We start from the raw sequence: 56,205 nt of genomic DNA on the forward strand, positions 1-56,205 counted from the left end.
GCAACCCTTCGGCGCTGCGCTCGCCCGCGCTGCATGAGCGCGCGCTTGCCCTAACGCGCGCCACGCACTAAGTCCCTAGGTAACAGGCGGCCGCTCCGGGAAGGGGCGGCCCTTTGCATTTATGGAGACTGTCCGCATGGCCCAGCCGCTCATGCCCCACGCGACCGCCTCGTGGCTCGTCGACAATACCGCGCTGTCCTTCGAGCAGATCGCCGATTTCTGCGGGCTGCACATCCTCGAGGTGCAGGCGATCGCCGACGACACCGCCGCGACCAAGCTGACCGGGCGCGATCCGGTCCGCGCGCACGAGCTGACGCAGGACGAGATCGACAAGGCGCAGGCCAACCCGAACTACCGCATGACGATGACCAAGGGGCCGGAGCAGGTGCGCCGCACCAAGGGCCCGCGCTACACGCCGGTCAGCAAGCGGCAGGACAAGCCCGACGGCATCGCCTGGATCATCCGCAACCACCCGGAGATTTCGGACGGCGCGATCAGCAACCTGATCGGCACGACGCGCACGACGATCGCGGCGATCCGCGACCGCAGCCATTGGAACATCGGCAACATCACGCCGAAGGACCCGGTGACGCTGGGCCTGACCACGCAGCGCGAACTGGACGCGGCGGTCAACAAGGCGGCCAAGGCGGCCGGCATCGAGCAGGCGCCGACCGACACGCGCCTCGACGGCGATCGCGAGGCGCTGATCGCGTCGCTGCGCGCGCAGCGCGAGCAGGCCGCGCGCGACGCCGAGAATGGCATCGAGAGCGACGCCCCGGCGCGCCCGGCGTTCGAGGACCCGTTCCGCCGCTGATCTCTGAACGTTAGGAACGTCCCGTCGTCCCGGACTTGATCCGGGACCCCGCTTCTTCCTGCCGTCAGCTGACAAAAATACAGCGGGCCCCGGATCAAGTCCGGGGCGACAAGGTAATTATTTCGTCATTGCGAGCGAAGCGAAGCAATCCAGCGCCGGATCAGGACGCCCTGGATTGCTTCGCTTCGCTTGCAATGACGACGCGGGGGCGGGCAATGCTCCGCCCCCGCCCCCCTCAGATCGCCCCCGAGAAGGTGTCGCACACCCCCGGGTTGCCGTTGCTCTCGATCCCGCGCCGCAACCACGCCTGCCGCTGCGCCGAGGTGCCGTGCGTGAAGCTGTCGGGCACCACGCGCCCCTGCGCCTCACGCTGCAACGTGTCGTCGCCGATCGCCTGCGCCGCGCGCATCCCTTCCTCGACATCGCCCGGATCGAGCCGGTCGCGGTTCAGCGACGCCCAGACGCCGGCATAGCAATCCGCCTGCAACTCCAGCCGCACCGACAGCGCGTTGCCCTCCGCCTCGCTCGCGCGCCGCTGCGCCTGCTGGACCTCCGTCGAGGTGCCGAGCAGATTCTGGATATGGTGCCCGAACTCATGCGCGATCACATAATATTGCGCGAAGTCGCCGCCGGCCTTGTACTTGTTCGCCAGCTCATCAAAGAAGCTGGTGTCGAGATAGATGCCGCGATCGGTCGGGCAATAGAATGGCCCCATCGCCGACATCGCCGCGCCACAACCCGACCGGCCACTCCCGCTGAAGAATTGCAGCTTCGGCGGGCTGAACTGCTGATTCTCGCGCGCGAAGATTTTTTCCCACGTATTCTGCGCATTGCTGAACGCACGACAGGTATCGCGGCGCGCGGTCGAGGCGTCGCAGACCTGTTGCACCGTTTCGCTCGACGGGGCGCTCACCTGCGGGGCAGTGCCGCTGCCCCCGCCGAGCAGCCCGCCGAGATTGCCGAGCCCGCCGACCACCGCGAGCAATAGCAGCACCACCACGATCCCGCCGCACCCAAATCGGCTGCCGATCATCGGCAGCAATCCCAAAAGAAATCCGCCGCCGCCCCCGCCGCCTAGCCCGCCACCGCCGCGGGCCTCGCCGACGTTGATATCATTGTCATAATCGTCGAGCCGCATGGAAAGCCTCCCCTGCAAAGGCTGGTCGTTACCGTCGCGGTATGAATGCGTGCACCCCGCTGCGGGTTGCAACCGCTGCGCCGCTCGCCGATTGGTGCCCGACACACGGCAGCGAAAGGCCCGGCAATGTTCCTGAACGGCAAGAGCGCGATCGTCACCGGATCGACCTCGGGCATCGGACTGGCGGTGGCGCGCGCGCTGGCCGAGGCGGGCGCGCATGTCATGCTCAACGGCTTCGGAGATGCCGAGGCGATCGAGAAAGCGCGCGCCAGCGTCGCCGCGCTCGGTTCAGGCGAAGTGTTGTACGACGCCGCCGACGTCGGGGACCCCGCCGCCATCGCAGCGCTGGTGACGCGCGCGCACGATGCCTGGGGCGGCCCGGACATCATCGTCAACAATGCCGGCATCCAGCACGTCTGCGGCATCGCTGATTTCCCGCCCGAGAAGTGGGACGCGATCCTCGCGCTCAACCTGACCGGACCGTTCCACATGATGCGCGCCGCGGTGCCGCACATGCGCGCGCGCGGCTGGGGGCGGATCGTTTCGACCGCTTCGGCGCACAGTCTGGTCGCCAGCCCCAACAAGTCCGCGTATGTCGCCGCCAAGCACGGGCTGGTCGGGTTGACCAAGACCGTCGCGCTGGAGACCGCCCAGCAGGGCATCACGGTCAATTGCATCTCGCCCGGTTATGTCTGGACGCCGCTGGTCGAACAGCAAATCCCGGACACGATGAAGGCGCGCGGGCTGACGCGCGAACAGGTGATCGACGACGTGCTGCTCGCCGCGCAGCCGACCAAGGAGTTCGTCACCCCCGAACAGGTCGCGGCGCTCGCCTTGTTCCTGTGCCGCGACGAGGCAAAGGCAATCACCGGTGCGAACCTGTCGGTCGATGGCGGCTGGACCGCGGCGTGAAGCGCGTCGCCGGCGCGCTGCTCCTCTGCCTTGCCGGATGCGGCGCGCCGCCACCCGCCGCAGTCACCGCGGCCCCGCCCGCGCCGGACGCTTTGGCCACCGCACCCGACTGGCGGCGGCTCGCCACGTCCGCCGATCGCGACCGCTTGCGGCGCTGGTATGAAGCATGGACGCAGGCATTGGCGCAGGCGCGTCCGATCGCCGCGGCCGATCTCGCCGCGCAGGGGGCGCTGTTCACGATCGACGCCGCGCTCGACGATGCGGTGCCGCCGATCGGTGCTTATCGCTGCCGCACGTTCAAGCTGGGCCGCAAGGGCAAAACCGGTGCCCCTTTTACCGCTTATGGATGGTTCGATTGCCGGATCACGGTCGCGGCCGGCGGCGCGGCGCAACTGGTCAAGCTGACCGGCTCGCAGCGGCAGGTCGGGCTGCTTTATCGCGCCGACCCGACCCGCGCGGCGTTCCTCGGGACGTTGATGCTCGGCGACGAGTCACGCGCTTATGGCTATGGCGCCGACGCGACCCGCGACGTCGCCGGCTGGATGGAACGGATCGGCCGGCGCCGCTGGCGGCTGGTGATGCCCTATCCGGCGTTTGAGTCGACGCTCGACGTGCTGGAACTAGTGCCGGCCGCGTGACCACCGCCCCATGTTCGATCCGGGGCGACGACCGGCGCTAATCGCGTTTTCCCGGCGTACTCACCGGCGCCTCGACCGGCACCACGCCGTCGATCGGCGGCAGCGTCGCCAGATATTCCCTCCCGGTCTGCTCGATCACCGTCACCGCCTGCGGCTGCGCGGCGATCACCGCGCGCAGATAGCCGCTCGGTTTCTTCATCAGCTTCGGAAACTCGACCAGCGTCAGCCCCGACCGGCGCGCCGCCTCGCGCACGAAGGTCACGCAATTGCGCTTGTTGAGATTGTAGGTCGCATCCCCGGTCCGCTCGTCCCATGCACGGATCAGCGCGACGATCGCGCCATATTGGGCGTCGGTCAGCGTGCGGGAGAAGCGGACGTGGCTGCCCGCCATATAGCCGGGCTTCGGCCGCTCGACCCGCCCCGCGACATTGCCGAACAGGATCGCCGGGGTCAGCGACCGCGCGGTGAAGCCATAAGCCGCATCGACCGGCACGCCGCCCGCATCGGGTGTCCCGCGCAGCATGAAGAAGGCGTGCGGGAAGCTGTTTCCGAAATCGCGGCTCCAGAAGGTAATCGTCACCGCCGCCTGCGCCGGCCATGCCGCGAACGCGACCAGCAGCAGCGTCAGCCGCGCCAGCCAGCGTCGCGGCCGCCGGTCAGGCACCCGCGACGGTCAATCGTTCGAGCTGATCGTCGCTCAGCCGGATCGCGGTCGCGCCGAGCAATTCCTCGACCTGCAGCGCCGAGGTGGCGCTCGCGATCGGCGCGGTGACACCCGGCTGTGCGATCAGCCACGCCAGCGCGATCTGCGCGAGCGTCGCGCCGCTCTCCGCTGCGACCGCATCCATCGTCTCGAGCACGGCCGCGCCCTTGCCCTCGAGCAGGTCGCCCATCCGCGCCCCGCGCACGCTTTTCGAAAGATCGTCCTTCGTCCGGTACTTGCCGGTCAGGAACCCCGACGCCAGTCCATAATAGGGCACGACGCCGACATTCTCGGTGACGCAATAGTCCTGCAGTTCGCCTTCGAACTGGTGGCGGCTGACCAGATTATATTCGGGCTGAAGCACCTGATAATGCGGCAGCGCCGCCACACGCGCGCGCTCGATCGCCGACTTGAGCCGGGCGGCATGGAAATTGGACGCGCCCAGCACGCGTACCTTGCCCGCCTGCACCAACCGGGCGAACGCCTCGGCGACCGCCTCCTGCGGCTGGTCGTCATCGTCCTGATGCGCGAAATACAGGTCGATCCGGTCTGTGCCGAGCCGCTTCAGCGATGCCTCGCACGCCGCCACGATCCGCGTCGGCGCCAGCTTCTCGCCGCCCTCGCCCGGCAGCATCCCGACCTTCGTGGCAAGCAGCACCCGGTCGCGCAGACCACGATCGCGCAGCCAGTCGCCGATCATCGTCTCCGACTCACCACCATGGTGGCCGTCGACCCAGGCGGAATACACGTCAGCGGTGTCGATCATCGTCCCGCCGCCCGCAACGAATGCGTCGAGCACCGCGAACGATGCATCGCGATCCGCGGTCCAACCGAAAACGTTGCCGCCGAGTACCAGCGGCGTGATCCGCAGTTCGGATGCGCCGAGGCGTCGCTTGTCGGTCATCACGATCTTCCGGCTGGAGGAACCGCCGCGGCTGCGCTCAACCGCGGCGGCAGTCACATCAGTTCTTATCGCGCAGATCCTCGCCCGCGCGCACCATCGCGTTGCCGGTCGCGTCGGCGGCGCGGTCGCCGGTGTTCTTCAGCGCGTCGCCGGTCCGGTCGAGGCTGTTCTCGGCCTTGTCGAGCGCGCGATCGGTCGCGGCATCGACGTCGTTGACCGCGTTCGACGTGGTGGCGGCGGTGTCCGCGGCGATCGCATTGCCCGCCTCGGCGGTCTCGTTCTGCGCGCGCTCGCTGCACGCGGCGAGGCCCAGCGCGGTGGCGGCGATCAGGCCGGTGGTGAAAAGACGCTTCATCGGGTTTCTCCCTGTTTTGTTACGCCGGCAAAATAGCCGCAGCGGCAAGGCGAACGAAACATGCAGGAAAAAGGTTCATCGCGCCTCTTGCGTTGACCCATATAAAGATATCTTTATATGTGGTGCCATGAAGCTGGCTCTCGACATCTTCCGTGCGCTTGCCGACGAATCGCGGCTGCGGATCGTGGCGCTTCTCGGCGCGATGGAATTATCGGTCGGCGAACTGGCGCAGGTGCTGGGGCAAAGCCAGCCCCGCGTCTCGCGCCACGTCAAGATTCTCTGCGATGCCGGGCTGGCGGAACGCCGCAAGGAAGGCAGCTGGGTGTTCGTCGCGCTGGGTGAGCGCGCACGTGTCACCCCCGTGCTGGCGGCGCTCGACGCTTATGGCGTCGCGGGCGAGGTCGAAGCCGATATCGCACGGCTGTCCGCGGTGCGCGCCGATCGTGCGGCCGCGGCCGCGGCGTGGTTCGAGGCCCATGCCGGCGAATGGGACGCGATCCGCTCGCTGCATGTCGCGGAGGACCAGGTCGAGGCCGCGATGCGCACGCTGCTCGGCAATGCGCCGCTCGGCCGGTTGATCGATATCGGCACCGGCACCGGAAGGATGATCGAGCTGTTCGCCCCCGCCGCGACCCACGTGCTCGGCATCGACAAGAGCAGCGAGATGCTGCGGCTGGCGCGCGCGCGGGTCGGAGAGCAGGCCGAGTTGCGGCAAGCCGATCTTTACGCCTTGCCGGTAGCGGACGGCGGCGTCGATGTCGCGATCCTCCACCACGTCCTGCATTTCGCGCAGCAGCCCGGGGCGGCGATCGCGGAAGCGGCGCGCGTCCTCGATGACTATGGCCGCTTGCTGATCGCCGATTTCGCCAGCCACGATCGCGAGGAGTTGCGCGCGCGTGACGCGCACACCCGGCTCGGTTTCGCGGATGCGCAGATCGCGGGCTGGTTCGAGAAGGCGGGGCTGGCGCTGGAGCGGGTCGAAACGCTCGAGGGCGGCGAACTGACGGTGAAATTGTGGCTCGGGCGCAAGCAAGGCGTGCCGGTGCGGGAGGTGAAGGCGGCATGACGTTCTCGGTCAATCAGCTCGAAGAGGCGCGACGTGCGCTGGAAGCGCCGCTCTACGCCGACGTCGGCGGTGACGTGGAGGTCAGCTTCGAATTCTCGCCGCCCAAGACCGACAAGGCCGAGGAGAATCTCTGGCAGTCGATCGAGACGCTCTGCCCGCTGAACCCGCGCTTCCTGTCCGTCACCTATGGCGCGGGCGGCTCGACCCGCGACCGAACCCACGCCACCGTTGCGCGGATCGCGCGCGAAACCAACGTGCCCGCCGCCGCGCACCTCACCTGCGTCGAAGCGACGCGCGCGGAGATCGACGCGGTCGCGCAGGAATATTGGGCAGCGGGCGTGCGCCACATCGTCGCGCTGCGCGGCGATCCGCCCGCGGGTGCCGCCGATTACGCCCCGCATCCGGGCGGTTACGAGAATGCCGCCGCTTTGGTCGAGGGGCTGCGTCGGCTGCACCCATTCGAAATTTCGGTCGCGGCCTATCCGGAAATGCACCCGAACTCGGCCGACCTCGCCGCCGATCTCGACAATCTCAAGCGCAAGCTGGACGCGGGCGCCAACCGCGCGATCACGCAATTCTTCTTCGAGCCCGAAACCTTCTTCCGCTATCGCGACGCCGCCGGGGCGGCCGGGATCAGCGCGGAGATCGTCCCGGGCATCATGCCGATCGGCAGCTTCGCCGGGGTCACGCGCATGGCGACGATGTGCAACACCGACGTGCCGGGCTGGCTGGTGCGGCTGTTCGAGGGGCTCGACGACCATCCCGCCGCGCGCCAGCTGGTCGCCGCGACCGTCGCCGCCGAACTGTGCCGCAAGCTCTATGCCGGCGGAGTTAAGCAGCTCCACTTCTACACCATGAACAAGGCGGAGCTGAGCTTCGCCATCTGTCACCTGCTGGGCGTCCGCACGCGCCCGGCGCAGGAAAGGGCGGCGGCATGACCATTCGCGAGACCTTCAACGCCGAGGCGGCCAAGCGCATCCTCATCACCGACGGCGCGTTCGGCACCGAGATCCAGAACTGGAAGCTGTCGGAGGCCGATTATGCCGGCACGTTGACGCTGGGCCACGACCAGAAGGGCAACAACGACATCCTCGCGCTGACCAAGCCCGAGGTGCCCGAGGCGATCCACCGCGCCTATTTCGAGGCCGGGGCGGACATCGCCGAAACCAACACCTTCTCGGCGAACCGCATCAGCCAGGCCGATTACGGCGCCGAAGGGCTGGTGCGCGAGATCAACGTCGAAAGCGCGAAGCTCGCGCGCCGCATCGCCGACGAATATCAGGCCAAGGACGGCCGCCCGCGCTTCGTGGCGGGCGCGATCGGCCCGACCAACAAGACGTTGTCCCTGTCGCCGGACGTCAACGATCCCGGCTATCGCGAGATCGACTTCGATTATCTGAAGGACGTCTACCGCGAGCAGATCGATGCGCTGGTCGAGGGCGGCGCGGACTTCGTGCTGATCGAGACGGTGTTCGACACGCTCAACGCCAAGGCCGGGATCATGGCCGCGATCGAGGCCGGCGAGGCGCTGGGCCGCGACCTGCCGATCATGCTGTCGATGACGCTCACCGATTTGTCGGGACGCAATCTGTCGGGGCATACTGTCGAGGCGTTCTGGCACGCGGTGCGCCATGCCAAGCCGCTGACGATCGGGCTGAACTGCTCGTTCGGTGCCGAGCAATTGCGCCCGCATGTGAAGACGCTGAGCGAACTCTGCGACACGCTCATCATGGTCTATCCCAACGCCGGGCTGCCCAACGAACTGGGCGCCTATGACGAGGCGCCGGAGACGACCGCCGGGCTGGTCGGCGAATGGGCGTTCGCAGGGCAGGTCAACGTGCTCGGCGGCTGCTGCGGCTCGACCCCCGCGCACATCAAGGCGATCGCCGATCATGTGCGCGGCATGACTCCGCGCAAGGTCGCGGTGCCCGCCGTCCGCACACGGCTGGCGGGGCTGGAGCCGTTCACGATGGCGGCATAGCGCCACTAAGCCCTCTCCCCTGCGGGGAGAGGGTTGGGTGAGGGGCCGCCACAGGCGCTTCGCTCGGTGAGACACAGCCCCTCTCCCAACCCTCTCCCCGAGGGGGAGAGGGCTCAGAAGAGATTTAGATGACCACCTCCTCCACCCAATTCGTCAACATCGGCGAGCGCACCAACGTCACCGGCTCGGCGGCGTTCAAGAAGATGATCCTCGCCGGCGACTATAACCGCGCGATCGAGGTCGCGCGCCAGCAGGTGGAGAATGGCGCGCAGGTGGTCGACGTCAACATGGACGAGGGGCTGCTCGACGCGCACCACGCCATGACCACCTTCCTCAAGCTGATCGCCGCCGAGCCCGACATCGCGCGCGTGCCGATCATGATCGACTCCTCGAAGTGGGACGTGATCGAGGCTGGCCTGAAGTGCGTCTCGGGCAAGCCGATCGTCAATTCGATCAGCATGAAGGAAGGCGAGGAGGCATTCCTCGCCCATGCGCGCAAGTGCATGAACTATGGCGCCGCGGTCGTGGTGATGGCGTTCGACGAGGTCGGACAGGCCGACACCAAGGAGCGCAAAGTCGAGATCTGCGAGCGCGCCTACAAGCTACTCACCGGCATCGGCTTCCCGCCCGAGGACATCATCTTCGACCCCAATGTCTTCGCGGTCGCGACCGGGATCGAGGAACACAACAATTACGGTGTCGACTTCATCGAGGCGTGCCGCGAGATCAAGGCGCGCTGCCCGCACGTCCATATCTCGGGCGGCCTGTCGAACCTGTCGTTCAGCTTCCGCGGCAACGAGCCGGTGCGCCGCGCGATGCACTCGGTGTTCCTCTATTACGCGATCCCCGCCGGCATGGACATGGGGATCGTCAACGCCGGGCAGCTCGATGTCTATGACGCGATCGACCCCGAGCTGCGCCAGGCGTGCGAGGACGTCATCCTCAACCGCGCCCCCGAAGCCGGCGACCGGCTGGTCGCGCTCGCCGAGAAGTTCCGCGGCACCGATGCGGCGGCCGAGAAGCAAGCCGCCGAGTGGCGCTCGCTGGAGGTCACCAAGCGGCTCGAATATGCGCTGGTGAAGGGCATCGACGCGCATGTCGTCGAGGATACCGAGGAATGCCGTCAGATGTATGCGCGCCCGATCGAGGTGATCGAGGGGCCGCTGATGGACGGGATGAACGTCGTCGGCGACCTGTTCGGCTCGGGCAAGATGTTCCTGCCGCAGGTGGTGAAGTCGGCACGCGTCATGAAGAAGGCGGTCGCGCACCTGATGCCGTTCATCGAGGCCGCCAAGGAGCCGGGCGCAAAGGGCAAAGGCAAGGTCGTGATGGCGACCGTCAAGGGCGACGTCCACGACATCGGCAAGAACATCGTCGGCGTCGTGCTCCAGTGCAACGGCTTCGAGGTGATCGACCTCGGCGTGATGGTGCCGTGGTCGAAGATCCTCGATGCCGCGAACGAGAATGACGCCGACATGATCGGCCTGTCCGGCCTCATCACCCCGTCGCTCGACGAAATGGTGACGGTCGCCGAGGAGATGCAGCGCGCGCAGATGCAGATGCCGCTGCTGATCGGCGGCGCGACCACCTCGAAAGTTCATACCGCGCTGCGCATCGCCCCGGCTTATACCGGCCCGGTCGTCCATGTGCTCGACGCCAGCCGCGCGGTCGGCGTCGCGACCACGCTCGTCTCCGACACGATCCGTGACGATTATGTCGCCGGGGTCGCCGCAGATTATCAGGCGGTGCGCGACGCGCGCGAGGGCAAGGGGCAGAACAAGCTGCTGCCGCTGGAGGAAGCCCGCAAGCGCGGCTTCGCGGCGGATATGGCGCTCAAGGCCCCCGCCCCCGCGCAGCCGGGCGTGCACGTGTTCGATGACTGGGATCTGGCGCACCTGCGCGAGTTCATCGACTGGACGCCGTTCTTCCGCGCCTGGGAGCTGGCGGGCAATTACCCCGCGATCCTCACCGACGAGGTCGTTGGCGAAAGCGCATCGTCGCTGTTCGCCGACGCGCAGGCGATGCTCGACCGCATCGTCGCGGAAAAGTGGCTGACCGCACGCGGCGTCGCCGGGCTGTGGCCCTGCCACCGCCACGACGACGACGTCTGGGTCCACGATCGCCACAGCAATGACCATCGCTCGCCCGATGGCGGCAGCGTGCCCGAGGGCTTCAACGTCCCCGACCTCGACCGCCGCAACGAACATTCGACGCGGCTGCCGTTCCTCCGCCAGCAGATCGCCAAGCGCGAGGGCCGCGCCAACATGTGCCTCGCCGACTTCATCGACCCGGCGGGCGACTGGATGGGCGGCTTTGCGGTCGGCATCCACGGCATCGACGCGCACCTGGCGCGCTACAAGGCCGACAACGACGATTACAACGACATCCTGTTGAAAGCGCTGGCGGATCGTCTTGCCGAGGCGTTCGCCGAGGCGCTGCACCAGCATGTCCGTCAGACGCTATGGGGCTATGCGCCCGACGAGCAACTCACCAACGACGCGCTGATCCGCGAGCAATATCGCGGCATCCGGCCCGCGCCGGGCTACCCCGCCTGCCCCGAACATTCGCTCAAGGTGCGGCTGTTCGAGATGCTGGAGGCGGAGAAGAACGCCGGGCTGGAGCTGACCGAGAGCTTCGCGATGCTCCCGACCGCGGCGGTCAGCGGCTTCTATTTCGGTCACGCGCAGGCGGAATATTTCGGCGTCGCCCGGATCGGCGAGGACCAGCTGGTGGATTACGCGCAACGCCTCGGCGTCGACCTGGACCGCGCCACCCGCCTGCTCCGCCCCAACCTCGACTGACCCGGCGGAGGACAACACCGTCGCCCCTGCGCAGGCAGGGGCCCATGTCTGTTGAATGGTTCGCGGCGACTGACACATGGGCCGCGGCGAATGTGTCAGATGATGCGCAAGACGATACAGAAATAGGCCCCTGCCTGCGCAGGGGCGACGGTAAAGAAGACCGCCTACGCCAGCGCCGCCGCCACGATCGCGCGCGTCCCCGTGTGCGTCCGATCATATTCGACGATCGAATCGAGGCTCTGCGCCATCGCCCGGATCAACCGCGTACCGACGCCGGTCCCCTTCGGCGGCGCGTCGCCCAGCCCGATCCCGTCATCCTCCACGGTCAGCCGGAATCGTTCGTCGCCGTCGCGCGACAGCCGCACGCGCACCTCGCCCGGCCCCCCCGGATAGGCGTATTTGCACGCATTGCTCACCAGCTCGGTGACGATCACCCCCAGCGACACCGCGCGATCGGTCGGCAGGCGCAGCGGCTCGGCATGGAGCACCAATGCACGCGGGCAATCGTCGGTCGACCAGGTCTCGGTCAGTTCGTCGATCAGCTGGGTGAGATAATCGAGCATGTCGACGCTCTCGACATCGTCGCCGGTGTAGAGGCGCCGGTGGACCTGCGCGATCGCGCTGATCCGGCGCTGCGTATCCTCCAGCGCGGCGCGCGCCGCCTCGTCGGTCAGCGCGCTCGACTGCATCCGCACCATCGCCGACACCAGTTGCAGCGAATTGGCGACGCGGTGGTTCACCTCCGCGAGCAACGCCTCCAGCCGCGCGTTGCTCGCGCGCAGGTCGTCCTCGGCGCGCGCCTTGGCGCGGGCCAGTTGCGCGCGCTCGATCACCTGCCGGAAGGTCGCGTCGAGCAGGTCGAAGAAATCGTCGCCCGGCGTCTTGACGATATAGTCCGCCGCCCCGCCGCGCAGCGCCGCCAGCGCGACCTGCGTCTCCTCTGACCCGCTGACATAGACCATCGGCGGTGCGTCGGGCAGCGTCGACAGCCGCGCCATCGTCTCCAGCCCGTCGATTCCCGGCATATAATGGTCGACCGCGACCACATCGAACGGCTCGGCCGCGGCCAGCGCCACCCCCGCCTCGCCGCCGTCGGCGACCGTCACCTTGTACCCGCGCCGCTCCAGCGCGCGCGTCACCAGCCGGCGGATGCCCGCATCATCGTCGATATAGAGGATGCGCGGCGCGTCGATCATCCGTGCGTATCGTCCAGATCGGGCACCTGGATCACCGACAGGAACAGCCCCAATTGCCGGATCGCCTGCGCGAAACTCTCATAATTCACCGGCTTGGTGATATAGACGTTGGCGCCCAGATCGTAGCAACGCTGGATCTCGCGGCTGTCGTCGGTGGTGGTCAGCACCACGACCGGCGTGCGCTTGACCGGCCCGTCGCTGGTCTTGATCTTCGCCAGAATGTCGGTCCCGCTCATATCGGGCAGGTTGAGGTCGAGCAGCACCAGCGCCGGGCCGTTCAGCTGCGGCCCGGTGGTGTCGTTGAAGATATAGTCGAGCGCGCTGGTGCCGTCGGTGAAGTGGCGGATCGGGTTCATGATCCCGGCGCGACGGATGTTCTTCTCGATCAGCCGCGCATGACCTTCGTCATCCTCGATCATCACGATATTGACGGATTGCGGCGCGTTCATGAGTTGAGTTCCTGTTTGGCGATGACGAGCGGCAGCGACACGGTGAACGCCGCCCCCTGCCCGAGTTCGGAGGCGACGTCGATGCTGCCGCCCAGTCGGAAGACCAGCGCGCGGACGGTGGCGAGCCCGATCCCCTCGCCGGGCCGGTCCTGCGCGCCCGAGCGGCGGAACAGGTCGAACACCCGTTGATGGTCGCGCGGATCGATCCCGCGGCCATTGTCGCGGATCGTATAGAAGACGCGGTCGCGCCCGCGCCGCCCGCTGACGGTCACGCGGCCGGGCACGCCGGGGCGCAGATATTTGACCGCATTCTCGATCAGGTTCGAGAAGATTTGATCGAGCGCCAGCCGATCGCTGACCACCACCGGCAGCGAGCCGTCGATCGTCAGTTCGGAATCGGTTTCGGACAGGCGGTGTGACAGCGTGTCGCCGATCTGGCGGATCAATGCGGCGACATCGATCTTCTCGGGCGCCAGTGCGCGCCGCCCCTGCCGCGACAGTTGCAGGATCGCGTTGATCAGCCGGTCCATCTTCTGCGTCGAGGTACGGATGAAACCGATCGCCTCGGGCAGGTCTTCGGTCGCCGCCAGCCGCGCCTCCTCGCTCGCCACCGCCGGCGCTTCGGCATCGACGCGCTCGACCAAAGCGCGCAGCGACGCCGCGGCGCTCTCCAGCTCGGCGGTAAAGCCCATCACATTGACCAGAGGCGAGCGCAGATCATGACTGACGATGTAGGCGAAGCGCTGGATCTCCTCATTAGCACGCGTCAGGTCCTCGGTACGCGCCGCGACCATGTCCTCCAGCCCCGCATTCAGCGCACGCAGGGCCTCGTCCGACCGCGCCAGATCGCGGGTATAGGACAGGATCGTCAGCGTGGAGATCACCGCCACCACCGCCAGCACCACGCCGCCCAACGCGATCAGCGTGTAGAAGGCGCGCTGGCTGGCGCGCAGCTCGGCGTCGCGATGCATCATCAGCCGACGCTCGACCTGCGCCATGCGATCCAGCACGTTGCGGATCGTCACGATGTCGCGCACCTCGTCATCGTCGGCATAAGCGATGATCGCGCCGCGTTGATCGCCCTGCCCCAGCAGCGCCAGCGTCCGGTCCTGCCGCGCCAGCAGGCTGCCGAGCTGCAATCGCAGCCCGTGCAGATAGCGGCGCTGGGCCGGATTGTCGCGGGTGAGCGCCTCGATCGCTCCCAGCGCGATCGGCACTTGCTGGCGCGCGCGCCGGAAATTCGCGCGGGTCACGCCTCGGCTCGGGATCAGCATCAGCCCGCGCCGCGCCGCCTCGCTTTCCTCGACCAGTCGGCGGACGTCCAGCACCGCACGTTGCACCTGATAGGTATGCTCGACCATCGCCGTGTGCAGCTCGTTACGCTGCATCACCCGCACCGCGGCATAACCCACCAGCAGCAATGCGATGAAGCCGAGCGCCATCAACGCCGTCAGGCGCCGCGCAAGCGTGCGATTGGTCGGAGCGGCGGTAGGCGGATCGGCCATTACGCTTGCGTTATCGCTTGGCGACGCCCGACGCCAGCCGAAGATGCAGCGCTACTGACCTAGGTTCGTCAAAGCAGCAGTTCCTGTGCGGTCATTCTGCCGACATGCCCGCCACCGCGCCGCCGCGCCATCTCGGTCTCGGCGGTGAAGCGGACGTCGGGATCACGGTCGGTCAGGAACTTGACCAGGCTCTCCTCCTCGATCTCGCGCCACTCCTTGCCACGATCGGGGCCATAGCGGACGCGCGGCAGCAGACCCGGCTCGCTCGACCATTGGATGAGCTGCGCCACCGACGCCTCGTTCAACTGATCGCGCAGATGGTGCGCGGTGACATAGGCGTCGGGAAAGGCGCGGTGCGCGGGCAAGCCCCGTTCGTGATCCAGCCCGACCGGCTTGCGCCAGTAGCGCAGCACCTGATTCGAATAGCTCGGTGAATCGGGCCACAACCGCAGCGCGCATTTCCACGTGCAGATCCAGTCCGCGCCATGCGTCAGCGCGGGCGTGCAGAATTGCTCCTCGAACGCCGCGCGGTGCGCCGCCAGTGCGATCCGCCGCGGATAGGGATCGAGCACCTGTCGCGCGACATCGTGCCACCACGGCGCCTCGGCGACATCCTCGTCGCGGATATGGTGGACCGCCTGCGTGATCGCGGGCATCGGGCGGCCCGGATTGACGAGGATATTGCCGCCCTCGCCATACAGCTCCCAGCGTCCGTCCGCCCCCAGCGCCACATCCTGCCAACCCACCTCGCACACGGCATGCGCGGGCGGAGCGGCGCCGGTGGTTTCGAGATCGATGACGCGGATGATCTGCGATTGCGTGCGGCGGGGATACATCATGCGAAGCGGATGTGGGGCCTTTCGCGTCGAAATGCCACCTTTGCCGCCGTCCACGAAAAAGCCCCGGACCATCCGGTCCGGGGCCTCCCGTCACAGCCGCGCCGCCATCCGGCGACGCGCGCCGCACCAGCTCAATAGGTGCCGGAGAAGCTGCTGTTCAGATTGGTGTCCTTCTGGTCGGTCGCACCGGCCGTCGTGCCCGCCGCGCTCGTGCCGGTCGCGGTCGAACCGCTCTGGGTCGCCGACGTCGTGCCCTGCGTCCGGTCGCGGTTGCTGCCGCGATCGCCATAGCCGAACATCGCCTGATTCTCTTCCTCGTTGCGCCAATGCTGCTTGGCTTCGTCGGCGGTCTTGGACAGCGTCACCTTCTTGTCCTCGACCGACTTGATCCAGCGCGACGGAATCGAGTGATGCTGCCCACCGGCATCGACATCGTTCTTGGTCAGCAGGATGCGGTCACCGCGCACCTTGTCGACGGTGCCGACATGGCTGCCGTCCGAACCGACGACCTCGAAATGCTCCTGCACCTTGTCGAGCGACGCGCGCTGCGTCTGGCGCTCCGAGCGGAAGGTCGAAAATTCGTTTTCGAACCGCGAGCGGTTTTCCTGACGATATTCGTCGTAATCGCGGTCGAGCGCGGCGATCTGGCCCGACCGCCAATTGTGATAATCGCCGTCGCGATCGTACCGGCCCTGCTGCTGATAATAGCGCTCGTCATAGCGGCTGTCGGCCTCCCGACGGCGCTCGGCATCCTCGTCGCCGAACCAGCTACGCACTTCGTCGCCGGCGCGCGCCAAGAACCCGCGGTCCTCATAATCGTAGCCCTGCGGCTGGCGACCGTAATTGGCACCGCGGTCGCGGTGACGGCTCTGGGCGCCGCCGCGATAATTGTCGTCGTCGTCATGGCGATGCGACCCGACGTCGTTGAAACGCCGCCCGTCCGATCCGTAGCTGCCATGATATTCGCCGCTCTGGCCATAGCCCGACGACTGGCCGTAACGCTGCTGCTGGCCGTAGCCGCCGCCCGACCGCTCGCTGTAGCGATCGCGATAGTCGCTGCGCTGGCCGCTCGAATAGCCACGATCCTCGCGATCGCGATCATAGCTGCCGAAGCCGCCCTGCTGACGGCCATAGCTCTCGCGCTGACCGTAGCGGCCATGCCCGTAATCGTCGCGGCCGTAACTCTCGCGGCCATAGCTTTGCTGCGAGTAATCGTCGCGCTGGCCATAGCTGCCGCGCCCGCCGCGGAAGCCGCGATCGTCGTCGCGGTCGCGATCGAACGAACCCGCCGCCTGATAGTCGCGGGCGCTCGAATAGCTGCCGGAGCGACCGGAGCCATAATCGCGACCATAATCCTGCGTCTCGCTGCGGCCGTAATAATCGCCCTTGGGGTCGGTCCCGCGCGGATAGCGTTCGTAGCCCATCATGATTCTCCTGCGTCAGACACGGGTCGCGCACCGCGTTGCGGCGTCGCGCCAGCCCCGGGAGAAAGCTGATCTGCGGCAAATCGTTCCTGTCGTTACACCCGCACAACATTGTTTTCGTCGCGCGATCGCACCGCCTGATCGCCAGGCTTTTTTCGGGATTTTGGTGGCAAGGATGGTTGCGTCGCCCGCGGATCGCGTTTAAGGGCGTCGCTCCCGGCCATGGCCGGGCATCGGCGGGCGGGGCTGTAGCTCAGATGGGAGAGCGCTGCAATCGCACTGCAGAGGTCAGGGGTTCGATTCCCCTCAGCTCCACCACCCGCCGCCGATGATGATCGACCCCTCCGTCACACCGCCTGAGGCAAAGCCCGCTGCCACGCTGGTCGTGATGCGTGACCGTGCCGATGGCCCACCCGACATTCTGATGGTCGAACGCGCCGGCGTGATGGCGTTCGCGCCGGGTGCGATGGTCTTCCCCGGCGGACGGGTCGACCCGGGCGACCATGATCTCGCACGCACGCTCGCGCTGCCCGATCTCGACGAAGGTGCCGCGCGGATCGCGGCGATCCGGGAGACGATCGAGGAGGCCGGGCTGCCGGTCGGCTTCGCGCGACCGGTCGACGCCGCGGCGATCACGACGATCCGCACCATGCTCGGCGACGGAAGCTCCTTCGGTGAGGCACTGCGCGCAACCGATGCGACGCTGAACCTCGACGCACTGGTCCCGTTCGCGCGGTGGCGCCCGCATTTGAGTCCCATTCGCCGCTATGACACGCGTTTTTACCTCGCCAACCTGCCACCCGGTGCGCCCGCGCCGCGCGTCGACGGCACCGAGAACGTCCGCCTCTGCTGGTCGACCGCGCAAGCGGTGCTTGATGACGCCGATGCCGGGCGGCTGGCGCTGATCTTCCCGACCCGCCGCAACCTCGAGCGGCTTGCCCTGTTTTCCTCCCATGCCGCAGCGGTGGCGCACGCGCGCAGCTATCCGGTCCGCGTCGTCGTGCCATGGTCCGAAGTCCGCGACGGGGAGGAATATCTCTGCATTCCCGACGATTTAGGCTATCCCGTTACCGCCGAGCGCAGCGCGCTGGTGCGGCGCGGCTAGCGCGCGCGATCCGCCGCCTTGCCGGCTGGACCGTGGCGCTCGCCATCGTCGCCACGCTCGCACTGGTCGCCTGGGGTACCCTGCGCGGCCGACCACAGGATGTGCCGTGGACTCCGCTCGATCTCGGGCAACCGGTTGGTCTGTTCACCGGGCGAAAGCTGACCGGACTGACCGCCGACCCCGCCTTGTGCCGCGGCTTGCTGACGCAGGCCGGGGTGCGGTTCACCGCCTTGCCCGCGCGCCGTGACGGCCAGTGCGGCTATGACGATGCGGTGCGGCTGACGACTGGCGGGGCGCGCAGCTCGGCTCTAGCCCCCTCCAATCTCGGCATTTCCTGCCCGGTCGCCGCAGCGCTGGCGATGTGGGAGTGGAACGTGCTCATCCCCGCCGCGCGTCGCCATTTCGACGCCCGCGTGACCCGCATCGACCATTACGGCAGCTATTCGTGCCGCCGCCTTTACGGCCGCGACGCCGGCGCGTGGAGCGAGCATTCGACCGCCGATGCGATCGACATCGCCGGCTTTGCCCTCTCCGACGGTACGCGGATCAGCGTCGCGCGCGACTGGAAGAGCGACGGCGCGAAGGCGGCGTTCCTGCGCGAGGTGCGTGACGGCGCGTGCGGGCTGTTCGCCACCGTTCTCTCACCCGATTACAACGCCGCGCACCGCGACCACTTCCACCTTGATCAGGCGGCGCGGGGCGCCCGCGGCTGGCGGGCGTGCCGTTGATTTGCGCGTTTCCCGATTCTCAGTGCGGCAATGCGGCCGTGTCGACCTTCTCCACCCAATGCGGGAAGAACGACGGCTGACGCGACGACCAACCCGAAGCGGTCGCCGCCGCCTCGCTGATCGACTGGAGCAACCGCCGCCGCAATTCGGGATGCAGATGCGGCATCGCCGCCGCCGAGCAGAACGCGGAGGGCAGCCAAGGCCGCACCTTCGCACCGACCAACCGCTCGAACAGGAACCGAAAGGCCGAGAAGGTCGTGATCCGTCCCTGCCCCAGATCGAACGCCGCCAGCGTGATGAGCGGCGCGAGCACCTGTTCGGCGGCATCGAGCCCGCTGTCGTCCGGCACCAGCGCGCGGATCGCGGGAAGGCGGCGATAATGCTGCGCTTGTGCCCGGATGCTCGCCGCCTCGACCACATCACGCGACCAGCGGGCCAGCGCGTCGTCGCGATCGAGCCCGACATCGAGACTGCGGCGGATGTACCGTTGCGTCGCCGCCGGAAATGTCGCGAATTCCTTCATTTCGGCCAGCGTCATCGCCCCTTCGGCCGCCTTCATTCTACCCATCGTCACACCCCGCCGCGCATGAACCAATGCCCGGAAGAATGCGCCAGAGTGGTTAACATCTGGCTTAACGGCGCCGTCTTCCGACTGTCATAAGTCAGCATGACTCATGCCGCACCGCAACATGGATGCGACGAACGGAGTTGAGCCTTCGACTGTGTCGCGCGGGCGTGGCGCGCCGGGGCAAAAGGCAACGCCCCGGACCAGGTCCGGGGCGGCAAAAATGGTCGGAGAATACAATCAGGCGTCGCGCTGCCGCTCGGCCTCCTCCGCGGCATCGTAGCCCGACGACGGCGCGGGCTCGCTGCGCCCCGGCTGGGTGATGGATACCGGATCGGAGGCGTCCATCGTCTCGTCCAGCCCTTCGTCGAGCCGCGCGTCCTCACTGTGCGGGTGTTTGGCCAGTCGCTTGTCGATCGACCGGTCCTGCCCGGCATCCTGGCGCGGATCCTTCGACCCACCGGCGTTGCCGGCTTCGGGCGCTACCGACAGGCTGTCGAGCGCGCGGTCGTCGATCGGGCTCGCTTCGGTCATCATACCCTCCTCATCGGACATCTTGGTTTATGTTCCAACGCCGATGCTGCCGCCGCGTTCCTGATCCAGCCGCGTCACGCGCACCCGCTGCTCCCACAGGCTGGCGGTGCCGAAGATCGTCATGAACGCGATGTCGGTCGCGTCGCGCCCCACGCCGACCCGCGCGATCTCGTCGGATCGCGCCATGCCGGTGGCGTCGAGCAGATGCCATGCGCCGTCCAGCCATAGCTCGGCGACAGCATGGAAGTCGGGCGGATCGACGCCGAGCGCATAGGCCGAGACGCAGCGCGCCGGGATCTCCGCCGCCCGCGCCAGCGCGACCAGCAGATGCGCATAGTCGCGACACACGCCGCGCCGTTCGGCGAAGGTATGCAGCGCACCACCGCCCGGCGCGACCGGCGCATAGTCGAGATTGTCGCGCACCCAGTCGGCCAGCGCGACCGCCAGCGCCCCGCCGCTCAGCCCGGCGAAGGTGCGGCGGACGAAATGGTCGAAGCGATCGGCCTCGCAATAGCGACTCGGCAGCAGATAAGGGATCGTCGCCGCCGGCAATCGCGCCGCCGGGGTAGCGGGCAGAGTCTCGAGCCGGACCACCGGTCGATCGATCGAGACGATCGCCTTGTAGCGCGCCACCAGCCGATGCTCGGCCCGCGCCCAACAGCGTTGGCCGATGCCGTCCTCGCCCGCGACCGCGCGGATCGGGTGATCCGATTCGATCACCAGCGACTGCGCCTCCAGCAGCTGGTCGGACAGCGCTGCGACCTCGATCTGCAGCAACACGTCGGCGGGGGAGGGAAAACCGTAATCCAGCACCGCCTCGATCGACAGGCGCATCCTCGCCCCTTTCCACCCAAGAGAAAGGGCCCGGCGGTCACCCGCCGAGCCCCAGACGTTCCGTTACGCAATCCCGCGGATCAGTCGCGGTTCCCGCCGAACAGGCGCAGGATGAACAGGAACATGTTGATGAAGTCGAGGTACAGGCTCAACGCCGACATCACGACCGCCTTGCCGACCATCTCCGGGCCATAGCCCGCGACCTGAAAGTACAGGCTCTTGGTACGCTGCGTGTCATAAGCGGTCAGCCCGGCGAACAGCAGCACGCCGACCAGCGAGATCAGCAGGCCGAGCGGCCCCGAGTTGACGAACAGGTTGATCAGGCTCGCGACGATCAGGCCGACGAGGCCGATGATCAGGAACGTGCCGAACGCCGACAGATCACGCTTGGTCGTGTAGCCGTACAGGCTCAGCGCCGCGAAGCCCGCCGCGGTCGCCGCGAACGCCTGCGCGATCGCGAGCGGCGAATAGACGAAGAAGATCGACGACAGCGACAAGCCCATCGCGACCGCAAAGCCCCAGAACATCGCCTTAAGCGTCGAGGTCGAGAACTTGCCCTGTCCGAAGCTCATCGCGAACACGAACGCCAGCGGCGCCAGCGCCACGACCCAGCGCAGCGGCGTGCCGAACACCGCCTGTGCATAGCCCGACAGCGCAAAGCCGAGCGCGACGATGCCGGTCAACAGCACGCCGGAGGCCATGTAGTTGTAGACGGACAGCATGTACGACCGCAGGCCGGCGTCGCGCGCCTCCGTGCGGGTGCCCGAAGCGGCCCCGCCAAACGGGGCAGCGGAGGGCCGGGGATCGGACCAATTGGCCATTGTCTCTTTGCTCCTTCATCCGAACGAATGGGTCGGATACGGGGAATATCGCGCGTCGGGTCCGGCTTTTCAAGCGAGGCACGGGCGTGCATCCGATCCAGCAAAGGTTCGTTACAGCCCCATGCACCGCCTCTTCGTCGCGCTGCGCCCGCCCCCGGCGATCCGCACCCTGTTGCTGGACGCGATGGAGGGCCTGCCCGGCGCGCGCTGGCAGGAAGACGAACAATTGCACGTCACGCTGCGCTTCATCGGCGAGGTCGACCGGCGACAGGCCGAGGACATCGCCACCGCGCTGTCGCGGCTCGCAGCACCGGCCCCGACGGTGCGGCTCGACGGCGCGGGCAGCTTCGACAAGCGCGGCCGCATCGATACGCTCTGGGCACGCGTCGTCCCGGCCGAACCACTCGCCGCAATCCACCGCAAGGTCGACCAGGCGCTCGCCCGCGCCGGCGTCGCGCCCGACCAGCGCCGCTATCTCCCGCATGTCACCCTCGCCCGCTTCTCGCGCACGGCGGGTGACCCCGCGCTGATCGACCGCTGGATCGCCGCCCACGCCGCGCTCGCCTCGCCGGACTTCACGATGCCGCACCTAATGCTGTTCGAGAGCATCCTCGCCCACGACGGTGCGCATTACGAACCCGTCGCAAGGTGGCCGCTTGATGAAGGTTCGTCGCCCCGGACTTGATCCGGGGCCCGCTTCTTCTTCTACGACGGCATCTGGATCAGGATGACATGGGACCGACGCACGTTCGTCATTGCGAGCGGAGCGAAGCAATCCAGAGCCGGACCAGGACGCCCTGGATTGCTTCGCTCCGCTCGCAATGACGATTCCGGTTCGACATGACGTTACGGGCCGCGAAGAAAAGCGGGGCGTCTCCCCTTCCCTCGCCCCATTACTCTGTTACGCTCACCCCAAAATCAGGAGGATGCATGGCCGGAGAGCAGGACGCCCGCGCAAGCGGCTATGCATGGTATGTGCTGGGGCTGCTGTTCCTGGTCTATGTCCTCAACTTCGTCGATCGACAGGTCATCTCGATCCTCGCCGAGGACATCAAGCGCGACCTGAACCTGCACGACGAGGATCTCGGTTTCCTCTACGGCACCGCCTTCGGGGTCTTCTACGCGCTGTTCGGCATTCCGCTCGGGCGGCTGGCGGACAATTGGCACCGCGTCCGGCTGATGACCGCCGGGCTGACGCTCTGGTCGGCGATGACCGCGCTGTCGGGGCTGTCCACGAACGGCGCACAGCTCGCGGCCGCGCGCGTCGGGGTCGGGGTCGGCGAGGCGACCGCCTCCCCCTCGGCCTATTCGCTGATCTCGGATTATTTCCCCAAGCGGCTGCGCGCCACCGCGCTGTCGATCTATTCGGCGGGCCTGTATGTCGGCGGCGGCTGCTCGCTGTTCATCGGCGGGCTGATCGTCCAGAACTGGAACCGCGCCTATCCCGGCGGGGGACCGCTCGGGCTCGCCGGCTGGCAGGCGGCGTTCCTCGCGGTCGGCGTGCCGGGGCTGGTGCTGGCGCTGGTCGTCGCGACCCTGCGCGAGCCGGTGCGCGGCGCGGTCGAGGGCCTACCCACCCCGCCGCCGCACCCCGCCCCGTTCCGCGCCTTCCGCGACGAGCTGGTCACGATCCTGCCGCCGCTCACGCTGATCGGCGCGGCGCGGCTCGGACGGCGCGCGCTGCGCGTCAACCTTGCGGGACTAGCCGTGACCGTCGCGGTCGTCGCGCTGCTCCACGCGCTCGGCGAGCCGCTGCCGCAATGGATCGCGGTCGGCGTCGGCTTCTATGCGGTCTTCTCCTGGGGCTGCGCGCTGCGGCAGCGCGACCCGCCGACGTTCGCGCTGATCCTCGGCACCCCCGCCTTTCTGTGCACGGTGGTCGCTTATGGCCTCAACGCCTTCATGGCCTATGCGTCGAGCTTCTGGGCGGCGCCCTATGCGATCCGCGTGCTCGGCGTCGCTCCCGCGCAGGCCGGGCTGTTCATCGGCGGCGCCGGCGCGGCGGCGGGGTTCATCGGCGTCACCACCGGCGGGCTGCTCGCCGACCGGCTGCGGCGCAACAACCCCGCCGGGCGGCTGGTGCCGGTGCTGGCGAGCGCGGTGCTGCCGGTCCCGTTCATGATCGCGGGCTATACCACCAATACGCCGATGGTGCTCTATGTCTGCGTGTTCTGCGCGCAGGTGTTCGCGGCCTGGGGGCTCGGCGCCGCCGCTGCCGCGACGCAGGATCTGGTGCTGCCCCGGATGCGGGGCACCGCAACCGCGACCTTCTTCATCGGCACCACGCTGATCGGGCTGGCGCTCGGCCCCTATCTCGCCGGACGGATCTCGACGCTCAGCGGCAGCCTGTCGACGGGGATGCTATCATTGCTGGCGAGCGTGCCGGTCACGCTCGCGGCGGGGCTGGTCGCCTACCGCCGCTTCCCCGCCGCCGAACGCACCCGCGAAGCGCGGGCGCGAGCAGCGGGGGAGCCGATCTAAACCTTCGTCGCCCCGGACTTGATCCGGGGCCGCGCTTCTTCCCCAACGGGCCGGAAAAAGCGGGATCCCGGATCAAGTCCGGGATGACGGGTCCATTTACGACGCCTGGAACACCCCACAGGCGATCCGCCCGCCCGAATTGCCGCTCGGGTCGGTCATCAGATCGTCCGGTCCCGCATGGATCACCATCGCCGCGCCGTCGGCATCGAGCAGCCCGGCCAGCGTCGCCCCCGGAATCACCGCACCGCTCGTGCCGCGCCCGTCGCTGCCGATCACGAGGTTCGGCAGGTCGCCCTGATGCGGCCCCTGCGGGTTCATCGTCCCGTGCTTCTTCTGCGTCGGATTCCAGTGCCCGCCCGCCGTCGTGAAGTCCGGCGCGTCGCAGCGCCCGACCATATGGACGTGCGCGCCATGCGTCCCCGCCGGCATCCCCGTTGCATCGACGGTGAAGCGCACGCCGCCCGCCACCTCGGTCGCGCTCGCGCGGCCGGCCGGTGCGCCGGTCGCAGTCGCCAGCATCGCCACCGCGCGCGCGCCGCCAGCGACCGGCGTGCCAGTGTCCATCTTGCCCTCGTCGTTGCACCCCGCCAGCGACAGCGCCGCCAGCCCGAGCCCCGTCATCGTCAGAACCTGTCGCATCGTCGCTCCTCCCTATAATCTATGTCGCGCCAACCCGCCGCCGCACGGCCCGGTTCCGGCATGGCTATTGATGCCCGTCCGCGATCAGCGCCGCGATCCGCCGCCCGAGATAGGCCGCCTGCATGATCGCCAGCACCAGCCCGATGTTGAGAATTACGATCTCGATCAGGAAGAACCACAGTGGCGTCCCCGCGATCATGCTCAGCCCCAGCAAGATCGTGCGCGGATTGGCGCCCAGCGCCGCCAGCAGCGGCAAGGCGCGCGATCCGATCGTCCGCGCGATCCCGGCGATCCGCCGCCGCTCGGGCGGGTCGGCCTCGGCGCTCGCCACCAGCGCGTTGACGCGCTGCGTCGGGCGCGACAGCGCGTGCCACACGCTGAGATACAGGTTCGACAGCGCCACGCCGATGCCGCGCCCGTCCGATTTCGCGTTCTGCAGCCACGGCGTATTATACGCCCACCATTGATAGGTGCGGCGCTGGCTTTCGGCGAACACCGACTGCACCGCGCGGCTCAGCCCCGCGGCGATCGCGATCGGCCAGGCGATCCAGCCCACGCTGTCGTCCAGCGCCCCCGCCAGCAACAGATACAGCACGCCATGCCCGGCATAGTCGCACAGCCCGTCGACGATCTCGCCCGACGGCGAGGCGCGGCCCGACATCCGCGCCAGCGCGCCGTCCGCCCCGTCGACGACATGCCAGCCGCAATGCAGCGCAAAGCCGATCGCGATCGCCACCGGCGTCGCGACCCAGGCGTAGAGGACCGCGGTCACCATCACCATCACCGCACCGGCGATCGACACCATGTTCGGCGTCACCGGGGTCGGCACCAACGCCTTCGCCAGACGGTGCGCCAGCGGGTGGTATAATACCCTGTTCAGAAAACCTTGCAGCTCGCGCGGCTTTCCCGCCACAGCCGTTTCAGAATCGTTCACGCGGTCCCTCGCGAGATTGCCCCGGTGCGCCTATACAGCGCATCGGCTCGCTTGACAGATGCCACGTATCTGTCACGAAGCGGCAACGTAAAATGGCTTTTCGTCCGACCAGGCGTCGGCAAGCGGGGTAAAATGGCGACGATCAAGGTTGCGGTTATCGGTGTCGGCAACTGCGCAAGCAGCCTAATTCAGGGTAAATATCATTATGCCGGCAGCAACACCGCCGCGGGCCTGATCCACGAGGATATTGGTGGATACAAGGTCGGCGATCTGGAGTTCGTCGCCGCGTTCGACGTCGATTCGCGCAAGGTCGGGCTTGATCTGGGTGAAGCGATCTTCGCCAAGCCGAACTGCACCAAGGTGTTCCATGCCGACGTGCCGAAGACGGGCACGATCGTGAAGATGGGCGCGAAGCTGGACGGCGTCGCGCCGCACATGCTGACCGCGGCCAACGATCGCGGGTTCGAGATCAACGACACGCGCGACGCCGAGAAGGCCGAGATCGTCGCCGAGCTGAAGAACTCGGGCGCCGAGATCCTCGTCAACTTCCTGCCGGTCGGCAGCCAGGACGCGACCGAATTCTACATGGAATGCGCGCTCGAGGCCGGTCTCGGCGTCGTCAACTGCATGCCCGTGTTCATCGCCTCGCGCCCCGAGTGGGAGAAGAAGTTCGCCGACGCCGGCCTGCCGATCATCGGCGACGACGTGAAGGCGCAGGTCGGCGCGACGATCGTCCACCGCGTGCTGTCGAACCTTTTCGGGCAGCGTGGCGTGACGATCGACCACACCTATCAGCTGAACACCGGCGGTAACACCGACTTCATGAACATGCTCGACCGCAACCGGCTGGCGAGCAAGAAGGAGTCGAAGACCGAGGCGGTGCAGGCGGTGATCGCCGAGCGGCTGGCGGACGAGAACATCCACGTCGGCCCGTCGGACTACATTCCGTGGCTGGGCGACAACAAGCTGTGCTTCCTGCGGCTTGAGGGCGACCTGTTCGGCGGCGTGCCGATGAACCTCGAACTGCGCCTGTCGGTCGAGGATTCGCCGAACTCGGCGGCAGTCGTCGTTGACGCGATCCGCTGCGTGAAGCTCGGGCTGGAGCGTGGCATCGGTGGCGCGCTGGAAGGCCCTTCGGCGTTCTTCTGCAAGCACCCGCCGCAGCAGGTGACCGACGACGTGGCGGCCGCGATGACCAACGAGTTCATCCACGCCGACGCGCGCCTCGCCGCCGAATAAGGTCTCGCGACCTTGCACGCGCTGATCGTCGCGGCCGGCTATGGCAGCCGGCTGCGCGAGGTGTCACCTTCGAAACCGCTGACGCTGGTCCACGGCGTCGCGCTGATCGAGCGCGTGCTGCACGCCGCCCGCGCGGGCGGCGTCACCGACGTCACCGTCGTCACCGGCCATGAGGCGGAGCGGCTCGAGCGGCATCTGGCGCTCGCCGCCGCGACGCTCGGGCTGCCGGTGCACTGCGTCCGCACCCCCGACTGGTCGTTGTCGAATGGCCATTCGGTGCTGACCGGCGCCGCGGCGATCGGCGCGCGCCGGCATCTGCTGATGATGGCCGATCATCTCGTCGACCCGGCACTGATCGCGCGCGTCGCCGCCGCGCCCGACGCGGCGCTGACGCTCGGCGTCGACCGCCGGCTCGACAATCCGCTCGTCGACCTCGACGACGTCACGCGCGTCCGTACCGATGGCGAGCGGATCGTCGCGATCGGCAAGCATCTCCCCGACTATGATTGCTACGACACCGGGGTGTTCGCGGTCGATGCGCGCTTCCACGACGCGCTGCGTGCCTCGATCGCGGCCGGCGGTCCGGGCTCGATCTCGGCCGGTGTCGAGGCGCTCGCCGCGACCGGCGAGGCGCGCGTGATCGACATCGGCGACACCTGGTGGCTCGACGTCGACGATCCGAAGGCGCTGATGCAGGCCGAGGCGGCGATGGCGACGCACGACGCCCACCAGCACGCCGCCTGACAGCAACAAAATCTCACCGGCCAGTCCGGAACACGCCAGCAACACAGGTTATTGGTCCCGGCGAATCTGATCGCCGGAGAACCTTATGTCGCACGACCCTCTCCCGACTGCCCAGCGCAGCATCGCCGGCTGGCCCGCCCTGCTCGTGATCTGCGCGCTGATCGTCGGCGTCCTCTACCTCACGCTCGGCCGCAACGAGCCCGCCGCGCGCGTCAAGCCGGCGACCGGCTCCGCGCAGGCGATGGCGCTCGCCGCCGAGCAGCCGGGACGGAAGTAATCCTCCCGTCATCCCGGACCTGATCCGGGATCCCGCTTTGCCCGGCAAAAGAAAGAAGCGGGCTCCCGGATCAAGGCTCTCCTGAGCTTGTCGAAGGGTCCGGGGCGACGAACGAGGGCCTGCGGAGAGGCCATTGGTCACGGATCATCGCCCCGGCCCGCGCGTTGTTTCCACCATGACCGACCCCGCCGACCCCCAGCATCGCCGCCGGACCGCCTTCGACAAGGACACCGGCAAGTTCGGCCAGGGCTATACGCTCGACGACGAGCGCAAGCTCGCCACCGACATGCCCGCCGGTTCCGTCGCGCCCCGCCCGTCGCAGCTGAGCGGGTCGGAGGGCGATGCCGGCCGTCGCGCCTCGTTCGATCCTGCGACCGGCGCGGTGCGCGGCAGCGGCGCGAGTGCTGGCGGTGGCCACGACGGCGAGGACCCGAGCGACGATCGTGCGGGCGGCTCCGGTGCGCCGCTGACCGGGGTCGGCACGGACTGACGATCATGGCGGCCGAATTCGACATCGTCCTGTTCGGCGCGACCGGGTTCACCGGCAAGCTCGTCGCCGACTATCTCGCCCGGCGCGACCCGGACGGGCTGCGTTGGGCGATCGCCGGCCGCGACGCCACCAAACTGGCCACGGTCCGTGACGAGTTGGCCATCGACGTGCCGATGGTCATCGCCGACAGCGACGACGCCGCCACGCTGGAGGCGATGTGCCGGCGCGCCACGGTCGTCATCAGCACGGTCGGCCCCTACCAACTCCACGGCGGCAAACTCGTCGCCGCCTGCGCCGCCACCGGCACCGCTTATGTCGATCTGTGCGGCGAGCCGGCGTGGATGCGCCAGATGATCGACGCCCATCACGACGAAGCGCAGCGCAGCGGCGCACGGATCGTCTTCTCGTGCGGGTTCGACTCGATCCCCTTCGATCTCGGCGTGCTGACGCTGCAGGAGGCGGCGCTCGCGCGCTTCGGCACGCCCGTTCCGCGCATCAAGGCACGCGTCCGGCGCATGAAAGGCGGCTTTTCCGGTGGCACCGCGGCCAGCCTCAAGGCGACCCTCGCCGCCGCCGCGCGCCAGCCTTCGCTGTTCGGGCTGCTGAGCGACCCGTTCGCGCTCACCCCCGGCCACGCCGGCCCGCACCAGCCGAGCGGACTGCTTCCCGAGTTCGACCCGACGCTGCAATCCTGGGTCGCGCCCTTCATCATGGCGCCGATCAATACCAAGAACGTTCACCGCACCAACTTCCTGCTCGGGCAGCGCTGGGGCGATCTGGTCTATGACGAGATGGTGGTGACCGGGCTCGGCGATCTCGGCAAGGCCGCCGCCGACGCGCTGGCGAAGCTCAATCCGTTCGCGGGCGACAAGGGTCCGAACTCGGGCGAAGGGCCTTCGAAGGAAGAACGCGACGCCGGCCACTTCGACATCCTCCTCGCCGGGCTGATGCCCGACGGCACGCGCCTCGACGCGGTCGTGACCGGCGACAGCGACCCCGGCTATGGCTGCACGTCGAAAATGCTTGCCGAGAGCGCCTTGTGCCTGCTCCGCGACGTCGACGCCGCGGGCGGGATCTGGACGCCCGGCGCGATCATGGGCGCACCATTGCGCGACCGCCTGATCGCACGCGCGGGGATGACGTTTACGGCGGGTTGATCCCGCTCGTCGCCATGGGTTCTAAAGCTCACCGACCTTCCGCCACTCCGTCATTGCGAGCGTAGCGAAGCAATCCAGAGCCGGACCGGGACGCCCTGGATTGCTTCGCTACGCTCGCAATGACGGTCGTGCTCGGATCGCTCCGGGCACCCGGCGTAAAGCCTACCCCTCCCCTTCCGACGCGGTCTCGCGCTCGACCTGCCCGTCCAGCACTGCCAGCAACTCCCGCGCGCTATACGGCTTGGCGAGCAGGTGCATGTTCGGCGCCGCCACCTCGACCGCCCCGATGTCGCCGCTCGCCACGACGATGCGGACGCCCGGATGCAACTCGGCGGCGCGTCCCGCCAGTTCCAGCCCCGACGTTCCCGGCAGATGCACGTCGGTCACCAGCACGTCGATCGGCGCGGTCTGCAATGCCGCCATCGCCTCCTCGGCGCTCGCGGCATCCACGACGACATGCCCCGCCTCCTGCAACACCTCGGCGGTGGCGCTGCGGATCAGCGCATCGTCCTCGACCAACAGGATCGTCCGCCGTGCGGCGGCGGGCTCGGCGGCACGCGGCACCGGTGGCACGCGCGGAGCGAGGATCTGCTGACGCTGCCCCTGATTGGCGAGCACATGCCGCACCTTCCGCGCCAGCGCTTCCCGCGTATACGGCTTGGACAGCAGCTCGACGCCCGCATCCAGCCGCCCGCCGTGGACGATCGAATTCTCGGTATAGCCGCTGGTGAACAGCACCGCGATGTCGGGCAGCCGCTCGCGCGCCTTGCGCGCCAGTTCGGGGCTCTTGAGCGTCCCGGGCATCACCACGTCGGTGAACAGCAGGTCGATCGGAATGCCGCTCTCCACGACGCTCAGCGCGCTCTGCGCATCGACCGCCTTGAGCACGCGATAGCCGAGGTCGCCCAGCATCTCGACCACGGTGGCGCGGACCTCGTCATCGTCCTCGACCACCAGCACCGTCTCGGTGCCGCCGGTGATCGGGCCGTTGTCGAGCACCACCTCGATGTCCTCGCTCTCCATCGCGCGCGGCAGATAGAGGCGGATCGTCGAGCCGTGCCCCGGCTCCGAATAGATGTTCACATGCCCGCCGGACTGTTTGACGAAGCCATAGACCATCGACAGCCCCAGCCCCGAGCCCTTGCCCTCCGCCTTGGTGGAGAAGAACGGCTCGAACACCTTGGCGACCACCTCGTCGGACATGCCGCAGCCGGTGTCGCTCACCGCCAGCATCACATATTGCCCCGGCTCGACCTCGTCGTGGCGGCGGGCGTAGTCATCGTCGAGATGCGCGTTCGCCAACTCGATCGTCAGCTTGCCCTGCCCGTCCATCGCGTCGCGGGCGTTGATCGCCAGGTTGAGCAACGCATTCTCGATCTGGCCCGGATCGATGAAGGTGTTCCACAACCCGCCGCCGAAGATCGTCTCGACCTCGATCCCCTCGCCGATCGCGCGGCGCAGCATGTCGTCCATCCCGCGCACGAAGCGCGTGACGTTGACGACCTTCGGCTCCAGCGCCTGCCGCCGCCCGAACGCCAGCAATTGCGCCGCCAGCCGCGACCCGCGCGACACCCCCGCCAGCGCATTCGCGACGCGCGTCTCGGCGCGCTCGTTGCCGGCGATGTCCTTCTGCAACAGCTGGAGGTTGCCCGAGACGACCTGCAGCAGATTGTTGAAGTCGTGCGCGACGCCGCCGGTCAGCTTGCCGACCGTCTCCATCTTCTGCGCCTGCGCCAGCTTGCGCTCGGCGGCGTGGCGCGACGCGATCTCCTCGATCACGCGCGTCTCCAGCGTCTCGTTGAGCTGGCGGAGCTGATCCTCGGCGCGCTCGCGGTGGCGCACCTGCCGCTCGAGCTGCTCGGCATGGTCGCGCAACGCGGCCTCGGCGGCGCGTTGATGCGTGATGTCGGTATGGACGCCGACCCATTCCGCGACCTCGCCATGCGAGTCGATCCGCGGCACCGCGCGCACCGCGAAGGTCCGCCACGTCCCGCAATGGCGGCGCACGCGATGCTCGAAGACGAAGGTCGACTTCGACTCGACCGCCTTGCGCCACGCATTCACCGTCGGCTGCGCATCGTCCGGGTGGACCGCATCGGCCCAGCCATAGCCCTGATATTGCTCGGGCGTCTGCCCGGTCAGCATCGCCCAGCCGAGTTGCTCGCCGACCATCCGCCCCTCGGCGTCATTGGTCCAGAGCACGCCGTGCATCGCCTCCATCGCGGCGCGGAAGCGCGCGTTGCTGGCGTTCAGCGCCTCCTCGCGCCGCACGCGTTCCTCGACGTCGAGCACGATCACCTGGAAGCCGAGCACCGCGCCCTGTTCGTCGAAACGCGGCAGGTAACGGATGTCGGCGCGACGCCACGATCCGTCGCCATGCTGGATCAGCGAGTCCTCGACGATCGTCTCGCCCGCCAGCGCGCGCTCCATCAGCGGACGGCGGCGCTCGAAATTCTCCGCACCGATCACGTCGCGGGTATGGCGGCCGATCACATCGTCCGCGCCGATCCCGAACCATTCGTAATAATGCTGGTTGGCGTAGCGATAGACCAGATCGCGGTCGATGAACGACACCAGCAGCGGCAGCGCGTCGGTGACCATCCGCAACTCGCCCTCGCTGGCAGCGAGCCGCCGCTCCAGCAACAGCCGGGTCGTATTGTCGATCACGGTGCACAGCACGCCGCCGGGTTTGCCGTCGCCCTCGATCACCGGCGTGTAGAACAGGTCGAAGAACAATTCGGTCGGCCCGCCCTCGCGGATCAGCGTCAGCGGCTGATCGCGATAGCTGACGACCTCGCCCGCCAGCCCGCGGTCGATGATCGCGCGATTCCAGTCGGCGATTTCCGGGAACACCGCCGCCGCGGTCTTGCCCATACCGCCGGGGTGCCGCGCGCCCAGTATCTCGCGATAGGCGTCATTATAGAGCAGCACGCCGTCACGGCCCCACATCAGCACCTTCGGCACCGGCGAGTTGACGACATTCGCCACCGTCACGCGCAACGCGGGCGACCAACGCTCGACCGGGCCAAGCGCGTGGCCCGACCAGTCGGCATCGCGGATCATCGCGCCGCATTCGCCGCCGCCGACCGGCCAGACGCCCGGCAATTCCCGCGGTACCGGCCCGTCGCGCAACAGCTTCAACGCGGTGCGGACGACCTCACTGGCATTGCCATAGTCGCCGGTCGCCAGACTGTCGGTGACGAAGGCGTCCAGTTCCGGGGTGAGCGAGACATTGCGCGATTGACGTTGGGCCATGATGCGAATGTCTGCCTCGCTCCACCCTGTGTCAATGAGTGACACAAGGCGTTTGACCTAGATTGAACAGGTTAATTATCCATTAATCCATCCGGCGCGGAACGCGCGCTGCTTGCCGCTCAGCTTGCCGCCGATCGTCTCGGCCCGCACGATCTCCAGCCGCGGATCGGTGAGCGCGCGGACGCTGCGCTGCTGCTCCGCCCCTTGGCGCGCGAAGCGGATCGTCACGGTCTGGCCCGGCGTCAGCCGCTCCAGCATCGCCGCCCAGCCCGCCGCGTCGACCACCGCCGCGCCATCGACCGCCACGATCCGGTCCCCGGCATCCAGCCCCGCCCCGTCAAGCGGTGAGCCCGGCAGCGGAGCGGCGGCGAGCACCACGCCCGCCGGCGTCGCGGTCACGCCGCCCGCGCCGATCCAGCCATGCCGCGGTGCGGCCGGGCGCAGCACCAGCCCCGCCTGCGCGAGCAGCGGCGCGAAATCGGGCAAGCCGCTGCTGTTGACCGTGCTCGCGAAGAAGCCGTCGGCGAAGGCGGCGTCGCCGGTGACAGTCGCCAGCCCGCGCCGCAGGTCATCGGGCGTATAGGGCCGCTCGCTACGTCCGTAGGTCTGCCACAGATAACGCATCACATCGTCGAGCGACCGCTTCGGGAAGCGTTGCCGGATCGACAGGTCCAGCGCCAGCGCGACCACCTGTCCATAGGGATAATAGGACAGGAACACGTCCGGCGCGACCGGATCGATCGAGGTCGCCGCGTCGGCGAACGGCGCGCGCAGGCTCATCTCCTGCGGCCCACCGTTGCGTCGCGCGGGCGAGAACAGGACGGTGTTGAGCGCCCCTGCGGTCGTTCGCGCCCAGCCGTCGACGTCGGTCAGCCCGGCGCGACGCAGCATCAACGGCCCGTAGTAATTGGTGAACCCTTCCGCGAACCACAAAGACGGCGTGGCATTGGCGCGGGTGAAGTCGAACGGCTCCAGCTCGCGCGGGCGCAGCCGTTCGACGTTCCAGGCATGAAAAAATTCATGCGAGATCGTCGAAAGCTGCCCGGCGTTGATGCCGTCGAGCGGCACCGGCATCGTCACCACCGTCGAATTGCGGTGCTCCATCCCGTCGCCGGAGATTTGCGGCGTGTAATCGGCGAGGAACGTGTAGCTGCCATGGTCGAAGCGCGGCCATTCACCGAACAGCTTGCGATGCTGCGGGATCAACTGCTTCACCTGCGCCGCCAGCCGGTCGACATCGGCACCGGTGCCGTCGTGGTGCACCGCCAGCCGGATCGTGTAACGCTGCTTGCCTTCCCCGACCGGCCATTCGCGCACGTCCTGCCGCGCGATCTCGATCGGGCTGTCCATCAGATATTGCAGGTCGGACGCGGCAAAGGTGTTCGGCTGCCCGGCGACCGGCGGCAATTGCGTTGCGATCGTCCAGGCGGGGTCGGGCGAGACGATCCGCACCCGCACCGGCGCGGCGTCGAAGCCGCTCGCCCACATCAGTGCGGCCGGCGGGTTGAGGTGCGCGTGGCGCGTGTCGATCTGCGCATAAGTGCCGTCGCCGCGATTGCCGAACAGCGTGTAGCTGACCACCACCGTCCCGTCGTGCCCCGCGACGCTCCAGCCGTAAGGATCGTTGCGGGTGAGCGCCAACGGCCGCCCGGCACCGTCGTGGGCGGTCACGGAGGAGACGTTCTTCGCGAATTCGTGCAGCGCGTAACGGCCCGGCGAGGAACGCGCCATCTGCACGCGCAGCGGCCCCGCCGGCACGCCGCGAAACGTCACCACCACCTGCGCGCGGTGATGCGCCGCATCGGGGAAGGACAGGTCGTAGCGGACATCACGCGCGGCTTGCGCCCACGTCGGCGTCGCCACCACCAGCCCGCCTGCCACCATTATCCATGCCGCCCGCATGTCCATCTCCTCCGCCGCCTGCGCCCCCTTGAGCACGCGCGACGCGGCGCGGCAATCACCCTTGCCGCGCGCGAATCTTCAGCGAGGATGAACCGATGGCGACACGACGGGTTCTAGCAACAAGGTTCGCACGATAATGGAACGACTTACGATGCCCGATCCGCGCCAAGCGCCGCCGCGTCCGACGTCATCGACAGGGGATCGGCGATGAGCCTGCGGCTCAAGTCCCTCACCGATCAGGTCATTCTCATCACCGGCGCCAGCTCGGGGATCGGCCTCGTCACCGCACGGCTCGCGGCGCGGCGCGGCGCGCGCGTGGTGCTGGTGTCGCGCGACGGCGACGCGCTGGTGCGGATCGTCCGCGAGATCACGGAGGCGGGCGGCCAGGCCGATTTCGCGATCGCCGATGTCGGCGACCTGCGCGATGTCCAGCGCGCGGCGACCAAGGCGGTCGAACGATTCGGGCGGATCGATACCTGGGTCAACGACGCCGGGGTCGCGATCTACGCCAAGTTGCTCGACACGCCGATGGCCGAACATGAGCAACTGTTGCGCACCAATTATCTCGGCACGGTCCACGGCTGCCTCACCGCGGTCGAGCATCTGCAACGCGCCGGCGGCGCGCTGATCACGATCGGTTCGATCGTCTCCGACATCCCCAGCCCCGGCATGGGTGCCTATGCGGCAAGCAAACACGCCGTGAAAGGCTATGTCGATTCACTGCGGATCGAGATCAACGCCGATCGCCTGCCGATCTCGGTCACGCTCATCAAGCCGTCGGGGATCGACACGCCGATCGCAGACCATGCCGCCAATCATCTCGACGGCGCGGCATTGCTCCCGCCGCCGGTCTACGACCCCGAACTGGTCGCCGAGGCGATCCTCGACGCCGCGCAGCATCGCCGCCGCGACGTGACGGTGGGCGGGACCGGGCGCCTGCAGGTGCTGACCGCGCAGCATTTCCCCGGGCTGCTCGACCGGCTCGGTCCGACGTTGCTGCCGTGGCTGCGCGATCCGAAGCGCGCGCCGAGCCGCCACGACAATCTCGCCGCGCCGGTCGCGAACGGCGACGAGCGCTCGCAGGACCAGCATGGCCGCCGCCTTAGCGTCTACGAGACCGCCGGTCGCCATCCGCTCGCCACCGCCACCGCCGCCGGAGCGGCGATGGGACTGGCCGCGCTGGCCTTTTTGGGTCAGCGCCGGGTTGACCGCTAGGCGGGGAGCGGGAATGTCTGTGTCGATCAAGAGCAGGGGCTGCGCTGTTTTGTCCAAAGAACGCCCGCCGGCAATGACATGAGCGCCGGGTCGCCCACCACGGTTCTGATCGTCGAGGACGAACTGTTCGTGCGCATGATCGGTGCCGACGCACTCGAAGAGGCCGGTTACGCGGTGATCGAAGCCGCAAGCGCCGATGAGGCGCTGGCGGTGCTCGAAGAGGCCGACAATGTCGAGGTGCTGTTCACCGACATCAGGATGCCGGGTTCGATGGACGGATTGAAGCTGGCCGAGGTCGTCCACGAACGCTGGCCGGCGATCCGTATCCTGCTCACCTCGGGTGACACGCGTCCGTCGCGCGACGACATTCCCGACGACGGCCGCTTCCTCGCCAAACCCTATCGGTTCGAAAGCCTCTCGCGCGAACTGACGACGTTGCTCGACAGCCGCTGACGCCTTTTCCCTTCGCTGCCCGGGCGCACCATCCCGCCCTTGCGCCCCCGCCCCGCGCCACCTATGTCTCCGGCAACGCGGGCGCCCTTGCGGCGCCCTCCTTCGCGCGCCTTTCCTTTTTTCGTCTTCTCGGCTAAGGCCGCGCGCACTCAACGCGAAAGAGACCCCGTTTGGCGAAAGAAGAACTCCTCGAGATGCGCGGGCAGGTGGTGGAGCTGCTGCCCAATGCGATGTTCCGCGTCCGGCTCGAGAACGATCACGAAATCCTCGGCCACACCGCCGGCAAGATGCGCAAGAACCGCATCCGCGTGCTGGTCGGCGACGAAGTCCTGGTGGAACTGACCCCGTACGATCTGACCAAGGGGCGGATCACCTACCGCTTCATGCCGGGTCGCGGCGGCCCCGGCCCGTCCTGATCCTGTCCCCGCGCCCGCGACCGGGCGCGCGACCATGACCCGTCTCGTTCTCGCCTCCTCCTCACCGCGCCGTCGCGACCTGCTCGCGCGGATCGGGGTCGTGCCCGACCGGATCGTCGCGCCCGAGATCGACGAGACGCCGCACCCGCGCGAACTACCGCGCGCCTATGCGCTGCGCCTCGCGGTCGAAAAGGCGCGCGCGGTGCCACGCGAGCCGGGAGAAGCGGTGCTGGCCGGGGACACCACGATCGCGGTCGGCCGTCGCATCCTGCCCCCCGCTACCGACGAGGCGATCCAGCGCGAGCTGCTCGGCCTGCTGTCCGGCCGGCGTCACCACGCCCTGTCGGCGGTCTGCGCGATCGCGGCCGACGGCACCGAGCGCGTCCGGCTCGCCGACACGATCGTCGCCTTCAAACCGCTCTCCCCTGCCGAGATCGACGCGTACATCGCGTGCGGCGAGGGGCTCGGCAAGGCGGGCGGCTATGCGATCCAAGGCCGCGCCGAGGCGTTCGTGCGCTTCCTGCATGGCAGCCATTCGGGTGTCGTCGGCCTCCCGCTGTTTGAAACCCGCGCGTTGCTCGCGGCCAGCGGCGTCGCCTTTGGCTGAATGGCTCTACGAGGACGGGATCGGCGAGGCGCGTGCCGCGCTGGTCGCCGGTGATCGCATTCTCGCCGCGCGGATCGAACTCCCTGAAACCTTGCGCGTCGGCACCGTCGCGCGCGCGCGGCTGACCGAGAAGCTGGTCGCGACGCTCGACGACGGGCAGGAGGTGATGCTCGACCGCGCGCTACCTGGTGTAACCCTCGGCGCTGCGATCACGATCGAGGTGATCCGCGAGGCGATCCCCGAACCCGGCCGCGCCAAGCGCCCGCGCGCGCGCGTCACCGATGCCGCCCCTGTTCCCGGCCCCGACCTGCTCGCGCGCATCACCGCCTCGCCGCACCCGGTTCGCACGCTCCGCGCGCATCAACCCGACGCCCTTGAAGCGGCGGGCTGGTCGGAGGTGATCGAGGAAGCGCAGAGCGGCGAGATCTCCTTCGCTGGCGGCGCGCTGCGCATGACCCCGACCCCGGCGATGACGCTGTTCGACGTCGACGGAGATGGCCCGCTCGACCAGCTTGCGGTCCGCGCCGCCACCGCCGTCGCGCACGCGATCCGCCGCCATGGCATCGGCGGGTCGATCGGCATCGACTTCCCGACCATCGCGGGCAAGGCGCTTCGTCAGGAGGTCGCCGCCGCGCTCGACGCCGCGCTGCCGCCGCCGTTCGAGCGCACCGCGGTCAACGGCTTCGGCTTCCTCCAGATCGTCCGCCCACGCCCGCGCGCCTCGCTGCCCGAGCGCGTCCGCGACGATCCGGTCGGCAGCGCCGCGCGCGTTGCCTTGCGCCAGCTCGAACGCGTGCCCTCGACCGCACCCAACGCGATCCGCCTCCCCAATGCAGTCGGCGCGCGCCTCGAATCTCGCCCCGACTGGATCGAGCTACTGGTGCGTCGCACCGGCCGCGCCCCCATATTCGATTGATGAGCATGTCCCGCTGCCCGATCTGCACCGCGCCTGCGGTCCCCGACCATGCGCCGTTCTGCAGCCGCGGCTGCAAGGATCGCGACCTGCTGCAATGGCTCGGCGAAGGTTATCGCCTGCCCGGCGAAACAATCGACACGGAATCGCTGGACAGCCGCTCCGACACCGATTAGGGGACGCGCCTCGCCGCTGAAAAGCGGTGCGCCCAAGTAGCTCAGTTGGTAGAGCATGCGACTGAAAATCGCAGTGTCGGTGGTTCGATCCCGCCCTTGGGCACCATCCCTTCCCTAACGGCCTGAAATGCCTGGGAAACCGCAGAAATCCGCCACTCTCCTCTCCGAACTCGGTACAAACACCGGGACACAAACGGACATGGCGAAGCTTCCTGACTGGGTCCGCAAAGAGGCGACTGGCCGCGTCATCTTTCGACGGGTCTATCCGGAAGCGCTCCGTCCCTTCCTAGCCAAACCGGGTCAACGTGAGCTGAAGGTTCCGCTTGGGCCAAGGACGTCGTGAGCGTCGAAGCTTACCGCGTCTATGATGCCGCTAAGCGCCGCTTCGAACTCGACGTGCAGCGGGCACGAGCGCTGCAAAGCGTCGAGGAGAAACAAGCCGCCGGGGTTGTCGATCGGCTTGGGCCTGAGATGATCGCGCACTTGGTTGGCGCTTGTAAGGAGCACCAGCTCGCCATTGATGATGAGGCTCGGTGGACGCCGCGCACCCGTGAGCGCAAGCTTCAGGCCCGAACGGCCCTGCGCGAAAACGCGAAGCACGACCTTGAAGAGGCAAAGGGGCTGAAGGCTCTCGGCGACATGGAGACCATCCTCGACATTTGGGGGTGGGCCGCGATTGAGTATGCAGGCCTTCACGGCCTCAATGTCGACCTGGAGACGCCGGGGTTTATGCCGTACCTCCAAGCGTTCCACGACACCCAGATAGAGGTCTGGGAAGCAATTCTCCGCCGCACGGACGGAGAGGCCGTACCTACGCCACCAGCGCCACCCCGCCGCCCCCAGCCTGAGCGGGCCAACAGGTCGAACGGTCGCGGCACTCATCAAAGCCTACCGCGCCGCCAAGTGGGACGCATGGAGCCAGTCGAGCCGGACGGCCGTGGCGCCAGTCTTTCGCTTGCTCATGGACACGATCGCGGAACGTGATGTGCGTTCAATCACCCGAGAGGACGCTCATGGACCTGGTGCGTCAGCTCCCGGCCGGCATGGGGCGCAAGGCGGAGCTGAAGGACCTCTCCGCCCCCGCCGCGATCGAGAAGGGGCGCCAGCTCGGGCTATCGACCATCTCACCCGGCACCATAAACGTCGGATACCTGGCGCACATGTCGGCTCTGTTCGGCTGGGCCGAGAAGGAGGATTGGGCCGACAAGAACCCGTTCAAAGGGCTGGCCGTCCATGATCCCGTGGAGGCCCGCGACAAGCGCGATCCGTTCTCGATGGACCAACTCGCCACGCTGTTCTCGGCTGCGCCTTGGAGCCGCCCGCTGCCTCACGATGACAAGCGGCCTGGAAGGTTCTGGGTCCCGCTCATTGCACTGTTCACGGGTATGCGCCTGGGCGAGATAGCCGGACTGCGCCTTATGGACGTAGAGGATCGCAACGGCGTGTCGGTCTTCAACATCCGACCGTACGAAGGCCGGTCGCTCAAGAACCCGGAGAGCCGTGGGACTGAGCCACCTGTACCGATAGACCTCGAAGCTCTCCTCGCCGCCAACGGCCCATCAGCACCGATCAAAACACGGGTCCGCGCCATCGAACTTCACGCGACTACAGCGACCCACGCTTATGCCCATCCGACCCTGCGGGCCCTGAGAAGGGCCCACAAGCCCCTCAGGGACTCGCTAGACTTGATCGAGATGCCCAAGCTACGAAAGTAGTCTGAAGGTCGCGAATGGCGCTCAAGGAGCTTCTGGGGGCATTTCGTGGGCCGCAGCCGGTTGACCAGCTTCTCGAAGGCGCTCGCGGGCGGCTTCGTGCACATTGACCGGGGTGGCTGCGAGGACGCGACGCACCATCGCCTCCAGGAACCGGCCCGGGCAAAGGTTCGGTGGAGTTTGGTCGGTTAGCACGGTCACTTTCGGTAGGCCGGCAACGATCGCCTCGGCGGTGTCGTTCGCCATCGAAGCGGCGGGAACCGCATCCAGGTCTGCCTCATCGTTCAACGCAGGCATTCCGCTGGGCTCTTCGGGACGGGTATCCGGCGGTGCTACAGCATCATCGTACTTCATGAGGATAACGCACGTGGCATGATAGGCGTCATCTTCTTGGCCAAGCTTGGCCAGAAGGTCGAAGAGCCAATTCGCGGCCCTAGGCTCCTTATGGAGAATGTCGGACCTAAGCGCGAACGCGAAGCCGAGCGCCGCAAGGGGATGCCGCAGTCGAAGGTTCTTTGCGTCTCCGTACGACTCCTCAATCCGATTAGGCGCGTTCTTCCCGTACGAAGAGTCCATCCGCTTCGTCGAAATAAGAAGCTCTGGCCCGGTGTCCCAGCCGGTCATGATCACATCGACTTGCTTGAAGTAATTTTTTCCGAGTATCGACGCGGACGCCATGGTCACGCCCGGAATAGCGCCGGCGCTGTTAACCCGCTTCGTCACTCCTTCCCTAAGCTCTTTCGGAAGAGTCTTGATCAGCTTGGCGACCGAGCTCGGCAAAATACGCGGATGCTTCGGCCGAGGCCAAACTTGATCTTCATCGAAGCCCGCTCGGCGAAGCTCGTAACTCAACCAAACATCCAGGGCGAGTGCCGGCACCCCAGACTGAGTTCCCGCCCGCAGGTGTAAGGGAACACCAAGCAACTGCTCAAGGACGCGGTAGTCCGGCACGTACCGGACCTTACCTTCACCCTCTGCGATCCACGGGCTCGTGTGGGTGTCGTCGCGCTTCGCCTCCTCCACGATGTGGTCGAACAAAGCCCACGCTTCCGCCTTTGCTGTCGGCGCCTTCGCGTCAGTCGGCATAGTGACGCCAGCGCTGGAGCGATCCGATGGCGTCCTCGACCTCTTCAACCTTCGCAGCCGAGACGGCCTTCTGAGCCGGAAACAGCAACCTCCCGGCCTCTCGGGGCTCCAGCTTGAGCATGCCGCCGCCGAGGGCATGGCCTTCAAGCTCGCAGCTCAAGCGGAGGAACGGCGACGACCACATCGGCATAAGCTTCGCCGCGAGAGTCTTATCCCGGACGCGTATGGAGTGGACGCTGTTCGTGCACGAGACCCCGGCCAGGTTCCTGACGAGATTGACGTTCCGGCCCGACATGTAGCTCATGACGTAGTCGGGTATCTGCACGTCGGGCACGACGTACCATGGCGCACGGGTACGGCACTTGTAGCCCAAGCGCGCTTCGAGCCCGGCGCTACTGTCGAGGTATTGGCTCACCGCACGAGGCAGTTCCACGTCCCGTCGGAGCCTGAGGAGCAACATGGGATCATCGTTGCTGGCCCATGCCGCCACCGTGCCCTTCGTGATCTCTGAGCCTGGCATAGCGCGGCCGTTCCGAAGGGCGGGCTGGAGGAACTGGCCCGGAATGCGGAGCCGCTTCGCCTCAGACGGGCGCAGGTGGAAGAATTGGTTGTCGCCGCTGATGTAGCCGATACCCACGTTCGCGAAGTCGGACAGTCGGTGAGACCGAGGGTCCTCGACGGTTGTTGCGTAGATATGCCGCACCGAAGCGGGAAGCAGGTATGGGCGGAGACGCCGGTTCCACACCGATCGCCACTCATCCAGAGCAATACGAGTGGTGGCCGGCGGCGGCGTTTTGTCCGGAGCGAAGCGATCCACGACAGTCATTTCGATCGCGTCGGCAGTCCCCCCAAAGCCGTCCGTGTACAGGAGCCAGCAGTCCTCCGACAGGGTTGGGAAGAGCTTCTCCCGCACCGCGATCACCCGCACGGTCGAAAAGGACCGAACAAGGTAGTCTAGGAGCGGAGCCGCATACGGCGCATGGCCAATCTCGGCCGGGACGACGAACGCCATGCGACCGCCGCGCTTCAGGAGGCCGGCTGTGGCGACAAGGAAGGGCGCCCAGGATGACGACAGGCCGCTGAAGGTCGCGCCAAGGTCCTCGCAGAGGGCTAGCGCTCGGCGACGCACTTCGCCCTTAAAGTTCTGGTAGCGGATAAACGGCGGGTTGCCGGCAGCGCACTCGAAACGCTCACGAGTTCCCCCAGCCCACGTGAAGAAATCGCCCTCATGAACGAGAGCACTTGGGGCGCGCTCTATCGCCTCATGAGCCGAGACAGGATTCTGCTCGATGCCAACGCTGTTAGGGTGAAGGGCTATGAAGCGCCCGTCACCACACGAGGGGTCGAGCATCCGGTCTCGTGGCTTGCGACATGCCCAGGCGACTAGGGCGGCGCTGACATCGTCAGGTGTGAAGTAGGCGCCCGAGCGCTTCTGTGAGAACTCCGGAGCGATCGTCACCATCTCCCGCACCTTACCTCGCCCCGCCGTTACCCATCCACCTTGATAGGAACATAACTGGAACAAACCCTTGCCGCAACAGCCAGCTCATTGCTGGGCTTGCTCCAAATGGCAACAGGGCATTCGCCATTTTTGGGCGCAAGCCAGCGCCGCCTCACTTGCGGGCGTCACGAGCTGGCCAGCGACTGACAGATGGCGCTTGGCGGCGCTCCGGTAGCCTCAACGGCCTTCATCATCGCATCGAACGTCACCGTCCTCAGCTCGTCCACGACCTGGGCGCGGGCCGGCAAGAACCATTGGTCTTCACGGGCCACGAAACCTAGGACCGTCGTCTCCACTAGGTGCTTGTTGACCGACATAGAGAACGCCAAGCCTTGCGGCGTATCGTGCTCGCCCCAGACGACGATGAGGGGCAACTCGGCCGATCGGGCCTCAAAGTCCTCTTCGGACGTGACGTCCGGCCTGTAGTGCAGCTCTAGCCCGCCGTTCTGGGATAGCACGCCGACGACAAGACCCTTGAGGATGAACTCCATTTCCTCGTCGGTCCGCTCGCGCTTCGGCTTCGGCTTCTTGAACCATCCGAACATGTCGGTCTCCCCGGCCCTGTGGCGCCTTCGATGATGAACGGGTACGCCACCGTCATCAAGTCGGCTCAGTATGCAGGTTGAAGGTACCCGATGAGACTGAAGGTTTGGCATCGCATCGGCATCGTTCTATCGGTCCTATGGACAGTCGGCGGCGGCGGTTGGCAAGCCGTGCAGATGGGCAAACTCGCAGCGGAGCAAGGCGAGCTGACCTACTCGCTTTGCTACTCCGGCTCGCATCCCTCGTCGCCGGAAGCAGTCTGCGAGGCTCAAGCTCAAAGGACCAGAGATGCTTACCGTGAAGGGCTGTGGACGGAGGTTGCTGCGCGAACCTTCCTCCCACTTGCTCTTGCCTGGGCAGCCGCCTTCCTGGCCATCTGGGTCACCCGCTGGGTGCTTGCAGGACGAGAGAAGCCGGTCGATTGATGTGAAGGTATGGGACGCCGTAGAAAGGTCAAGACGCCCTGCCCCGTAGTGACAGAAGAAGCAGGGCGTCCCGGTGAGGCATTACGCGCCTCAACGCCGTCTTTATACATTAATCGTGAAGATCGTGTGGCCGCCATGAGGCAAAGTCGCCCCGCTCCCGACCGTCGCCGAGAAGCGGGGCGAGGTCATCCGTAGTGACCCGAGCGTACCCTGAGCACTTTCAATCCCCGGCGCAACCGCACGTCCGATCCCGAAAGGAGACGCGCGTATCGCGTCTGGCTGTCTCGATGGTCAGGGCGTTGCAAACGTTACCCGCCCCCACGCAAAAAGGGCCCCGGTTGCAGCCCGGAACCCTCTCAGTCGACGATGCGGGGTCCTTCCGCCCGTCTTCCCGATCGCCCCGGCCTAGTTGCAGCTCGCCGGGGTCTTCAGGGTCTATGCGGGCCGCCTGGTCCTTCGACGGCCCGTAAGGTGTTGTGACGTCAGAGGGCGGCTAGAAGTGCCTCAAGGTCCGCTCGACGCAAGACGACATTCTGCCTTCCTTGGTCGCTGTCCTGGAACACGACAACGATGTCACTGTCCATAACACACGCTTCGCCATCCTCTAGGACGATCGCGTCTCCCATACTCATAATGCTCCGAGCCCCATAGCCGTTCGCTGCAAATGTCAGCGACCCCCGGCAAGTTCCGCATACCCAGAAAGTGTTGATGCGTCAATACTAACCACAACATCTTACAACATTCTACAAATGTGAAAACTCCCCGATTGCAGAGTTTCCCCGATCATAGATCGTTTAACGCACCGCCTCGGCGTTAAGCGACGGAGTCTTGATTTGGCACAAGCTCCCAATACATACACATTTGTCTCCCTTGCTCCTCTCTTTCGTCTGTCTACAGGGCGCCGCAACGAAAGGGGGCAGCATGAAGACTCTCATCAAGGTCGTAGATCACTACCTCAAGGTCAATGAGGAGCTAGGGCACCTAAATCCAACGGTACGCTACCATTCGAGTCCTATCCGATCGTCGGAGATCGGCGCGATGCAGTTCCGAACGGTCAAGGAGCAAGACCTACGGGAATACTGTAGTAAGCGCTTGCTGAGTGTGAGCGCCGCAACTGTTGATGGCGAGCTTCGGCTCATACGTCGCGCTCTTGAGCACGCCCTCGGCGGGACTCGTGCTCGCCCTGCCCGCAATCCGGCGCAGAACGTTCGGATCGTCGCCGACAAGCGACAGCCGCCCACCATCACTCGCGACCAATTTGAGTGCATCTTGGCCGCGTTGGCGAAGAAGCCGGCAATTCGCGCCTTGGTGGACCTCGCGGTCGAGACGAAGATGCGTCGGGGGGAGCTTCTCGCGCTGCTGTGGGAGGACGTGGATTTGGACGGCGGCAAAGCGCACCTACGCGGCACCGCGACCTTTGCGCCCCGCACGGTCCGGCTCAGCGAGAAGGCCGTTGCGATCCTCAGGGGTCTGGACGCGCCCTATTACCGGGTCTCCCACATCTCAATCGCCAAGCTCCGCTGGGCCTTCGAGGCGGCGTGTCGCTCGGCCGGCTTGGAGGGCGTAAGGTTCAACGAGCTTCGCTACTTCGCGGATCGTGTCAGCCGTTCGGACGAAGCCGAGAAGAGCTAGGCACCCTCCCCCGCGCAATCCTCCGGCTTGCTGCCTGCCTTCAATTTGGTACAAGCAACGGTACAATCCCCCGTGTTCGGAAGAGATAGGAACGACGGATTTCCGGGCCTTTCAGGCCATCAGTGCCCTTCCCGCCCTTGGGCACCATTTCCTTTTCGATGATGATCCCGGCCAATGCGCGCCGGAAATCAGCCGCGCTAGCCCGGTCAAGCCATTGGCCCGCGCAAGCGCCGATGGAGCGCCTCAGCTTCGGCTGGGCACCCGCTCCGGCTCGTTCGCGCGGTAAACGCACAGGTCATGCCCGTCATAGGTCGGACGCAACGCAGCGGCCCCGGTCGGGCAATGATCGACGACGAACGCGATCCCGTTGCGCCGTGCATAGGCGACACGCTCTGGAAGCGAATGGAGGCTTAGCACGTCGGACACGCGCCGGTGCCACTCGCCATAATAGCTCGGCGTCCACATGGCGGCGGCGCCTTCCTTGAACCCCACCCAGACGCGGCGCTGCGCGGCCGCTTCGAACACGTCGCCGCCGGGGACGAACGGCGGCTCACGATCGTCATGCGGCAGCGAGCCGCCGAAATTGATGTTCTTCGTCGGCAGCAGAAAGCGGTCACCGGGCGCGCTACGCTGACGCGCCCAGGTGGCCATCGCCAGCCACTCGCGCTGTCCGGCGCGGAACCGCGCATCGCTCACCAGCGACGTTCTGATCGCCCAGCCGACCGAGACGGCCATGACCAGCAGCGCGACACCCGCGATCCAGCGCTGCGCAGCGGCAAGCGGCAGAAGCCGTGCCCGCCGCAGCAGCAACACGACCGGCACCAGCAGGATCAGATAGGGTCCCGCCACGAGCAACAGCGCGAGCAAAGGTGCCCAGACCCGGCGGTCGACCTGTGCGTCGCCGTCCAGCAATCGGGCGATCGTCGCGGCCACGGCGACCACGGTGATGATGACGATAATGGCGCTCGACCGCAGCAGATGCAGGTTGAGGATGGTCGGCGAGCGGGTGATCAACGGCACGATCGCACCGACCAGCCAGATCGCGGCATAGGAGATCAGCACGGCCCGTAACGCGGTTCGCGCGTGCCCCTCCAGCATGAGGCTGGCCACCCACGTCGTGACGACCAGCCCGGCAAGCGCGACCAAATCACGCTTGGCGACCTGATCGACCAGGAAGTGCATCGGCCAATAGTCGCGCAGGAACGTCGGATAATCGAAGGTCGGTGCGCGCCCGAACTCTGGATTGCCGAACACGTTCATCAGCACCGGAACGATCAACGGCAGGCTGGCGATGCCGCCGACCAGCACGCGCGGCGCCAGCCCGCGAACCGACACCGCACCCCGCATGAGCGACAGGATCGCCAGCACCGCCAGCGCCGGGGCCAGCCAGACCGCCATGAACATGTTGATGAAGAAAGTGACGCTCCAGGCGAGCACCGCAGCCCCGAACCGATCGCGCATCGCCAGCGCCAGTGCGATCAACGTCGTGCCGTTGGCGAGTTCCGAATGCGTGAAGATCGGCACCAGCAGGCCCCCGTCGCCGGCCGGAGCGGTGCCACGCAGCGCAAAAGCGAGCGCGACCAGCACCAGGAACACGCACTTCTGCCTCAAATCGACGACGCACAATGGCCGCGCCATCGCCAGCACGCCGACGAAGAACAGGAACCGCGACGCGACCTGCAATGGCAGGAAGAAGCCGAGCATCGTGTCGCGGTCGGCGACGTGGCGCATCAGCATCCAGAAGCCGGAGGCGTAGAAACGGATCGACTGGACGAACGCATCGCCCCGGAAATTCTGCTGGTCGTACAGCCCGGTCAGGATCGGCAGGTGGAACAGGTTGTTGCCGGCACCCGATTGATGCCCGGTGATCGCGATCGTCAGCCACGCACAGAGGAAGGCGATGACGACCGGCCCGAGCCGTTGCCAGCGAGCGCGGTCCATCAGATCGCCGCCAGGAAGATCGCGAACAGCGCGATGCCCGCAATGCGCCAGTTGCGGTCGCGAAGCGCGAAGACGATCGGGTCATCGTCCATCTCGCCGCGATGCGCCATCATCAACATGCGGCCGAGCAGATACAGCAGCAACGGGCAAATCGCGCCCAGCACCCAGGGACGCGTATAATTGGCGGCGACGACCGGCGAGGCGACGTACAGTGCGAACACGGTGACCGAATTGACCGCACTCGCCGCCGCCAGCGCGCCGATCACGGTCAGGTCCTCCTTGCGGTAATTGCGATTTGAGGGATCGGCGAGATCCTGAAGCAACCGCACCCGCAACTCGGTATAGCGTTTGATGAGCGCGAGTGCGGTGAAGAAGAACAGCGAGAAGATCGCCAGCCAGCTCGACAGCACCACCTGCGTCGCCACCGCGCCGCCAGCGATCCGCGCGGTGTAGAGCAGCGACAATGTGATGCTGTCGACCAGCATCTTGCGCTTGATGAAGGTCGAATAGGCCAGCGTCATGACGAAATAGGCGGCCACGACCGCGAGCAGCGCCAGCGAGGCACTGGCCGCGACCACGCCGCCCAGGCAGATCAGCACCACGCTGGCGCCGATCGCGCTCGGCGCCTGGATCAGCCCGAACGGGATCGGACGCTTCTTCTTGCTCGGATGGCCGCGATCGGCGCGGATGTCGATCAGGTCGTTGATCAGATAGACGCTGGACGCGATCAGGCAGAAGGCGACGAACGCCGTTAGACATGCCACGATCGTGTCCAGATCGAAGCGATGCGCGGCCAGCATCGGCACGAACACCAGCACGTTCTTGCTATATTGGTGAACGCGCATCGCGCGCAGCCACACGCCGAGGCGCGACAATTCGCGCTCGGGCAATCGCTCATGCGCGATCCCCAGCCGGTCGAGCCGCCGGGTCAGCCGCCCCTTGGGCGCGACGACATAGGCGCGCCGTGCGCATTGCCACACCGGGATGTCCGCGAAGCTGTTGCCGACATAATCGAAGCCGCGATCGCCGAACGTCTCGGCGAGGAAGGTCGCCTTGCGGACGTCGGTCAGGTTGCGCTCGATCGTGGTGGCGAACACGCCATCGAAGCAGCCGAGATGCGCGGCGATCGCCTCGGCGCGCGTGACGTGGCTGCCCGTCGCCAGATAGACCTTGCGCCCTTGCCGGCGCGCCGCGTCGATCAAATCGATCACGGCGGCATTGTACGGCAGGTGTGCCGCGTCGAAGGTCGCGCGTTCCGAAATGTAGTGCTTGGCCGCTGCCTTGCCGCGCAGCATATGGGAGAAGATCGGTCCCGACGTCATCGGGTTCGCACCGATCTCCGACAACAGATCCTCCCAGAAGATGTCGCCGTGGAACAGCGTGCCGTCCAGATCGACGATCAGCGGCGTCGCATCCACCCCCGAGTTGGTTTCCATCTTCGCGCGTGCCTCCGATGCGCCGTACCCGCCCCCCGGCGCCGATCGTCGCGCCGCGTCTTTAGGATCGGTGCCTGGCGTTGGGAAGGGTTGTTAGCGGCCCGCGGTTAACGCCATATACCGGTACGATGCGCGGAATCCCCGCGACTTATCGCGCATCGAGCACGATCAGCGCGACACCTTGCCTCGACAGATCGAAGGTCGCGGTCGCTCCGCCCTGCCCCGCCAACAAGGTCAGCGGCTGCGGCACCATCGCCGATGCCTTTTGCAACAGCAGATATTGCGCGTCGTCGGGCGCGATCGGCGATCCCATCTTCTTCCATGCGGCGAAGGCATTGGCGTTGTCACGATCGACCCGCCACATCGTCGCGCGCCCGCCGCCACGCACCCCGCGTACCGCCAGCGTCACCGCCGCATCCGGGCCTGCGACGTCATCGTCATGATAATGCCAGACCAGCACCGCCACCTTCCCGTCGGCGGTGCGCGTCGCGATCGTCCCCACGTCCGCCGCGCCACGCACCCCCTCGGCGATCACCTTGTCGAGCGGGACCTGCGCATCGCTCGTCGCCGCCAACCGTTCGTTGCCCAGCTTCGCAAACAGACGAAAGACATTGAGCACCGGCAGGTCGATGCCGTTGCTGGCGAGCTGGCGATAGCCCGCGAACCACGGTTGATCCTCAAACTCGAACGCCCAGGTCAGCACGCCGTCGAGGTTCACCTTGCGCCGCGCCGCCAGCTCCCAGATCCGCGCGAAGCTCGCCGCGGTATAGCTCGAGTACATCGTGCCGTTGCGATAGGCGTTCTCCGGCCCCGGGCACGCCGCGCACCCCTCGGGATCGCTCTCGCCGATCACCACCGGCTTGGTCGCCAGCGCCGGGATCGACAGCGCCTTGGTGAAGCCCCGATCGACCTCGCGCAATTGCGTGGCGATCCCCATGCGGACGTGCCCGTCGACGAACGTTGGACTGCCCTTGGCATGGAAGGCGATGAAGTCGGTCGGCGTCCCCACCTGCCCGGTCGCGTAATTGCGCCCGCTGCTGACGTGCTTCAGGAATCCGTCCATGAACGCGCCGCCCGCGCCCGCGCTGTCCGGCCCGCCGACCCGTGCGGTCGGCAGTGCGCGACGGACACCGTCGACCGCATAGTCGTGCAATTTGTAGAAGTCGTCGGGCGATGCGGTCCAATAGTAACCGTTCGCCTCGTTCCAGACTTCGAAATACCAGCGCTCGACCTCGGCGCGGCCGTAGCGCTCGACATTGTGCCGCGTCCATTGGAAGATCAGCTCGCGCCATTTGTCGTAGTCCTTGGGCGGATAGGCCCAGCCCGACATGATGCGCTTGTAATCGAACCCCGGCCGCCAATCGTGGCGGTAGGGCGTGCCCTTCGGCGCGGAGGACAGCGCCTCGGGCATGAACCCCAATTGCAGGTACGGCCGGATGCCTTGCGCTAGATAGGTGTCGATGATCCGGTCGACGTTCGTCCAATTGTAGATCGGCGTGCCGTCTTTCGTCTCGTTATAGATGTCGGTGCTGCCCCATTTGAACGCAGCGGTGCCGTCGCCGGTGTTGAGCAGGTTGTGCGCGCGGAAATATACGTCGTTACGCTTCAGCTTGCCGAGTTCGGCGAGCAACTTCGTGCCATCCTTCATCGTCGCATAGTTCGGCTCGTCCGCGCCGAAGAAGCGCCACACCGGCGGCAGCGTCCCCTCGCTGCGTGCGGCATCGACCGTCACGCGGACCGGCCGCGCCGTCTGTGCGGCCGCGGGCAAAATGGTCGCGGCAAGCAGCAGCGGGGTCAGGAAGCGGGAAAGCCGGCGCATCGGTGATCCTCTCTTGGGTGTCGCGGGCCGCCACCCGCCGGTGCAAACGGGCGCGGCGACCCATGGGTAGAACACCCAACGCCGCTCTGCCACGCTCTTCTCGTGGCGGATCTGCCCCACGCCGACGGTTCGGCCCCATGACCATCTTGCGCCAGATCACCGAAACAATGCTGGCAGGCCGGCCAGTCGTTCGTCAGAACATGCTTCTCTTCCAGGAAGGTATTCCGTGTTTCGACTATTTTCGACGGCGATGATCGTGATGCTGGCCGGATGCGGTTCGCCGCAGGACGCAAAGCAGGCCGCCCCGACATCGGCACCCACCGCCGATCCGGTCAATTATGGCGCATCGACCCCGGCGAAGGTGAAGCCGTTCAAGGCCACCCCCGTTGCGACCTTCGACAGCCCCTGGGCGCTTGCATTCCTGCCCGACCGACGGATGCTGGTGACCGAGAAGCCCGGCCGGTTGTGGCTGGTGACCGGCACCGGGGCCAAGACGCAGGTCGGCGGCGTGCCGACCGTCCACTTCGAGGGTCAGGGCGGGCTGCTCTTCATCGCCGTCTCGCCGACCTTCGCGCAGAACAGCCAAGTCTATCTCACCTATTCCGAACCCGGCGAGGGTGGTGACGGACTCGCGCTGGCCCGCGCCACGCTCGACGCCAGCGGCGCGCAACCCGCGCTCAAGAACCTCGAAGTGATCTGGCGCCAGCTGCCGCGCGGCAAGGGCGGCCAGTTCGGCGGCTACATCGCCTTCTCGCCCGACGGGCGCTACCTGTTCCTGACCTCGGGCGAGCGGCAGCGCTTCACTCCCGCGCAAGACCCGGATCAGGCACTCGGCAAGATCCTGCGGCTGACGCTCGACGGCAAGCCCGCACCCGGCAACCCGGACGCCGGCAAGACCGGCGGCACGACGATCGGCATCATCGACCCGCCCGAGAACACCGGCGCGGCGGCCAAGGCACCGGTTCGCACGGCGACGATGCCGGCGGCGAACCTCACCCCCGCCGAGACGTGGAGCACCGGGCACCGCAACCCCTATGGCCTCGCCTTCGACTCGAAGGGGCAGCTCTGGGAAACCGAGATGGGTCCGCAGGGCGGCGACGAGCTGAACCTGATCGAACCCGGCCGCAATTACGGCTGGCCGCTGGTGTCCTATGGCAAGAACTACGACGACACGCCGATCCCCTCGCACAAGGGGAACACCCGCTTCCAGCAACCCGCGCTCTATTGGGACCCGATCATCGCCCCGGCGGGGCTGACCTTCTACGACGGCACGATGTTCCCGCAGTGGCGCGGCTCGGCGTTCGTCGGCGGGCTTGCCTCGACCGCGCTGATCCGCATCGCTTTCGACGGCAACGTTCCGCGTGAAGCCGAACGCTGGGACATGGGCGCACGCATCCGGGCGGTGATGACGGGCCCGGACGGTGCCTTGTGGCTGCTTGAAGACGGCGATGGCGGACGCCTGCTGCGGCTGACCGCCGATCGCGCCGGCTGAGCGGTTCTCGAGCACGGCAACCGAATCATTAACCTCTGTCAGCTAGCGAGCCCCGAGCTACTCGTTTGAATTGCTCGGGGTTTTTCGTGACATCGTTATTTATTGCCGCTGCTATGGCCTCGACCTCGCTGTCGTCGGCCACCGTTTCCGACGCGTCCGTTGATACCGCAGCGCTCAAAGTGAATGCCGACGACACCGTCACCACCGGCGTCGCCAAGGGTCGCGACCGGCTGGACAGCGCCACCTCGACCAGCAACCTCAAGGAAGCCGATCTCGCCAAGTTGGCGCCGCGTTCGATCGGCGACCTGCTGCGCGACATCCCCGGCATCCGCTCCGAAGCCGCGACCGGCGAGGCGCTCGCCAGCGTCTCGATCCGCGGGCTGCCGCTCGCCTCGTCGGGGATCAAGTTCGTCCAGTTGCAGGAAGACGGGTTGCCGGTGCTTGAATTCGGCGACATCCAGGGCCTCGGCCCCGACAGCCTGATCCGCGCCGACCTCAACCTGTCGCAGGTCGAGGTGATCCGTGGCGGTTCGGCGTCGACCTTCGCCTCCAACTCGCCCGGCGGGCTCATCAACTTCATCTCGAAGACCGGCGAGACCGAGGGCGGTGCGATCGCGCTGACCGGCGGGCTCGACTATGACCAGTATCGCGCCGACTTTGACATGGGCGGCAAGCTCGGCGAGACCGCGCGCTTCCACATCGGCGGCTTCTTCTGGCAGGGCGAGGGTCCGCGCCGCACCGGTTACGACGCGCAGCGCGGCGGGCAGGTGAAGCTCAACGTCACCAAGACCTTCACCGGCGGCTATGTCCGCCTGTACGGCAAGTACCTCGACGATCGCTCGCCCTTCTACGACACCGTCCCGGTGCAGGCAACCGGCGACAATGCGTCGCCGAAGGTCCGCGAGATCGCCAATTTCGACGCCAACCGCGACATGCTGCTGTCGCGCTACATTCGCAGCAACCTCGTGCTCGACGGCAACAACAATCCCGTCGTCCACGATCTCGCCGAGGGGGTCACCACCAAGGTGAAGTCGGTCGGGCTCGAGAGCCAGATCGATCTGGCGGGCTGGACCGTGACCGAGCGGTTCCGCTTCTCCGACGTATCCGGCGCGTTCGTCACGCCGTTCACTTCGGCCTATCTGCCTGCGACGCAGGGCGCGGCGCTGCTCGGCGGCGCGGGTGCGCGGCTGTCCTGGGCCAACGGGCCGCTCGCCGGTCAGGCGATCACCGATCCGGCCAGCCTCAACGGCAACGGCCTGCTCGCCGCACTCAACATCCTCGACCTGCGCATCAAGTCGATGGACAATGTCACCAACGACATCCGCGCCAGCCGCGTCTGGTCGATCGGTGACGGCGACCTGACCACCACCGCCGGCTTCTATGCCGCGCGCCAGTCGATCGCGCGCGACGCGCTCTGGTCGACGCTGATCTCCGACGTGCGCGGCGACGGGCGCGCCGCGCTGGTCGACGTGGCGACCGCGGGCGGTCGCGCGCTGACGCAGAACGGCGTCTATGCCTATAATCTCGCGCTGGCCGGCGGCACGCGCCGTCGGAGCGTCGATCTCGATTATGCGGTCAACGCGCCCTTCGCCTCCGCCAATTACCACATCGGCCGTGTCGCGATCGGCGCCAGCATCCGTTACGATTTCGGCACCGCGCGCGGGCAGCTGTTCGGCTCGGATCTCGGTGGCGGGCGTGTCGGCACCGTCACGCGTGATATCGACGGCAATGGCGTGATCTCCTCGCCGGAGACGCGCGTCGGCGTCACACCGCTGACCACCCCGGCGCCGCTCGACTACAGCTACCATTATCTGTCCTATTCGAGCGGGATCAACTTCCGCATCGCCGAGCCGCTGGCGGTGTTCGCGCGCTACAGTCGCGGCGCGCGCGCCAACGCCGATCGCATCCTGTTCAGCCCGATCGTCAACACCGCCGACGGCAGCCTCGCCACGAAGAGCGCCGCGTTCGATCCGGTCAAGCAGGCCGAGGTCGGCGTGAAATACCGTCAGGCCGGGCTGACGCTCAACCTGACCGGCTTCTGGGCGAAGGCGCAGGACACCAACGTCGACGTCGTCACCAGCCAGATCATCCAGCGTGAGTATCGAGCCACTGGTCTGGAGTTCGAGGGCGGCGTGCGTCGCGGGCCGTTCGCGCTCACCGCGGGGGCGACCTATACCGATGCCGAGATCACCCGCGACGCGGTCAACCCGGCGGTGATCGGCAACACGCCGCGCCATCAGGCAAAGCTGATCTTCCAGGCGACGCCGCAGATCAGCACCGATCGCTTCAGCATCGGTGCGGTGTTCATCGGCACCACCGGCAGCTATTCGCAGGACACCAACATCCTGAAGACGCCGGGCTTCGTCACCACCAACGCCTTCGCGCAGTGGCGCGTGGCGGAGCGGCTGATGCTCGGCGTCAACGCGAACAACCTGTTCGACACGCTGGCGATCACCACCTTCGACGAGGCCGCGATCCCGGCCTCAGGCATCCTGCGTGCGCGTCCGCTCAATGGTCGCACGGTGTCGGCAACGATCCGCTTCGACTTCTAAGCGCTATCGCCGCGACCGCTCTCGGGCGGTCGCGGCACGCGCAAGTAAGAGTATGCCGCGCCCGCTGGCATCATCACCGAAAGGTTGAGCCGCGCCGGGCCGCGACAGCTATGCCAGGCTGTTGCCGTATCCGATGACGATGGTGGCACCGACCAGCAGTGCGATACCGGCCCAGACAGTGGCTCTCACCGCGCGCGGGGTGCCGCGCCATTCGCGGAATGCAAAGCCCCAGAGCGTGCCGAAGATGATGATCGACGCCATGTGCAGCGTCCAGGACGAGAAGCCGAGCCGACCCATCTGGCTTTCGCCCATCGTGTAGAAGAAGAACTGGAAATACCACAACGTCCCGCCCAGCCCGGCCAGCAGGTAGTTGCGCGCGAGCGGCGGTCGGGCAGAGGCCGCCGCCTCGACACGGCCAAGCCATTGCCCGCCCGAACGGTTTCGCAGGATCAACGCCGCGCACCAGAGCGCATTCGTGACCAGCCCGCCGAACATGACAAGGCACAGCACCGGCAGGCCCGTCCACAGCGGGCCGGTTCCCGCCGCAGCGGACAGCGCCTTGACCGGCTCGCCCGCGGCCAGACCGAAGGCGAAGCACGACGACATGACGCCCGAGAAGATCGCGACGCCAATGCCCTTGCGGAAATCGAATTCCGCCACCGCATCCGCCTGATCCGCGCCACCAAGCGCCGCATTCTTGCGCGCACCGGCCGCTGCGACCACGACGATGCCGGCCAGCGTGACCACCAGCCCCAGCAGAATGACCCGCCCGCTGGACGTATCGAGCAGCTTTTCAGCGAAATCACCCTGCACGATCGGCGGGATCAGCGTGCCGAACACGGTGCACAGCCCCAATACCACCGCCATCCCGAGCGACAGTCCGAGATAACGCATCGTCAGCCCGTAAGTCAGCCCGCCGAAGCCCCAGAGCGCCCCGAACAGGATGCACAAGCCGGCGGTGTGCGCGGGCACCTGCGCGAGCACGCCGATCAGATCGTGCGTCATCACCGCAGCGAACAGCCATGGCGCGACCAGCCACGAGAACAGCCCGCCGGTCAGCCACAACACCTCCCAATTCCACCCGCGCACCCCGCGATACGGGACGTAGAAGCTGGCCGAGGACAGCCCGCCCAGCCAGTGGTAGAAGACGCCGATCAAGGGATTGGGCATCGGAGTCCTCCGTGTTCAGGAAACGATGTCGAGCCGCGAACCGAGCCCGAGGCGATAGAGACGATCGGCATTGCCACCCCACATCGCGCGCCGCTCGTCGAGAGAGAAGGACGCGGTGGCGTCAGCCAACACGTTCAGGCAGCGATCGAACGGTGCGAACAAGGTGTCGGTGGGAGTGTCGCTCGCAATCAGGCAGCGCGCCGCACCGAAAAGGTCGATCGCCTCCGCCAGCAGCGGGCGCACCTGCGTGTCGGTCCAATGGCGATCGACGAAGCCAAGTCCCGACAGCTTGATCGCGACGTTCGGCAGAGCGGCGAGCAGCCGCAAGCCGGCGCGCCACTGCCCCAGCCCGTCCGGGTCGGACAGCACCGGCATTCCGAGATGATTGAGGACAACCGTCACATCGGCGTGGCGCGCGATCAGCGTGGCGAGCCCGTCCATCTGCGCTGGATAGCATTGCAGGTCGAACGACAGCCTATGCCGCGCCAATTGCGCGAAGCCTGCCTGCCAGGCGGGCGATTGCGTCAGGTCATGCGGCTGATAGCTGCGCCGGGCATCGGGGTGCCAGTTGACGATCTGCCGGATGCCACGCACGCGCGGATGCGCGGCCTGCGCCTCCAGCAACCGCTCGACCTGCGGATCCTGGAGCGGTGCGAAGGCGACGATCGCGGAGGGGAGTCCGTCCG

At 67.1% G+C, this 56,205-nt stretch carries 54 protein-coding genes and 2 tRNA genes (2 of these 56 cut by a window edge); 31 read left to right on the forward strand and 25 right to left on the reverse strand.

Going from position 1 to position 56,205, the window contains the following annotated elements; all coding sequences use genetic code 11:
- Together PGN16_RS09045 and PGN16_RS09050 are read left to right on the forward strand one after the other, a co-directional pair.
- Nucleotides 1-37: the 3' portion of a glycosyltransferase family 4 protein gene (locus PGN16_RS09045; protein ID WP_335309082.1), read on the forward strand. Its footprint begins 986 nt before the window's first position; only the last 37 of its 1,023 coding nucleotides appear in the window; its start codon lies beyond the left edge, outside the window; it ends in the stop codon at nt 35-37.
- Nucleotides 38-136: 99 nt separating this feature from the next.
- Complete coding sequence (locus PGN16_RS09050) at nt 137-814, forward strand: DUF1013 domain-containing protein (protein WP_335309083.1); 678 nt, start codon at nt 137-139, stop codon at nt 812-814.
- Between the two features lie 235 nt (nt 815-1,049).
- On the opposite strand, the gene ypfJ is transcribed toward PGN16_RS09050, so the two are convergent.
- On the reverse strand, nt 1,050-1,952 hold the full coding sequence (ypfJ, locus tag PGN16_RS09055; RefSeq protein WP_335309084.1) for a KPN_02809 family neutral zinc metallopeptidase: 903 nt from the start codon (nt 1,950-1,952) through the stop codon (nt 1,050-1,052).
- A gap of 126 nt (nt 1,953-2,078) precedes the next feature.
- Here ypfJ and PGN16_RS09060 point away from each other — a divergent pair, with 126 nt between their 5' ends.
- Together PGN16_RS09060 and PGN16_RS09065 are read left to right on the forward strand one after the other, a co-directional pair.
- Nucleotides 2,079-2,864, forward strand: coding sequence for a 3-hydroxybutyrate dehydrogenase (locus PGN16_RS09060; RefSeq protein WP_335309085.1), 786 nt, complete (start codon nt 2,079-2,081; stop codon nt 2,862-2,864).
- Nucleotides 2,861-3,502 carry a DUF4893 domain-containing protein gene (locus PGN16_RS09065; protein WP_335309086.1) on the forward strand — a complete coding sequence of 214 codons (642 nt, stop codon included), beginning with the start codon at nt 2,861-2,863 and terminating at the stop codon, nt 3,500-3,502. The genes PGN16_RS09060 and PGN16_RS09065 overlap by 4 nt, the downstream gene beginning before the upstream one ends.
- A 37-nt stretch (nt 3,503-3,539) precedes the next feature.
- Here PGN16_RS09065 and PGN16_RS09070 read toward each other — a convergent pair whose 3' ends face one another.
- The 3 genes from PGN16_RS09070 to PGN16_RS09080 are packed head-to-tail and all read right to left on the reverse strand — an operon-like array spanning nt 3,540 to nt 5,464.
- Nucleotides 3,540-4,166 carry a hypothetical protein gene (locus PGN16_RS09070; RefSeq protein WP_335309087.1) on the reverse strand — a complete coding sequence of 209 codons (627 nt, stop codon included), beginning with the start codon at nt 4,164-4,166 and terminating at the stop codon, nt 3,540-3,542.
- Nucleotides 4,159-5,109, reverse strand: a complete 951-nt coding sequence (locus tag PGN16_RS09075) for an aldo/keto reductase (protein ID WP_335309088.1) — start codon at nt 5,107-5,109, stop codon at nt 4,159-4,161. Before PGN16_RS09075 ends, PGN16_RS09070 begins: the two co-directional genes overlap by 8 nt.
- A gap of 58 nt (nt 5,110-5,167) precedes the next feature.
- A complete protein-coding gene (locus PGN16_RS09080; RefSeq protein WP_335309089.1) occupies nt 5,168-5,464 on the reverse strand; it encodes a hypothetical protein in 297 nt (98 codons plus the stop codon).
- 127 nt (nt 5,465-5,591) lie between these two features.
- Between PGN16_RS09080 and PGN16_RS09085 the strand changes: the two genes are divergently transcribed.
- From PGN16_RS09085 to metH, 4 genes are all read left to right on the forward strand, one after another.
- Nucleotides 5,592-6,530, forward strand: a complete 939-nt coding sequence (locus tag PGN16_RS09085; RefSeq protein ID WP_335309090.1) for an ArsR/SmtB family transcription factor — start codon at nt 5,592-5,594, stop codon at nt 6,528-6,530.
- The gene (gene metF / locus PGN16_RS09090) at nt 6,527-7,468 is read left to right on the forward strand and encodes a methylenetetrahydrofolate reductase [NAD(P)H] (protein WP_335309091.1); all 942 of its coding nucleotides are present in this window, start codon (nt 6,527-6,529) and stop codon (nt 7,466-7,468) included. The genes PGN16_RS09085 and metF overlap by 4 nt, the downstream gene beginning before the upstream one ends.
- Entirely contained in the window at nt 7,465-8,511 is a 1,047-nt protein-coding gene (locus PGN16_RS09095) for a homocysteine S-methyltransferase family protein (RefSeq protein ID WP_335309092.1), read from the forward strand. The genes metF and PGN16_RS09095 overlap by 4 nt, the downstream gene beginning before the upstream one ends.
- Before the next feature lie 128 nt (nt 8,512-8,639).
- Complete coding sequence (gene metH, locus PGN16_RS09100) at nt 8,640-11,312, forward strand: methionine synthase (protein ID WP_335309093.1); 2,673 nt, start codon at nt 8,640-8,642, stop codon at nt 11,310-11,312.
- A gap of 164 nt (nt 11,313-11,476) precedes the next feature.
- Here the strand turns inward: metH and PGN16_RS09105 are convergent, their stop codons facing one another.
- From PGN16_RS09105 to PGN16_RS09125, 5 genes are all read right to left on the reverse strand, one after another.
- A complete protein-coding gene (locus PGN16_RS09105) occupies nt 11,477-12,508 on the reverse strand; it encodes a sensor histidine kinase (RefSeq protein WP_335309094.1) in 1,032 nt (343 codons plus the stop codon).
- Entirely contained in the window at nt 12,505-12,957 is a 453-nt protein-coding gene (locus PGN16_RS09110; protein ID WP_335309095.1) for a response regulator, read from the reverse strand. Before PGN16_RS09110 ends, PGN16_RS09105 begins: the two co-directional genes overlap by 4 nt.
- On the reverse strand, nt 12,954-14,462 hold the full coding sequence (locus PGN16_RS09115) for a sensor histidine kinase (protein WP_335309096.1): 1,509 nt from the start codon (nt 14,460-14,462) through the stop codon (nt 12,954-12,956). The genes PGN16_RS09110 and PGN16_RS09115 overlap by 4 nt, the downstream gene beginning before the upstream one ends.
- A 68-nt stretch (nt 14,463-14,530) precedes the next feature.
- Nucleotides 14,531-15,301, reverse strand: a complete 771-nt coding sequence (locus PGN16_RS09120; RefSeq protein WP_335309097.1) for a 3'-5' exonuclease — start codon at nt 15,299-15,301, stop codon at nt 14,531-14,533.
- Between the two features lie 131 nt (nt 15,302-15,432).
- The gene (locus tag PGN16_RS09125) at nt 15,433-16,725 is read right to left on the reverse strand and encodes a DUF2171 domain-containing protein (protein ID WP_335309098.1); all 1,293 of its coding nucleotides are present in this window, start codon (nt 16,723-16,725) and stop codon (nt 15,433-15,435) included.
- 242 nt (nt 16,726-16,967) lie between these two features.
- Here PGN16_RS09125 and PGN16_RS09130 point away from each other — a divergent pair.
- From PGN16_RS09130 to PGN16_RS09140, 3 genes are all read left to right on the forward strand, one after another.
- Nucleotides 16,968-17,043 (forward strand) — tRNA-Ala (locus PGN16_RS09130).
- 13 nt (nt 17,044-17,056) lie between these two features.
- Nucleotides 17,057-17,830, forward strand: coding sequence for an NUDIX hydrolase (locus tag PGN16_RS09135; protein ID WP_335309099.1), 774 nt, complete (start codon nt 17,057-17,059; stop codon nt 17,828-17,830).
- A gap of 32 nt (nt 17,831-17,862) precedes the next feature.
- Nucleotides 17,863-18,558, forward strand: coding sequence for an extensin-like domain-containing protein (locus PGN16_RS09140; protein WP_335309100.1), 696 nt, complete (start codon nt 17,863-17,865; stop codon nt 18,556-18,558).
- Between the two features lie 19 nt (nt 18,559-18,577).
- Here PGN16_RS09140 and PGN16_RS09145 read toward each other — a convergent pair whose 3' ends face one another.
- The 4 genes from PGN16_RS09145 to PGN16_RS09160 all read right to left on the reverse strand — a co-directional run bounded on the left by PGN16_RS09145 (nt 18,578) and on the right by PGN16_RS09160 (nt 21,312).
- Nucleotides 18,578-19,117 carry a hypothetical protein gene (locus PGN16_RS09145; RefSeq protein ID WP_443019610.1) on the reverse strand — a complete coding sequence of 180 codons (540 nt, stop codon included), beginning with the start codon at nt 19,115-19,117 and terminating at the stop codon, nt 18,578-18,580.
- 246 nt (nt 19,118-19,363) lie between these two features.
- Nucleotides 19,364-19,657, reverse strand: coding sequence for a hypothetical protein (locus PGN16_RS09150; protein ID WP_335309102.1), 294 nt, complete (start codon nt 19,655-19,657; stop codon nt 19,364-19,366).
- A gap of 27 nt (nt 19,658-19,684) precedes the next feature.
- Nucleotides 19,685-20,491: a transglutaminase-like domain-containing protein gene (locus PGN16_RS09155; RefSeq protein ID WP_335309103.1), complete on the reverse strand. Its 807-nt coding sequence runs from the start codon at nt 20,489-20,491 to the stop codon at nt 19,685-19,687.
- Nucleotides 20,492-20,571: 80 nt separating this feature from the next.
- Nucleotides 20,572-21,312, reverse strand: coding sequence for a Bax inhibitor-1/YccA family protein (locus PGN16_RS09160; protein ID WP_335309104.1), 741 nt, complete (start codon nt 21,310-21,312; stop codon nt 20,572-20,574).
- A gap of 121 nt (nt 21,313-21,433) precedes the next feature.
- On the opposite strand from PGN16_RS09160, the gene thpR reads away from it, so the two are divergent.
- Both thpR and PGN16_RS09170 read left to right on the forward strand, forming a co-directional pair.
- The gene (gene thpR, locus PGN16_RS09165) at nt 21,434-21,997 is read left to right on the forward strand and encodes an RNA 2',3'-cyclic phosphodiesterase (protein WP_335309105.1); all 564 of its coding nucleotides are present in this window, start codon (nt 21,434-21,436) and stop codon (nt 21,995-21,997) included.
- 245 nt (nt 21,998-22,242) lie between these two features.
- Nucleotides 22,243-23,793: a spinster family MFS transporter gene (locus tag PGN16_RS09170; RefSeq protein ID WP_335309106.1), complete on the forward strand. Its 1,551-nt coding sequence runs from the start codon at nt 22,243-22,245 to the stop codon at nt 23,791-23,793.
- Between the two features lie 96 nt (nt 23,794-23,889).
- On the opposite strand, the gene PGN16_RS09175 is transcribed toward PGN16_RS09170, so the two are convergent.
- Both PGN16_RS09175 and PGN16_RS09180 read right to left on the reverse strand, forming a co-directional pair.
- Nucleotides 23,890-24,432, reverse strand: a complete 543-nt coding sequence (locus PGN16_RS09175; protein WP_335309107.1) for a superoxide dismutase family protein — start codon at nt 24,430-24,432, stop codon at nt 23,890-23,892.
- A 64-nt stretch (nt 24,433-24,496) separates the two neighbouring features.
- Nucleotides 24,497-25,366, reverse strand: coding sequence for a CDP-alcohol phosphatidyltransferase family protein (locus PGN16_RS09180; RefSeq protein ID WP_335309108.1), 870 nt, complete (start codon nt 25,364-25,366; stop codon nt 24,497-24,499).
- A 132-nt stretch (nt 25,367-25,498) separates the two neighbouring features.
- On the opposite strand from PGN16_RS09180, the gene PGN16_RS09185 reads away from it, so the two are divergent.
- The 5 genes from PGN16_RS09185 to PGN16_RS09205 all read left to right on the forward strand — a co-directional run bounded on the left by PGN16_RS09185 (nt 25,499) and on the right by PGN16_RS09205 (nt 29,273).
- Complete coding sequence (locus PGN16_RS09185) at nt 25,499-26,605, forward strand: inositol-3-phosphate synthase (protein WP_335309109.1); 1,107 nt, start codon at nt 25,499-25,501, stop codon at nt 26,603-26,605.
- 12 nt (nt 26,606-26,617) lie between these two features.
- On the forward strand, nt 26,618-27,349 hold the full coding sequence (locus tag PGN16_RS09190) for a phosphocholine cytidylyltransferase family protein (protein WP_335309110.1): 732 nt from the start codon (nt 26,618-26,620) through the stop codon (nt 27,347-27,349).
- 85 nt (nt 27,350-27,434) lie between these two features.
- On the forward strand, nt 27,435-27,626 hold the full coding sequence (locus PGN16_RS09195) for a hypothetical protein (protein ID WP_335309111.1): 192 nt from the start codon (nt 27,435-27,437) through the stop codon (nt 27,624-27,626).
- A 175-nt stretch (nt 27,627-27,801) separates the two neighbouring features.
- Nucleotides 27,802-28,116: a hypothetical protein gene (locus PGN16_RS09200; RefSeq protein ID WP_335309112.1), complete on the forward strand. Its 315-nt coding sequence runs from the start codon at nt 27,802-27,804 to the stop codon at nt 28,114-28,116.
- A 5-nt stretch (nt 28,117-28,121) separates the two neighbouring features.
- Complete coding sequence (locus PGN16_RS09205) at nt 28,122-29,273, forward strand: saccharopine dehydrogenase family protein (RefSeq protein ID WP_335309113.1); 1,152 nt, start codon at nt 28,122-28,124, stop codon at nt 29,271-29,273.
- Nucleotides 29,274-29,435: 162 nt separating this feature from the next.
- Here PGN16_RS09205 and PGN16_RS09210 read toward each other — a convergent pair whose 3' ends face one another.
- Together PGN16_RS09210 and PGN16_RS09215 are read right to left on the reverse strand one after the other, a co-directional pair.
- Nucleotides 29,436-32,528, reverse strand: a complete 3,093-nt coding sequence (locus tag PGN16_RS09210) for a PAS domain-containing protein (RefSeq protein ID WP_335309114.1) — start codon at nt 32,526-32,528, stop codon at nt 29,436-29,438.
- A gap of 75 nt (nt 32,529-32,603) precedes the next feature.
- Nucleotides 32,604-34,466, reverse strand: coding sequence for a M61 family metallopeptidase (locus PGN16_RS09215; RefSeq protein WP_335309115.1), 1,863 nt, complete (start codon nt 34,464-34,466; stop codon nt 32,604-32,606).
- A gap of 171 nt (nt 34,467-34,637) precedes the next feature.
- Between PGN16_RS09215 and PGN16_RS09220 the strand changes: the two genes are divergently transcribed.
- The 9 genes from PGN16_RS09220 to PGN16_RS09260 all read left to right on the forward strand — a co-directional run bounded on the left by PGN16_RS09220 (nt 34,638) and on the right by PGN16_RS09260 (nt 39,925).
- Nucleotides 34,638-35,645: an SDR family oxidoreductase gene (locus tag PGN16_RS09220; RefSeq protein ID WP_335309116.1), complete on the forward strand. Its 1,008-nt coding sequence runs from the start codon at nt 34,638-34,640 to the stop codon at nt 35,643-35,645.
- A gap of 78 nt (nt 35,646-35,723) precedes the next feature.
- Nucleotides 35,724-36,098, forward strand: coding sequence for a response regulator (locus PGN16_RS09225; RefSeq protein WP_335309117.1), 375 nt, complete (start codon nt 35,724-35,726; stop codon nt 36,096-36,098).
- A gap of 170 nt (nt 36,099-36,268) precedes the next feature.
- Nucleotides 36,269-36,514, forward strand: a complete 246-nt coding sequence (infA, locus tag PGN16_RS09230) for a translation initiation factor IF-1 (RefSeq protein WP_022685627.1) — start codon at nt 36,269-36,271, stop codon at nt 36,512-36,514.
- A 34-nt stretch (nt 36,515-36,548) separates the two neighbouring features.
- The gene (locus PGN16_RS09235) at nt 36,549-37,121 is read left to right on the forward strand and encodes a Maf family protein (RefSeq protein WP_335309118.1); all 573 of its coding nucleotides are present in this window, start codon (nt 36,549-36,551) and stop codon (nt 37,119-37,121) included.
- Nucleotides 37,114-38,037, forward strand: a complete 924-nt coding sequence (locus tag PGN16_RS09240; protein ID WP_335309119.1) for a ribonuclease — start codon at nt 37,114-37,116, stop codon at nt 38,035-38,037. Before PGN16_RS09235 ends, PGN16_RS09240 begins: the two co-directional genes overlap by 8 nt.
- Nucleotides 38,037-38,210 (forward strand): DNA gyrase inhibitor YacG, encoded by a 174-nt coding sequence (locus tag PGN16_RS09245; protein ID WP_335309120.1) that lies wholly within the window; start codon nt 38,037-38,039, stop codon nt 38,208-38,210. The genes PGN16_RS09240 and PGN16_RS09245 overlap by 1 nt, the downstream gene beginning before the upstream one ends.
- A gap of 30 nt (nt 38,211-38,240) precedes the next feature.
- Nucleotides 38,241-38,316 (forward strand) — tRNA-Phe (locus PGN16_RS09250).
- Nucleotides 38,317-38,549: 233 nt separating this feature from the next.
- On the forward strand, nt 38,550-39,194 hold the full coding sequence (locus tag PGN16_RS09255; RefSeq protein WP_335309121.1) for a hypothetical protein: 645 nt from the start codon (nt 38,550-38,552) through the stop codon (nt 39,192-39,194).
- 29 nt (nt 39,195-39,223) lie between these two features.
- Complete coding sequence (locus PGN16_RS09260) at nt 39,224-39,925, forward strand: hypothetical protein (protein WP_335309122.1); 702 nt, start codon at nt 39,224-39,226, stop codon at nt 39,923-39,925.
- 21 nt (nt 39,926-39,946) lie between these two features.
- On the opposite strand, the gene PGN16_RS09265 is transcribed toward PGN16_RS09260, so the two are convergent.
- From PGN16_RS09265 to PGN16_RS09275, 3 genes are all read right to left on the reverse strand, one after another.
- Nucleotides 39,947-41,008 (reverse strand): hypothetical protein, encoded by a 1,062-nt coding sequence (locus tag PGN16_RS09265; protein WP_335309123.1) that lies wholly within the window; start codon nt 41,006-41,008, stop codon nt 39,947-39,949.
- On the reverse strand, nt 40,998-42,470 hold the full coding sequence (locus tag PGN16_RS09270; RefSeq protein ID WP_335309124.1) for an Eco57I restriction-modification methylase domain-containing protein: 1,473 nt from the start codon (nt 42,468-42,470) through the stop codon (nt 40,998-41,000). The genes PGN16_RS09265 and PGN16_RS09270 overlap by 11 nt, the downstream gene beginning before the upstream one ends.
- Before the next feature lie 164 nt (nt 42,471-42,634).
- The gene (locus PGN16_RS09275; RefSeq protein WP_335309125.1) at nt 42,635-43,054 is read right to left on the reverse strand and encodes a hypothetical protein; all 420 of its coding nucleotides are present in this window, start codon (nt 43,052-43,054) and stop codon (nt 42,635-42,637) included.
- Between the two features lie 90 nt (nt 43,055-43,144).
- On the opposite strand from PGN16_RS09275, the gene PGN16_RS09280 reads away from it, so the two are divergent.
- Nucleotides 43,145-43,477 (forward strand): hypothetical protein, encoded by a 333-nt coding sequence (locus PGN16_RS09280; protein ID WP_335309126.1) that lies wholly within the window; start codon nt 43,145-43,147, stop codon nt 43,475-43,477.
- Nucleotides 43,478-44,398: 921 nt separating this feature from the next.
- Nucleotides 44,399-45,109 (forward strand): tyrosine-type recombinase/integrase, encoded by a 711-nt coding sequence (locus tag PGN16_RS09285; RefSeq protein ID WP_335309127.1) that lies wholly within the window; start codon nt 44,399-44,401, stop codon nt 45,107-45,109.
- Between the two features lie 243 nt (nt 45,110-45,352).
- Here PGN16_RS09285 and PGN16_RS09290 read toward each other — a convergent pair whose 3' ends face one another.
- The 3 genes from PGN16_RS09290 to PGN16_RS09300 form a co-directional block, all read right to left on the reverse strand.
- Complete coding sequence (locus PGN16_RS09290; RefSeq protein WP_335309128.1) at nt 45,353-47,050, reverse strand: hypothetical protein; 1,698 nt, start codon at nt 47,048-47,050, stop codon at nt 45,353-45,355.
- Complete coding sequence (locus PGN16_RS09295) at nt 47,050-48,486, reverse strand: UbiA family prenyltransferase (protein ID WP_335309129.1); 1,437 nt, start codon at nt 48,484-48,486, stop codon at nt 47,050-47,052. Before PGN16_RS09295 ends, PGN16_RS09290 begins: the two co-directional genes overlap by 1 nt.
- Before the next feature lie 148 nt (nt 48,487-48,634).
- A complete protein-coding gene (locus PGN16_RS09300; RefSeq protein ID WP_335309130.1) occupies nt 48,635-50,305 on the reverse strand; it encodes a GH39 family glycosyl hydrolase in 1,671 nt (556 codons plus the stop codon).
- A 250-nt stretch (nt 50,306-50,555) separates the two neighbouring features.
- Between PGN16_RS09300 and PGN16_RS09305 the strand changes: the two genes are divergently transcribed.
- Together PGN16_RS09305 and PGN16_RS09310 are read left to right on the forward strand one after the other, a co-directional pair.
- Nucleotides 50,556-51,797: a PQQ-dependent sugar dehydrogenase gene (locus tag PGN16_RS09305; protein WP_335309131.1), complete on the forward strand. Its 1,242-nt coding sequence runs from the start codon at nt 50,556-50,558 to the stop codon at nt 51,795-51,797.
- 113 nt (nt 51,798-51,910) lie between these two features.
- Nucleotides 51,911-54,349, forward strand: coding sequence for a TonB-dependent receptor domain-containing protein (locus PGN16_RS09310; protein ID WP_335309132.1), 2,439 nt, complete (start codon nt 51,911-51,913; stop codon nt 54,347-54,349).
- A 108-nt stretch (nt 54,350-54,457) separates the two neighbouring features.
- Here the strand turns inward: PGN16_RS09310 and rhaT are convergent, their stop codons facing one another.
- Together rhaT and PGN16_RS09320 are read right to left on the reverse strand one after the other, a co-directional pair.
- On the reverse strand, nt 54,458-55,519 hold the full coding sequence (rhaT, locus tag PGN16_RS09315; RefSeq protein ID WP_335309133.1) for an L-rhamnose/proton symporter RhaT: 1,062 nt from the start codon (nt 55,517-55,519) through the stop codon (nt 54,458-54,460).
- Between the two features lie 15 nt (nt 55,520-55,534).
- Nucleotides 55,535-56,205: the 3' portion of an amidohydrolase family protein gene (locus tag PGN16_RS09320; RefSeq protein WP_335309134.1), read on the reverse strand. 307 nt of this gene lie beyond the right edge of the window; only the last 671 of its 978 coding nucleotides appear in the window; the start codon falls outside the window, past its right edge; the stop codon is at nt 55,535-55,537.

The organism is Sphingomonas phyllosphaerae (assembly GCF_036946485.1).
In the GTDB taxonomy this organism is placed as follows: domain Bacteria; phylum Pseudomonadota; class Alphaproteobacteria; order Sphingomonadales; family Sphingomonadaceae; genus Sphingomonas; species Sphingomonas phyllosphaerae_E.

Excerpts from the sequence above, each read along its gene's own strand:
- PGN16_RS09050 (WP_335309083.1), top strand. The coding sequence starts at position 137 with ATGGCCCAGCCGCTCATGCCCCACGCGACCGCCTCGTGGCTCGTCGAC.
- ypfJ (WP_335309084.1), bottom strand. The coding sequence starts at position 1,952 with ATGCGGCTCGACGATTATGACAATGATATCAACGTCGGCGAGGCCCGC.
- PGN16_RS09060 (WP_335309085.1), top strand. The coding sequence starts at position 2,079 with ATGTTCCTGAACGGCAAGAGCGCGATCGTCACCGGATCGACCTCGGGC.
- PGN16_RS09075 (WP_335309088.1), bottom strand. The coding sequence starts at position 5,109 with ATGACCGACAAGCGACGCCTCGGCGCATCCGAACTGCGGATCACGCCG.
- PGN16_RS09080 (WP_335309089.1), bottom strand. The coding sequence starts at position 5,464 with ATGAAGCGTCTTTTCACCACCGGCCTGATCGCCGCCACCGCGCTGGGC.
- PGN16_RS09085 (WP_335309090.1), top strand. The coding sequence starts at position 5,592 with ATGAAGCTGGCTCTCGACATCTTCCGTGCGCTTGCCGACGAATCGCGG.
- metF (WP_335309091.1), top strand. The coding sequence starts at position 6,527 with ATGACGTTCTCGGTCAATCAGCTCGAAGAGGCGCGACGTGCGCTGGAA.
- PGN16_RS09095 (WP_335309092.1), top strand. The coding sequence starts at position 7,465 with ATGACCATTCGCGAGACCTTCAACGCCGAGGCGGCCAAGCGCATCCTC.
- metH (WP_335309093.1), top strand. The coding sequence starts at position 8,640 with ATGACCACCTCCTCCACCCAATTCGTCAACATCGGCGAGCGCACCAAC.
- PGN16_RS09105 (WP_335309094.1), bottom strand. The coding sequence starts at position 12,508 with ATGATCGACGCGCCGCGCATCCTCTATATCGACGATGATGCGGGCATC.
- PGN16_RS09110 (WP_335309095.1), bottom strand. The coding sequence starts at position 12,957 with ATGAACGCGCCGCAATCCGTCAATATCGTGATGATCGAGGATGACGAA.
- PGN16_RS09115 (WP_335309096.1), bottom strand. The coding sequence starts at position 14,462 with ATGGCCGATCCGCCTACCGCCGCTCCGACCAATCGCACGCTTGCGCGG.
- PGN16_RS09120 (WP_335309097.1), bottom strand. The coding sequence starts at position 15,301 with ATGATGTATCCCCGCCGCACGCAATCGCAGATCATCCGCGTCATCGAT.
- PGN16_RS09125 (WP_335309098.1), bottom strand. The coding sequence starts at position 16,725 with ATGGGCTACGAACGCTATCCGCGCGGGACCGACCCCAAGGGCGATTAT.
- PGN16_RS09135 (WP_335309099.1), top strand. The coding sequence starts at position 17,057 with ATGATCGACCCCTCCGTCACACCGCCTGAGGCAAAGCCCGCTGCCACG.
- PGN16_RS09145 (WP_443019610.1), bottom strand. The coding sequence starts at position 19,117 with ATGAAGGCGGCCGAAGGGGCGATGACGCTGGCCGAAATGAAGGAATTC.
- PGN16_RS09150 (WP_335309102.1), bottom strand. The coding sequence starts at position 19,657 with ATGACCGAAGCGAGCCCGATCGACGACCGCGCGCTCGACAGCCTGTCG.
- PGN16_RS09155 (WP_335309103.1), bottom strand. The coding sequence starts at position 20,491 with ATGCGCCTGTCGATCGAGGCGGTGCTGGATTACGGTTTTCCCTCCCCC.
- PGN16_RS09160 (WP_335309104.1), bottom strand. The coding sequence starts at position 21,312 with ATGGCCAATTGGTCCGATCCCCGGCCCTCCGCTGCCCCGTTTGGCGGG.
- thpR (WP_335309105.1), top strand. The coding sequence starts at position 21,434 with ATGCACCGCCTCTTCGTCGCGCTGCGCCCGCCCCCGGCGATCCGCACC.
- PGN16_RS09170 (WP_335309106.1), top strand. The coding sequence starts at position 22,243 with ATGGCCGGAGAGCAGGACGCCCGCGCAAGCGGCTATGCATGGTATGTG.
- PGN16_RS09175 (WP_335309107.1), bottom strand. The coding sequence starts at position 24,432 with ATGCGACAGGTTCTGACGATGACGGGGCTCGGGCTGGCGGCGCTGTCG.
- PGN16_RS09185 (WP_335309109.1), top strand. The coding sequence starts at position 25,499 with ATGGCGACGATCAAGGTTGCGGTTATCGGTGTCGGCAACTGCGCAAGC.
- PGN16_RS09195 (WP_335309111.1), top strand. The coding sequence starts at position 27,435 with ATGTCGCACGACCCTCTCCCGACTGCCCAGCGCAGCATCGCCGGCTGG.
- PGN16_RS09200 (WP_335309112.1), top strand. The coding sequence starts at position 27,802 with ATGACCGACCCCGCCGACCCCCAGCATCGCCGCCGGACCGCCTTCGAC.
- PGN16_RS09205 (WP_335309113.1), top strand. The coding sequence starts at position 28,122 with ATGGCGGCCGAATTCGACATCGTCCTGTTCGGCGCGACCGGGTTCACC.
- PGN16_RS09210 (WP_335309114.1), bottom strand. The coding sequence starts at position 32,528 with ATGGCCCAACGTCAATCGCGCAATGTCTCGCTCACCCCGGAACTGGAC.
- PGN16_RS09220 (WP_335309116.1), top strand. The coding sequence starts at position 34,638 with ATGAGCCTGCGGCTCAAGTCCCTCACCGATCAGGTCATTCTCATCACC.
- PGN16_RS09225 (WP_335309117.1), top strand. The coding sequence starts at position 35,724 with ATGAGCGCCGGGTCGCCCACCACGGTTCTGATCGTCGAGGACGAACTG.
- PGN16_RS09235 (WP_335309118.1), top strand. The coding sequence starts at position 36,549 with ATGACCCGTCTCGTTCTCGCCTCCTCCTCACCGCGCCGTCGCGACCTG.
- PGN16_RS09245 (WP_335309120.1), top strand. The coding sequence starts at position 38,037 with ATGAGCATGTCCCGCTGCCCGATCTGCACCGCGCCTGCGGTCCCCGAC.
- PGN16_RS09260 (WP_335309122.1), top strand. The coding sequence starts at position 39,224 with ATGGACCTGGTGCGTCAGCTCCCGGCCGGCATGGGGCGCAAGGCGGAG.
- PGN16_RS09265 (WP_335309123.1), bottom strand. The coding sequence starts at position 41,008 with ATGCCGACTGACGCGAAGGCGCCGACAGCAAAGGCGGAAGCGTGGGCT.
- PGN16_RS09270 (WP_335309124.1), bottom strand. The coding sequence starts at position 42,470 with ATGGTGACGATCGCTCCGGAGTTCTCACAGAAGCGCTCGGGCGCCTAC.
- PGN16_RS09275 (WP_335309125.1), bottom strand. The coding sequence starts at position 43,054 with ATGTTCGGATGGTTCAAGAAGCCGAAGCCGAAGCGCGAGCGGACCGAC.
- PGN16_RS09280 (WP_335309126.1), top strand. The coding sequence starts at position 43,145 with ATGAGACTGAAGGTTTGGCATCGCATCGGCATCGTTCTATCGGTCCTA.
- PGN16_RS09285 (WP_335309127.1), top strand. The coding sequence starts at position 44,399 with ATGAAGACTCTCATCAAGGTCGTAGATCACTACCTCAAGGTCAATGAG.
- PGN16_RS09290 (WP_335309128.1), bottom strand. The coding sequence starts at position 47,050 with ATGGACCGCGCTCGCTGGCAACGGCTCGGGCCGGTCGTCATCGCCTTC.
- PGN16_RS09295 (WP_335309129.1), bottom strand. The coding sequence starts at position 48,486 with ATGGAAACCAACTCGGGGGTGGATGCGACGCCGCTGATCGTCGATCTG.
- PGN16_RS09300 (WP_335309130.1), bottom strand. The coding sequence starts at position 50,305 with ATGCGCCGGCTTTCCCGCTTCCTGACCCCGCTGCTGCTTGCCGCGACC.
- PGN16_RS09305 (WP_335309131.1), top strand. The coding sequence starts at position 50,556 with ATGATCGTGATGCTGGCCGGATGCGGTTCGCCGCAGGACGCAAAGCAG.
- PGN16_RS09310 (WP_335309132.1), top strand. The coding sequence starts at position 51,911 with ATGGCCTCGACCTCGCTGTCGTCGGCCACCGTTTCCGACGCGTCCGTT.
- rhaT (WP_335309133.1), bottom strand. The coding sequence starts at position 55,519 with ATGCCCAATCCCTTGATCGGCGTCTTCTACCACTGGCTGGGCGGGCTG.